This is a genomic window from Enterobacter quasiroggenkampii, assembly GCF_043972695.1.
Classification (GTDB): Bacteria; Pseudomonadota; Gammaproteobacteria; order Enterobacterales; family Enterobacteriaceae; genus Enterobacter; species Enterobacter quasiroggenkampii.
In genome coordinates, this window is the sequence record NZ_CP143745.1 from 1,836,604 (window position 1) to 1,893,628 (window position 57,025).

Below are 57,025 nucleotides of genomic sequence, written 5' to 3' on the forward strand. Positions count from 1 at the left end.
GCTGAGCTGCGCAAGGTGCATCAGTACCTGACCTTTGCCGTGAACACGCCGGCTCAGCTGGCGCTGGCGGATATGCTGCGCGCGGAGCCCGAGCATTATCGCGCGCTGCCGCGTTTCTACCGTGAACGTCGGGATCTGTTCGTGACGGCGCTGAGTAAAAGCCGCCTGGAAATTTTGCCGTCTGAAGGAACCTATTTCCTGCTCGCGGACTACAGCGCAATTTCCGATCTGGATGACGTCAGCTTTTGCCAGTGGTTGACAAAAGAGGTGGGAGTGGCCGCCATTCCGCTGTCGGTATTCTGCGCCGATCCCTTCCCACACAAGCTGATCCGTCTTTGCTTTGCCAAGCAGGAATCGACGCTGCTGGCGGCGGCAGAGCGTTTGAACACGCTCTGATTATTTCACCGTCCAGGCTTCGGAATAGCGACGGTCTGCAAACAGCGCCAGCAGACCGTTGATTTGCTTGAGGCGCAGCACCTCGTCGCTGTCCATTCCGAGCTCTTTGCCAATTCGCTCATCATTCCAGCCGAGCTGTGCCAGTTCGCGCACGATCTCTGACATGGCGTTAATCTGGTGCCGACCCCGCGCCCGGTTGTGACGGATCGTGGCGGCCATACGGTCATGCTTTTCCTGTCGGTCCTGGCGCAGGCAGGTGACGGGGAGATATCCCTTGAGCTGGCGCTTTAACGCCGCCCGATTTTTGCCGATTTCATGGCGATGGAAACCATCCACAATTTCGTAATGTTGCGGTTCACTTTCCGTTACGACAAGAGGTTGGGTGAATCCATCGAGTTCCAGCGACCTGGTGAGCAGCCGTTTTTCTGGAGGGGCAACGTTATTGGGGTTGTAGTCGTTAGCGATAATCGCGTCCTGTTTGATCCAGAGCACGCAGTCTATCGGTTGCTCACGAAAAGGACTGTGTCGATGGATCGCTTCACGAAAGGCATTGATGGCGTTAATCCGATCCTCTTCGGAAAGTGACTGCAGGTACGTTTCGATCTCAGTAATTATTCTTTGTCGCATAAAATGCCCCACTCCTTGCGTTTCGCCTTCACTCTGTCGCTGTAGCGCTGATAATGTTTGGGTTTATTTGGGCTGAACGACAGCGCCCTGCACCAGTAGTCATTATTAAGTAAAACCTTACAAATACGGCGCCATGAGGGGATGTCTTTGGCGCCGATATCGCCCTCCTGCGTCTCGGGAATATCCGGCATGCCTCTCTTCTGATACCAGTGCAGATAGATCGCGATTTTATTGCGGTAATGCTCAGCCGTGTTTTGCGGCATGCTGTCCAGCAGGAGCATGGCGTAGTCGCGCCAGCCGAGGTGCTCGGGTTTGAGGATTTTGCGGTGGCCGTAAAAATGGTTGTCCTGCCCGGCGTAGATGCCGCCGCTGCGCACGCCGCTGACGCGCTCGCACATCGCGGCCCAGCGCTCGGGCTCGAGAACGTGATAGAGCCAGAGCCCCTGGCGCTGTTCCGGGCCGAAGGGTTCGCAGATGCGCATATAGCGCGGCGGGACGCCCGCCTGAAACATGAGGTTGTAGAGCGGGTTATAGCTGCACCCGGATTTTGCAAACCATGTCCAGATGTCTGCGGTTTTCCAGTCGTAGAGAGGATAGACGTACCACGCGTGCCCCCCGGGAGCGGTGGTTGTCCAGGGCTTATCGTCCGCGAAGCGCTGCTTGCGGTTGTTGGCGATGGTCAAAAACCGGTTGTAGGATTCATCGGCGCGGATGCCCACCAGCATGGCTGCCGGCCGGTGCAGGGCAAACCAGTCGGAAAACGAGCGGACAAATGCTTCAAAGGTCATTCCCGCCTGGTAAAAATCAAAATAATCGGCAGCGGTGATGGCGTCTTCCGGCGGCTGGCGCACCCAGCGTACGCCCGGCGCCCAGCACTGCCATTCCGGCTGATACTGTGAGAGCGAATTCTGCGTGGTCAGCGGAAGCGCCACCCAGTAAAAGTGCTCGATGACGTCCCGGTAGCATTCGCGTAGCGCATTAACGTGTTCAATGGTGCAGGAGAACTGAGCCTCCCAGTCAATAAACAGCACGCTGATTTTTCGCTTTTGCGCCCGGGCCATTTGCGCGGTGAGATGCAGCATGACGGTGGAGTCTTTGCCGCCGGAAAAGGAGACGCAGATGCGGGAAAAAGTAGCGAACGTCCAGTCGATGCGCGCCTGTGCGGCCTCCAGCACGTTAAGCTGCAGGGGATGTTTATACAGTGACATGTGCAATCTCTTCCTGAGGATGACTGTCGGGGCTTTTATTTACGCTAATTAAACATGAATAGTAAAGATATTAAAGCGAAACCGGAATAATGCGATTTATCCATGCCTGGATTGTTGCCCAAATGTAATTAAAAAGTATTCGGGCAATATCGGAAATTATTCCGCTTCGATTTTTTCAATGAATTGCGAAAACACGCTGCTGTTTAACGCTGAACGATTATATAGCATAAAAATATCTAATTTCGGAACCGTGAAAGGCAAGGCGACGCGCTTCAGGTTGAGAATGTCTTTATATCGCTCAAACATTGCGGTTGGAACAAAACCGACTAAATCACTCATGCCAATAATATTCATAATCGAAATCAGCGAGTCGCTGCGGAAGCAGAAATTCCGTTCCGGAAGGAGTACGTTCGACTGCTGCTGGAAGTCCTTTATGCCGTTCTCCTGGCTGCGCATCAGCGTGAATTTTTCCTGGCAGAGCTCCTCAAGCGTTGCGCTATCGCCAAGGCGGGGGTGCTCTTTGCAGCAGACCAGCTGTGCCGAAAACTGGATAAAGCGGGTACAGACGATAGAGCGGCTGTTAACCGGCGCAAAACTAAACACCAGATCGGCCTTGCGGTAGGCGAGCAGATCCTCGGCCGACTCAGGCGATAAGACCACATCATTATGTTCTATCTCGTAATTTCCGTCCGCAAGCAGAGACCTTAGCAGGTCGCCCAATCGCCCCTGGACCAGAATCTGCGGGCAGTAGATGACAAAGCTCTTTTTGATCTGCGCGTTATTCAGGATATTGATGGTCTGCTCAATATGATTAAGGTTTTCTTCCAGATGATGATGCAGGTTGATCCCCACGGTCGTCGGGGTGATGCCTTTACCCGAACGAATAAAAAGCGGGTCATTCAGCTGCGTACGCAGGCGTTGCAGAGACTGGCTCACCGCAGAGGGCGTGATATAGAGTGTTTCCGCTGCCTTGCTAATGCTGAGGTGCTGATAAATGCACTCAAAAATGACTAACAGATTGAGATCGAATTTTTTAAGGTCATAAAGATTTGCCATGGATCATCCTGAGTGTGTTGTTGTCATCTCATAACTGATAACTATAGTTCGAAGTTAATCATTTACAATCCTTGTGATTAACCTGCTTATTATATTTTGAATTCAAGCTTAATATATCACGAGGCTGGATTATTGAAATAGAACTTCAGCCGTTATTAAGATATTTTTATCTTTAAAACGTGCGGCGTTGTTCTCAAATAAGCACTCCCGGTTATACATTTGCTGTGACGCATTATTGCCACTTTAGCGCCGGCTACCAGTCTGACCACTTATTGCAATCCATTCTCATTATTAATTCTCTCGTTATGTCGGGCAGACGCGGGCGTTATTCGGTAAAACCTATCGCAGCCATAGGGCGGAATGCCGGCGTGACGGATTGCCCAAACTGAAAACCGGTGCTGTAATCAAACCGCTGTTACGGCCTGATATAAGGTATGTAGAGCGCAACGCAACGCCAGCCCCGGCTGGCACTGAAAGTTCCTGTGGAAAGTTCAGGTATCAGGGCCGCCCACCAGGGCGGCCTTTTTACGTTCAGGCTTTCCGTTAATTCAGTTCACAACGTTGTCTTGTTGGTGTTGTAAGGTTTGGCTGATTGATTTGATAAAGCATACGCATTAGCCCCGATGGATAAAGTTGGTTACCTTACATCTCAACGAAAACACGGAGGAAGTACAGATGTCTTTGATTAACACTAAAATTAAACCTTTCAAAAACCAGGCGTTCAAAAACGGTGAGTTCATCGAAGTAACCGAGAAAGATACCGAAGGTCGCTGGAGCGTCTTCTTCTTCTATCCGGCTGACTTCACCTTCGTTTGCCCGACCGAACTGGGCGACGTGGCTGACCATTACGACGAACTGCAGAAGCTGGGCGTAGACGTTTACTCTGTGTCTACCGATACCCACTTCACCCACAAAGCGTGGCACAGCAGCTCTGAAACCATCGCCAAAATCAAATACGCGATGATCGGTGACCCGACTGGCGCCCTGACCCGTAACTTCGACAATATGCGTGAAGATGAAGGCCTGGCAGACCGCGCGACCTTCGTCGTTGACCCGCAGGGCATTATCCAGGCTATCGAAGTTACCGCTGAAGGTATCGGCCGTGATGCGTCTGACCTGCTGCGTAAAGTGAAAGCAGCGCAGTATGTCGCTTCTCACCCAGGCGAAGTGTGCCCGGCTAAATGGAAAGAAGGCGAAGCAACGCTGGCGCCATCTCTGGACCTGGTCGGCAAGATCTAAGTCTGTAAAGCCTGGCGGCGCTACGCTTGCACAGGCCTACAGTATCGTAGGCCGGGTAAACGAAGTGCCACCCGGCAATCAATGGGCGCACCCGCGCCCATGTTATTCCAGCACCATGATGCAAGTTGCATTCAGGCCGCCCACATAAGGCAGCTTGCATGATGACGTCTTAAGAGAGGGAAGAACAATGCTCGACACAAATATGAAAACCCAGCTCAAGGCCTACCTTGAGAAACTGACTAAACCCGTTGAGCTGATTGCCACGCTGGACGACAGCGCGAAATCGGCAGAGATCAAAGAACTGCTGGCTGAGATCGCCGAACTGTCGCCAAAAGTGACCTTCAAAGAAGATAACTCGCTTAACGTCCGTAAGCCTTCTTTCCTGATTACTAACCCAGGCTCTGAGCTGGGGCCGCGTTTTGCCGGCTCGCCGCTGGGGCATGAATTTACCTCGCTGGTGCTGGCGCTGCTGTGGACCGGCGGTCATCCGTCGAAAGAGGCGCAGGCGCTGCTGGAGCAGATCCGCGATATCGACGGTGATTTTGAGTTTGAAACCTATTACTCGCTCTCCTGCCACAACTGTCCGGACGTGGTGCAGGCGCTGAACCTGATGTCGGTCCTCAACCCGCGCATCAAGCACACGGCAATTGACGGCGGTACCTTCCAGAATGAAATCACCGATCGCAACGTGATGGGCGTGCCGGCGGTGTATCTGAACGGTCAGGAATTCGGTCAGGGTCGTATGACGCTGACGGAAATCGTCGCCAAAGTGGATACCGGTGCCGAAAAACGTGCCGCAGAAGCGCTGAACAAACGTGATGCCTATGACGTGCTGATTGTCGGTTCCGGTCCGGCGGGCGCGGCGGCGGCAGTGTACTCCGCGCGTAAAGGGATCCGCACGGGCCTGATGGGCGAGCGCTTCGGTGGCCAGGTACTGGATACCGTAGACATTGAAAACTATATCTCCGTGCCGAAAACCGAAGGCCAGAAGCTGGCTGGCGCGCTGAAGGCGCACGTCAGCGATTACGACGTAGACGTGATCGACAGCCAGAGCGCCAGCAAGCTGGTGCCTGCTGCGGTTGAGGGGGGGTTACACCAGATTGAAACCGCCTCCGGCGCGGTGCTGAAAGCACGCAGCATCATCATTGCCACCGGGGCGAAATGGCGCAACATGAACGTCCCGGGTGAAGATCAGTATCGCACCAAAGGCGTGACCTACTGCCCGCACTGCGACGGCCCGCTGTTCAAAGGCAAGCGCGTGGCGGTGATCGGCGGCGGAAACTCCGGCGTGGAAGCGGCTATTGACCTGGCGGGGATTGTTGAACACGTAACCTTGCTGGAGTTCGCGCCAGAAATGAAAGCCGACCAGGTGCTGCAGGACAAAGTTCGCAGCCTGAAAAACGTCGACATCATACTGAACGCGCAGACCACGGAAGTGAAGGGCGACGGCAGCAAGGTGACCGGTCTGGAATACCGCGACCGCGTGAGTGGCGACGTGCACAGCGTGCAGCTTTCAGGGATCTTCGTGCAGATTGGTCTGCTGCCAAACACCACCTGGCTGGAAGGCGCGATTGAGCGCAACCGCATGGGCGAAATCATCATCGATGCGAAGTGTGAAACCAGCGTGAAGGGCGTGTTTGCGGCGGGCGACTGCACCACCGTGCCGTACAAACAGATCATTATCGCCACAGGTGAAGGGGCGAAGGCGTCTCTGAGCGCGTTTGACTACCTGATCCGCACCAAAACCGCATAAGAAAAGAAAGTAAGGCTACACCTGCAATAGCGAGAGGCCACCGAAAGGTGGCCTCTTTTTTTATCTGACGACCATCACCGGTATATGCGTGTGGCGGATCACGCTGGAGGCGTTAGATCCCAGCAGATGCGTTGTAATGGAAGGGTTGCGCGAACCGATGACCACCACGTCTGCTTTCAGCTCGTTCGCCAGTTCATTTACCGCATCACGTACGCTGCCGAATCTGACGTGCGTTTTGATCCGTGAAGGGTCGATACTGAAGTGGCTGACCATGGTTTGCAGGCGCGTTTCCGCCTCGTGCTGCAGATGCTCTTCGAAGCGGCGCACATCGGCAGCAAAGCGGTGCAGGCTCAGGCTGGCGGAGCCCGGGAGCACGTGCAACAGATGGATGACCCCGTCCTGCTGCGCCAGGAACTCCGCGTGGCGTACGGCCTTGTCGCTCAACTCCATCTCAAAAACATCAACCGGCATAATGATTCTCTGATACATACCCGTTTCTCCTTGTTTATAAACGCTGTACTCATTCAACCACAAAATAGTCATGGTTTCTGTAAGCGCCCCGTCAGTTTTCTTATCTTGCCAGGATAAATCTCAAAAGAACCGTATTCACGGGCAGACCTTCAGGGGTAGCTACCCTTATACACTTACCTGGAACCTTTCGGAGGTCGCATGAAAGCACTTACGTATCACGGTCCACACCATGTTCGCGTCGAGAATGTCCCCGACCCCATCATCGAACAGCCCGACGATATCATTCTGCGCGTGACGGCCACGGCTATCTGCGGCTCCGATTTGCATCTCTACCGCGGAAAAATCCCGAAGGTGCAGCACGGCGATATTTTTGGCCATGAGTTTATGGGGGAAATCGTCGAGTGCGGTGCAGAGGTCAAGAATTTGCAAAAAGGGGATCGCGTGGTGATCCCTTTTGTCATCGCCTGCGGAGACTGTTTCTTTTGTCGTCTGCAGCAATACGCGGCCTGTGAGAATACCAACGCCGGGCAGGGTGCTGCACTGAACAAAAAGCAAATCCCCGCGCCGGCCGCGCTGTTTGGCTATAGCCACCTCTACGGCGGTGTGCCGGGGGGACAGGCGGAATACGTTCGCGTGCCAAAGGGGAACGTCGGGCCGTTTAAAGTCCCGCAGCTTCTTTCTGATGATAAGGCACTGTTCCTGTCCGACATTTTACCCACGGCCTGGCAGGCGGCAAAAAATGCACAGATTGAAAAAGGCTCAAGCGTAGCCGTTTTCGGCGCCGGGCCGGTGGGGCTACTGACCATTGCCTGCGCGCGGCTGCTGGGGGCTGAGCAGATCTTTGTCATCGATCATCATCCGTACCGGTTGCGATTTGCCGAGGCACGATACGGCGCAATTCCCATCAACTTTGATGATGATAACGACGCCGCGGAAAAAATCATCGAGCAGACCGCGGGCCAGCGCGGCGTTGACGCTGTGATTGATGCGGTCGGGTTTGAAGCGAAAGGCAGCACCACGGAAACGATCCTCAGCAATCTTAAAATTGAAGGCAGCAGCGGCAAAGCGTTGCGTCAGTGCATTGCTGCCGTGCGGCGCGGCGGGGTGGTCAGCGTACCCGGCGTATACGCAGGGTTTATCCATGGCTTCCTGTTTGGCGATGCCTTTGATAAGGGGCTGACGTTTAAGATGGGCCAGACGCACGTCCATGCCTGGCTGGGTGAACTGTTACCGCTGATCGAAAAAGGGCTGCTTACGCCGGAAGAGATCGTGACCCACTATCTCCCCCTTGCGGATGCGGAGCGCGCCTATAAGATTTTCGAAAAACGGGAGGAGGAGTGCCGGAAGGTGATTCTGGTCCCGGGCGCAGACACGCCCGAAGCCGCAGAGCAGACCGTTAAGGGCCTGGTGAATGCCTTCCCGGGTGGGGTGGCCTGAGAATGTTCGCTTACCAGTGGCGTTCAAGATAGAGCACGGCCGTGACGATAATCGCCACAAAAATCAGAAAGATAAGTGTGATAACGCCTATCTCACTCATGACCGTCCCCGCGGCACCAAAACAGATTAAGCGTGGATTAAGGCCATTTTGCGCGGTATAGGAAAATCGGGTGAATTTGCGGAAAGAGGATGCGGCTGCATCCTCTGTGCAAAGCGGGTAGGCGCTTATTCAGAAGAGATTAACGCAGGTAATCGCCCGCGGCTTCTGGCTGGTAGAGCAGCTCCAGCACTTCCAGATGGGTCGAGGCACCGCCCGGCAATTCCCAGTGGATCGTATCCCCCGTACGCAGCCCCAGCAGTGCGGCACCCACAGGGGCCAGAACAGAAAGCTGTGCGCTGCTGTCGGTCATCTGAGCGGGGTAAACCAGCGTACGGGTCAACTCTTCACCGGTGGTCAGGTTGCGGAATTTCACCTGGCTGTTCATGGTGACCACGTTATGCGGCATCGTCTCAGGCGTGCACATCTGTGCCCGGTCGAGCTCCTCATTCAGGGCGTCGGCCACGGGGAGCGAGGCGAACTCCGCTTTTTCCAGCAGCCTGTCGATACGTTCTGCGTCGAGCTCATTGATGATAATGGTAGGTCTGGACATTTTTTACTCCATGTCGTTAATGCTGCGTCTTACGCAGAAACTGATCCAAAAGAAAACCCTCGCCGTCTGGCAGCGAGGGTTTAACTCTCCCGATGATACTGGCTGAGCGCGCAAGTTTGAAGTGATGAAAGTCACATTCATGGGCCATATGAATTTTGCTGAAATTTATTCAGTCTTCATTCCTGGCGGAATACGTTACGCTGAGTGTCCTGAATCCGGGCGTTGCCCGCCAACGAGAGAGAATTATGTACTTCTATCAACCGTCTCAGGGACACGGCCTCCCGCATGACCCGCTGAACGCCATTATTGGTCCGCGTCCGATAGGCTGGATCTCCTCATGCGATAAGGCCGGTCAGCTGAATCTCGCACCGTACAGCTTCTTTAACTGCTTTAACTATCGCCCACCGATCATCGGCTTTTCCAGCAACGGCTGGAAGGACAGCGTGCGTAATATTACTGAGACAAAAGAGTTTGTCTGGAATCTGGCAACGCGCGATCTTGCCCAGGCGATGAATCAAACCTCCGCGATGCTTCCCCACGATCGGGATGAATTTAGCTTTGCCGGGCTCACGCCAGCGGCCAGCCAGCTGGTGAACGCCCCTCGCGTTGCAGAAAGCCCGGTGAATTTTGAGTGTCGCCTGTCGCAGTGCATTCAGCTGACGGGGGCTGACGGTACGCCGGTGGACACGTGGCTGGTGCTGGGGGAAGTGGTCGGTATCCATATTGCCGAAACGCTGCTGGAAGAGGGGATATACCAGACGGCGAAAGCGCAGCCCATCCTGCGTGCGGGTGGGCCGACGGCGTACTATGGCATCAGCGATGAAAACCGGTTTGATATGGTGCGCCCAACGGTGGATCAGTAGCCGGCTTTATCAATCACAAATTGTTTACCGCAGTTACCCGGATGTGGCTGCGGGGCAAATGAGGTCGCAGAAAGCGGGTTGTTAATGGTGTCTGCCTTCAGCGAAATCTGCATCTCGGTCAGATAAGCCGGGTTGCCGCTGCAGGTCAGCTTGAACGCTTTGACGTTCTCGTTGCCCCAGCTCCTGGCCACGGCACTGTCAAAATCGCTGCGAGTGACGGTTTTCCCGTAGTGACCGGCAAGGAATTTACCGACCGCACTGTTTTTAATTTCCTGATTCATCCGCACCATCGTGCCGAAATAGGCATCGGGATCGAAACCAAAGCAGACGCCATGTTTAGCGTATTCGTAACGCTCCAGGCAGGAGTTACCGCCCGCGCCCGGCATCACGTCGTTGAGCTTTGCGGCAGCGGAAAGCGACAGCCCGGTTTCGGCAGCTTCGCATTTGCGGCTGGCCTTCACTTCCGGCATGTTCGGAATGGGGCGCGTGGCGCAACCAAAACGCATCCAGCGACGCTCATCTACCCCGCGTGCGGCAATGGATTTCGGCAGGCCGGGCCATAACCCGTGAACGGTCAGAAAATCGGCTTTATTTTCGCGCTCTTTTTGCAGGCGACATTCGTCAGGTTCATTGCGGTTGCGCTCGACCATGCTCTGGCAAAACCCGGTTTGCCAGGACAGAGCCAGCACATAGCGATCGAAATCGCCATACTGGGTTGCCTTGAGCGGTTCTGCCTGTGTGGAGAAGACACAGAGTGCAAGCGCGATTGCGCCGGACGGGATAACAATATCCTTCCTGAACATATGATTTCCTGATCGAATGAGCGTGATTAATTTCTGGGGGTTATTAAAGCACAAAAAGCGCCCGCAGGCGCTTTCTGGATATCCCTAATTTAGGTTAGGCTGCGCCGGGAACCAGCACCTCCGTGGCGATAATTACGATAATTAGCCCAACCAGAACGGGTACGGAGGTGCGTTTTACCACTTCGAATGGGGAGATTTTTGCCATCCCGGCAACGGCAACCACCACGCCTGATACCGGGGAGATGGTACGGCCCAGGTTTGACGCCTGCAGCATGGGAATGGAGAGATAGGCAGGGTTAATACCGGAGGAGTGAGCCAGTTTCGGGATCATCTCAACGAAAGCGTAGAAAGGCGCATTACCGGAACCGGTGGTCATCGCCGCCAGCATGGTGAGTACCACCAGGACCAGCATCAGGATAATACTGGCCGATCCGAACGAGGTGGCGATAGAGATCAGGCTCTGGATAAAGCCGATGGTGCTCAGACCCTGAGCAAAAACGCCCGCTGCCACCAGCAGCATCACCACGCCAGCGAAGGCATCCGCCATGCCGCGATAGGCCACTTCCAGACCCGAGAACACCTTTTGCGTGTTAAAACCACGCACAAATTCCAGCACGGCAGCCAGCAGCATGCAGATCACCAGAATGGTGATAATGTGCAGCTGCGGGCCCCATTTGCCGTCAAAAATCAGCACCCCAATAATCGGCGTGAAGGGCAGAATGGCATAAAACGCGGGAGCGGTGGTGGTGATTTCACTCACGTCCATCATTTCATGGCTGATGTTTTCTTTCTTATCGAGATAGCGCTGCCAGAAGAAATGCGCGATACCCATGCCGACAATGGCAACAATGGAGATCGGCAGCGTGGTTTTAAAGGCGAAGTCGATGAGCGACATCTCCGCAGCCTTTGCCGCCAGCACGACGTCGCCGGAGGTCGGAGAGAGAATAATCGCAGCCGGAGACGCGCAAATGGCTGCTGCCGCGCCGCGGCTGATACCGACGTTCACCATGACCGGGAACAGCGTGGCCATCAGCAGTACGCCAAGTCCGGTAGCCGACGAAACGGCCAGTGACATCAGGCAGGCGAGGAAATAGGCGGCGACCATCAGCAGATACGGCGAGTTGATGTATTGCAGGGGTTTGGAGGCAAGCTTAACGACCATGTCGTTGGCGCCGATATGAGTCATGTAGGCCGCAAAACCGCACAGCATCATGATCATCATGCCCAGGTCACCGCCGCGGCTCATGAGCAATATTTTAATATATTCCACAATATCGGTGGCGGTGTAACCGGTGCTGGTTGCGCTGGCAGGCAACACCTGATGCCCCATCAGTGCGCTGATAATCAGCAGCGTTAAACCGCCAACAAATAATACGCCCGTGGCCGAGTAGCCTTTAATGATGTAGCGTGCGACACCGACAATGACGACGACTCCAATAAGGAGCTCGAATAACGTAAGCATGATTTCCCCTGTATCTCTGCTGCTATGGAGCACAAAAAATCAATAAAAAAAAGAAGGATGAAAATGTGCCGAATAAATGGCCTGTTCTTGCTGATTAAAATCAATAAACAGACGACTAGAGAGCAGAACAACCGTGTTTTTGCCATGGCTCATACATTTATGCCATGCGGGTCTTGACCGTCAGAAATAGCGCAATATGTCCTTACAATGATAACAGATTGTTAATATTTTGTATAATGCGGCATGCTACTGATAAAGAAGGTGAAACAGGCTAAAGGCCCACCCTGTATGTGCTTATTCGACCTTACTGTCCGGTTTTATTAAGAATATTCCCGGAAAAAGGCCGAATAATTAGGAATAACGCTGATGCCGTTAAGCTTTGATTCAACTATTTTATGGTAAACTTTGCCTCGAATACTAAGAATGGTAATTGCATTGTGATCGTACGTAATACATTTTTCTCAATTTTATTGTTTATTTTTGGGCAGTTAACGTTTTCTTCTGTTGCACAGGCAGAGGACAACGCGACGGATAAAGGATGGTTCTCAACCTTTACGGATAATGTCTCCCAGACCTGGACGTCGCCGGAACATTATGATCTCTATGTTCCGGCAATAACGTGGCATGCGCGTTTTGCATATGACAAAGAGAAGACCGATAAATACAACGAGCGTCCGTGGGGCGCGGGTTTTGGTCAGTCGCGCTGGGATGAAAAGGGAAACTGGCATGGCATCTATCTGATGGCCTTTAAAGACTCCTTTAATAAATGGGAGCCGATCGGAGGCTACGGCTGGGAGAAAACCTGGCGCCCGCTAGCCGACGAGAACTTTCATGTTGGGTTAGGCTACACCGCGGGGGTCACCGCGCGTGACAACTGGAATTACATTCCGATCCCGGTGCTGCTGCCTTTGGCTTCTATCGGCTACGGTCCCGCAACGTTCCAGATGACCTACATTCCGGGCACGTATAACAACGGTAACGTTTACTTCGCCTGGATGCGTTTTCAGTTTTAACTGAAAAAACGTCATAGTCTGGTGAAAAAACGTGCAGGCGTTGATTCATAAACGATAAAAATCGGCCAGTGAAAATTAACGCGACTTTAGTCACTTTTTATCAAAGATCCGCTGGACAAAAGGTCTCACAATTGATGTACTGGTAACCGACACAGCATTTGTGTCGTTTTTTAATGTAAAGGTAATTTTGATGTCTAAGATTAAAGGTAACGTTAAGTGGTTTAATGAGTCCAAAGGATTCGGTTTCATTACTCCTGAAGATGGCAGCAAAGACGTGTTCGTACACTTCTCTGCAATCCAGTCTAATGGTTTCAAAACTCTGGCTGAAGGTCAGCGTGTAGAGTTCGAAATCACTAACGGTGCCAAAGGCCCTTCTGCTGCTAACGTAATCGCTCTGTAATTCAGACGCGTCAGCAAGAATTTCAAAACCCGCTCATTGAGCGGGTTTTTTTCGTTTTGAATCAGCCAAGCAGATACATTTTCAGGAAGCTTGCAACGATCAGCATGCTCAACAACACCATGCCTGCGCTCATCAGACTCTGTTTCATTCTGTCACCCTCGTTCAGTACTGCACTCAGAGTGACAGAGAAAAATTAAGCCAACATTAACGGTCCGTCTGTTAATGCGTGCTTGCGGAGGAAAAGAGCCAAAATGCGATCCCCGTCATCGCAAACGAGCCGAGCATGTTAATTGCGATATTTGCCAGCGCCCAGCCGATACGGCCTTCCTGAAAGAGAAACACCACTTCCGCAGAGAACGTCGAAAAGGTGGTTAATCCGCCGCAGAATCCGGTGGTAATCAGGACTTTCCACATTGGGTCAATGTGCGTCATTCGGTTAAACCAGGCCAGCCCCATGCCAATGATAAAGGCACCAATCAGGTTTGCAGCCAGTGTCCCCATGGGAATCGCCTGATGCAGCGGGTTAAACCGCATACTCAGAAACCATCGCGCAACGCTACCCGTTCCCCCACCAATAAAAACGGCTAAAAGTAGTTGTAACACGCTAAATACCTGCTATTTGATGTGTAAGAGAAGCGAGTTTAACGCCGTTTATGATGAGGGGACAAATATGTATGTTGCGGTAGGGCAATTTGCGGTCACGCCAGACTGGCAGGCGAACGCGATAACATGCGTCAACCTGATGATGCAGGCCCGGCAGAAAGGCGCATCGCTGCTGGTGCTCCCCGAGGCGCTGCTGGCCAGGGATGATAATGATCCGGATTTATCGGTGAAGTCCGCGCAACCGCTGGACGGTGAATTTTTACAGCAACTGCTTGCCCAGAGCATGGGCAATACGATGACGACGATCTTAACGATCCATGTTCCCTCCACGCCGGGCCGTGCAGTGAATACGCTGGTGGCGATTCGCGGCGGAGCCATTGTCGCACGTTACGCCAAGCTCCATCTCTATGATGCGTTCAGCATTCAGGAGTCGCGGCGCGTTGACCCCGGAGACAGTATCCCACCGCTTCTGGAGATTGACGGATTCAAGATCGGGCTGATGACGTGCTATGACCTGCGTTTTCCGGAGCTGGCGCTCCATCTGGCGCTGCAAGGGGCGGACGTACTGGTACTCCCTGCCGCGTGGGTCAAAGGACCGTTAAAAGAGCACCACTGGGCAACGCTGCTGGCGGCACGCGCGCTGGATACCACCTGCTATGTTGTTGCTGCAGGAGAGTGCGGCACGAAAAACATCGGGCAAAGCAGGGTGGTCGATCCGCTGGGTGTGACGATTGCCGCCGCTGCGGAAGCGCCGGATTTGCTGGTGGCGGAGATAAACATAGACAGAATTGCGCTTGCACGTCAGCAATTACCTGTTCTTCGCAATCGTCGGTTTGCGCCACCGCAATTATTGTGATGTTTTTTTCAACAATGCTTGATTCACCTTGTTACAGATTGCTATTGTGTGCACGCGCTAAATGACCGTTAATACAATCAGGTTTTGGCGCTGAATGCAGCCTGTTTTAAGTAAAGAAGGTATCTATGGGTGAGATTAGTATTACCAAACTGCTGGTGGTTGCCGCACTGGTCGTCCTGCTGTTTGGTACCAAGAAGTTACGCACGCTGGGTGGTGACCTGGGGGCTGCCATCAAAGGCTTTAAGAAAGCGATGAACGACGATGATGCAGCCGCGAAGAAAAGCGCTGAGGATGACGTCCCGGCAGATAAGCTTTCTCACAAAGAGTGACAGCAACGCCTGAGGGCATGCGAAAAAAAACCGGCTCATGAGGCCGGTTTTTTTGTATTACTGTAAATGAATATTACAGCTTTATTTAACTTCTTCGCCTTTAGCCTGCATATCGGCATGGTATGAGGAGCGAACGAATGGGCCGCAGGCTGCGTGGGTGAAGCCCATCGCCATCGCTTCGGCTTTCATTTCATCAAACTCGTCCGGGCTCACGTAGCGCTGTACAGGCAGGTGGTGACGGCTTGGCTGCAGATACTGGCCCAGGGTCAGCATGGTCACACCGTGGCGGCGAAGATCGCGCATCACCTCGATGATTTCATCGTTAGTTTCACCCAGACCCACCATCAGGCCTGACTTGGTCGGAATATGCGGATGCGCTTCTTTGAAACGCTCCAGCAGTTTCAGAGACCAGTTATAGTCAGCGCCCGGGCGCACCTGACGATAGAGACGCGGCACGTTCTCCAGGTTGTGGTTAAACACATCCGGTGGCGTCGCGGTCAGGATATCCAGCGCACGGTCCATACGGCCGCGGAAGTCAGGCACCAGCGTCTCGATTTTGATGTTTGGGCTTTTCTCGCGAATGGCCGTAATACAGTCAGCGAAGTGCTGCGCTCCGCCGTCGCGCAGATCGTCACGGTCAACGGACGTGATAACCACATAGCGCAGCGCCATGTCGGCGATAGTCTGCGCCAGCTTCTGAGGTTCGTTAGCATCAGGTGCGACCGGACGGCCATGAGCAACATCGCAGAACGGGCAGCGGCGGGTACAGATAGCACCCAGAATCATAAACGTCGCGGTACCGTGATTGAAACATTCAGCAAGGTTCGGACAAGAGGCTTCTTCACAAACGGAGTGAAGGCCATTCTTGCGCATCGCCGCTTTGATCCCCTGGATACGCGAAGAGTCGGCCGGAAGTTTGATTTTCATCCATTCCGGTTTTCTTAACAGCGCCTCGCGCTCTGTAGCCACGTTTTTAACCGGGATAAGGGCCATTTTATCGGCATCGCGGTATTTAACACCGCGTTCCATCACAATGGGTTTACTCATAGCGTGCGTGTTCCAGTTGCGAATATCGAAGGAAAGCGTTTCAATTCAAGGGAATGTTGTATTTATCAACTATTTTTGAACGAACGACAGGCAGTATATCATTGAAACGGTCGTTAAAGCAGCCTGCCAGATCGCCAATTTGTAAAATAGTTGTTGTTTTGTGCCTTTTGCCCTGCCTGTCACAGGGGCTTATGCTGGCTCAACCTGTCAGAAGGCCTGACGGATAATGCGGATGACGTTTTCCAGGACCGGATCGCGCAAACTCAGCTTGTTGTAATGCAGTGAAATCTCAACTGATTCCGCATTAAGCTGACTGAGGGGAATGCTGTCCAGCGGCCAGCACTTCTGGAGCAGGTTATACAGGCGTGATGGCATCACGCACAGCATATCGCTGCTGCCGATCAGAGAGGCGGTGGTGAACATATTGTAACTGCTGAAGCTGATCTGACGTTCCGGGAAAATTTCATCAATACGCTGACGAAGGGCATGGTTAGATTGCCCTTCGGTCATAAAAGACGAGTGGTCGTAGTTGCGCAGGTTTTCGAGGGTCAGCGGTTCGCTGAGAACCGGATGCTGCTGCCGGCAAACCAGTACCAGGTTGTCCGTATAAAGCACATTTTGCCCCAGCGCTCTGGCGCTGAAGCTGCCGCTTTCAATAATCAGGTCCGTCTGGAACTGGGCAAGCTGAACGTCAGGTTCATGGAGAGGCACATTGCGAAGCAGGAGCTGCGGAGCATGCTCTTTCACGGCCTGGAAGATCGCAGGCATGACCAGCACACCCACCGAAGGGGAACAGCCGATGGTGATGGTTCTCTGCTTATCGTAGCTCCCGGTTAAATCCAGTGCGCCCAGAATCGACTCCAACCCCTGGCTGATGTACTCATGGAGATGCGTGGCGTAGGCCGTCGGCGTTACCCCCTGACCCTTACGGATAAATAACGGGTCAGGAAATATAGCGCGTAGCTTTTGGATGGACTGGCTAATTGCTGATGGCGTGAGATTAAGAATTTTCGCAGCGTTAACGATACCCTTATGGACATATACTGCCTCAAAAATAGTCAGTAAATTGAGATCAATATTACGTAAAGTCCGAAAAATTTGCGGCTTGTCTTCGCCACCAGGTTCATTCAGTCGTTTGGCTGGTAAATTATTATACTCCACGCTTTCACTCCGTATACATTCACAATATGAATGATAGTTGAATTTATTTATTATGCTTGTAGAGATTCGTAAAGTGTTGGTTTTGTTTCACTTGTTTATCAAAAGCAAACACTTGTGTGATAATTGCTCACGTTACTTATGCCGTGTTTGCCGTGCTTGCTGGAGGCTAAATAATATGTAGCGGTAATATTCGGGCGCTTCGAAAATATAGAATCTGTGGATTATTGTAAAGTGCAAAAACGGTAAATAAACGGTGGCCCGCCAAATTAGCGAGCCCTGTTGTAGGATATATTAAGCAGGGATATATTCGTGCGGGGGATTGTTAAGTAGTGCTAACACGTTCTTCAAAAGCACGGGACGAATAGTGTCTGGCGTAGCGGTTTCAACCCACTGGCGCACTTGCGTCATTTCCATACCGGCGTAGCCGCAGGGGTTTATGCGCTGGAAAGGGGCAAGATCCATATTAATATTCAATGCCAGGCCGTGGAATGAGCAGCCTTTACGAATACGCAGCCCCAGAGAGCAGATCTTCATTTCCCCAACGTAAACCCCAGGCGCATCGGCACGCGGATGCGCATCAATACCATATTCCGCCAGCGTGTTGACGACGGTTTGTTCCAGTAGGGTAACCAGGTCACGGACGCCCAGCTTTCTGCGCTTCAGATTGAGCAGGACGTACATCACCTGCTGCCCGGGCCCATGGTACGTGACCTGGCCGCCGCGATCGCTCTGGATAACCGGGATATCGCCCGTCATTAATAAATGTTCTGCTTTACCCGCCTGACCCTGCGTAAAGACCGGCAGGTGTTCGACCAGCCAGATCTCATCGGGGGTTGTATCATCGCGTGAATCGGTGAAGTCATGCATAGCCTGGGAGACAGGCTCGTAAGGTTGCAGCCCGAGGTGACGGACCAGAATTTTATCCTGATACAAAACTGCGTCTCCGAAGACGAGGGACAAAAGGTATGCGGGAGTATATCACAGCGGGGAGAGGGGTTACCCGACAAACCGGGTAACCGCAAAGGGACTACAGCACCATACGAACGATTTCGATATTGCCGAGCTCTTCGTACAGCGTCTCAACCTGCTCAATGTGTGTCGCAGTGATGGTAATAGAAACCGAGTGGTAGTTGCCCTTGCTGCTTGGTTTTACTGACGGAGAGTAGTCACCCGGCGCATGGCGCTGTACCACTTCAACCACCTGATCAACCAGCTCAGGTTTCGCCAGACCCATTACTTTGTAGGTAAATGGGGTAGGGAATTCAAGCAGTTCGTTAAGTTTGGTTTTCATGTCAGCTCCGGCGTAACGTCAAAAAATAATAACTCCCACGTCAGGTGGGAGTTATCAGGATACTTAGTATATGGGGATCAAAATCACACTTTCAAGTGTTCGATTTTTAACCAAACCAGTGGTGGAACATCAATTTAATGTAATCAATGATTTTGCCGAAGAAATTGCCTTCAGGAATTTCTTGCAGGACCACCAGCGGACGCTGATCGATCGTTTTACCATCCAGCTGGAAGTTGATGGTACCCACAACCTGGTTTTTCTGCAGCGGGGCGTGCAGCTCGGTACTGTTCAGTACGTAGCTGGCTTTCAGATCCTTCATACGACCGCGCGGAATGGTCAGGTACAGGTCTTTATCAACGCCGAGAGAAGCACGGTCGTTGTCACCGAACCAGACGGGTTCAGACGCAAACTCTTTGCCTGCTTTCAGTGGATTCACGGTTTCGAAGAAACGGAAGCCCCAGGTCAGCAGCTTCTTGCTTTCTGTTTCACGGCCTTTAAAGGTGCGACCCCCCATCACGGCAGAGATCAGACGCATCTGGCCTTCAGTGGCGGAGGCGACCAGGTTGTAGCCCGCTTTGTCGGTGTGACCGGTTTTGATGCCGTCAACGTTCAGGCTGTTATCCCACAGCAGGCCGTTACGGTTGGTCTGACGGATACCGTTGAAGGTGAACTCTTTCTCTTTATAGATAGAGTACTCATTAGGGACATCGCGGATCAGCGCCTGACCAATCAGCGCCATATCACGTGCGGAGCTGTACTGACCGTCTGCGTCCAGGCCGTGTACGGTCTGGAAATGGCTGTTTTTCAGACCCAGTGCGTTCACGTAGCTGTTCATCAGGCCCACGAAAGCATCCTGGCTACCGGCGGCGAAATCGGCCATCGCCACGCAGGCATCGTTACCCGACTGCAGGTTGATACCGCGAATCAGCTGGGAAACAGGAACCTGCATACCCGGTTTCAGGAACATCAGAGAGGAACCTTTAAAGACCGGGTTCCCGGTCGCCCACGCATCGTTACCGATGGTGACCAGATCCGTTTCTTTGAATTTACCTGCCTTCATCGCCTGGCCGATAACGTAGCTGGTCATCATTTTGGTCAGGCTGGCCGGGTCACGGCGGGCATCGGCATTCTGTTCTGCCAGCACTTTGCCAGAGTTGTAATCGATCAGGATGTAGGATTCCGCGTCGATTTGCGGAACGCCAGGGATCATGGTCTTGATATTCAGGTCATCGGCGTGAGCTGCAGAGAGCGCAGCCGCGCAAAGGGCCGTGGTCAGCGCCATGCGCTGCACAAAACGAGCAGAAAAAGTGGTCTTCATGGTCAGAACTACGACATCCGTGATGGAATTAAAAAAAGTGCCTTACTATAGCAAATGCTATTCAGGCAGGCATCCGACTTTAAGCATGAGTTTGTGAATGTGTTTTACACAAACTGACAATTCGGATACCGCCGGTTAATTATTTCGCAACAGCGATAAATGACTGAAGCTGAGCTTCATTCTGCAGACGCTGCTGCAGGGAGGCTGCCTGCGATTTGCTGGCAAACGGCCCCATCTGAATGCGCCAGACCGCACCGTTCTGCTCAACGCGTCCTGGTACGCCAAACTGCTGGCTCAGACGCTGTTGATACTGTTTGGCCCGGGCCTGATCGCTCACTGCGCCGACCTGAACCACATAGCTGCCGCTGGCCGCTGTTGGAGCCGTCACCGCTGCACTTTGCGTGGCCGCGGGCGCCGTTACGGGAGCCGACTGGGTCGCTGGCGTAGCAACGGGAGCGGGGGCTGGGGTAGGCTCACTGCCTTCCAGCACGCCCGAGGCTAAGGTCGTCGGTGCGCCAAGAAAGCCGCTACTCTTTACCGGTGCGCCCGTTGAATCGTCGCTTTGCAGCGTGTCATTGCTGATTGGGCGTATTTCTCCCCCCGGCTGAGCAGGCTCGGCCGGAGAAGAGACGCTGCCCATTCCGCCGTCAAGATTTGGGCGGTCGGGCAGGGCATAGGTCTGTTTCGCCACCGTCGTACACGCGGTACCTGGCCCGGACAGCGAACCATCCTGTGCCACGATAATCGGGTCAATACGGACTTTGGTGTTGTTTGAGGTATTCAGACGATCGGCTGACGCGCGAGACAGGGAGATCACCCGGTCATTTCCGTACGGGCCGCGGTCGTTGATACGCACGACAATCATACGGCCGTTTGCCAGGTTGGTGATGCGGGCGTAGCTCGGGATCGGCAGCGTTGGGTGTGCCGCCGTCAGCTGCATCGGGTCGAACGTCTCCCCGGAGGCCGTCAGGTTACTGCCTGGCTCGGCATCGTAAATGGCGGCAAAGCCCGCCTGACTGAAACGGGAAGGATCCTGAACAATTTTATAGCTTTTGCCGTCGCGCTCGTAATCCTGATTGGCACTGGCATTCAGCGGTTCATAAACGGGATCGGCACCGCTGATTTCAACGATTGGGCCATTACACACCGCAGGCTGCGGCGGCGCGACGGTTGCCTGTTGCTGACCATCATCACTTGTGCAGGCCGCAAGTAAACTTGCCGCAATGCAGATCCCCAGCCACTGCTTACGCATTCCGATCCCCTTATTTTTATACGCTTTTTGACAACATTTTTCTGTGGGTATGGATCGACATCACGATACCAAACCCGGCCATCAACACGATCAGTGCCGAGCCCCCGTAACTCACCAGCGGCAGCGGTACGCCTACCACCGGCAGAATACCACTCACCATACCAATATTTACGAAGACATAAACGAATAAAATCAGCATCAACCCGCCAGCCATGACGCGACCAAAGGTCGTTTGCGCGCGTGCTGCAATCCACAATCCCCGCATGATCAGCAGAACGTATAGCGCCAGGAGTATTAAGATACCCACCAGCCCCAGCTCTTCCGCCAGTACGGCAAAGATAAAGTCGGTGTGGCGTTCCGGTAAAAATTCCAGCTGCGACTGCGTACCGTGCAGCCAGCCTTTCCCGCGCAGGCCGCCGGAGCCAATCGCAATCTTGGACTGAATAATATGATAGCCCGCGCCCAGCGGATCGGTTTCCGGATCGAGCAGCATCATGACGCGCTGGCGCTGGTAATCGTGCATCAGGAAGAACCAGAGAATAGGGATGAACGCCGCTATCAGCACCACCGCGATACCAATCAGGCGCCAGCTCAGGCCCGACAGGAAGAGGACAAACAGACCGGAGAGCGCGATAAGGATTGAGGTGCCAAGGTCAGGCTGTGCCGCAACCAGCAGCGTTGGCAGGAAAATCAGCACCAGCGCGATGGCGGTATTCTTCAGAGACGGCGGACAGACGTCGCGGTTGATAAAGCGTGCCACCATCAGTGGCACGGCGATTTTGGCAATCTCCGAGGGCTGGAAGCGGACAATACCCAAATCCAGCCAGCGCTGCGCCCCTTTTGAAATGGCACCAAACGCATCGACCGCAACCAGCAAAATAATACAGAAGATGTAGAGATAGGGCGCCCAGCCTTCGTAAACGCGCGGCGGGATCTGCGCCATCACCACCATAATGATCAGGCCCATGGCGATCTGGCCGATTTTGCGCTCCATCATCCCGATGTCCTGGCCGCTGGCGCTCCAGATAACCAGCGCACTGTAAACCAGCAGAGCCAGCAGGATCAGCAGCATGGCTGGGTCGATGTGGATTTTGTCCCACAGCGATTTTTTATTTGGATTATCCGTCATGATTATTGGTCCTCCGCCGCAGCGGCGGCCGGGTTTTCAGCCGGCAGTTCGGTGTTGTTATCACCCAGCATGATGTGGTCAAGGATCTGGCGCATGATGGTCCCTACTGCAGGCCCGGCACCGCCGTTCTCCAGAATCATTGCCACCGCGACCTGCGGGTTGTCATAAGGGGCAAACGCCGTCATCAGCTTATGGTCACGCAGACGTTCGGCAATGCGGTGCGCGTTATAGGTTTCGTTGGCTTTCAGGCCAAATACCTGCGCAGTACCGGACTTCGCCGCCACTTTGTACGGCGTCCCGGCGAAATACTTGTGTGCGGTACCGTTCGGGCGGTTTGCCACGCCGTACATACCGTCTTTCGCGATTTCCCAGAAGCCGGAATGAATGTCACCCACTGGGGCTTCGTGCGGCTGGTTCCACGGCACTTTTTTGCCGTCTTCAACCGTACTCTGCAGCAGATGCGGCACTTTCACCACGCCGTCATTGATGAGGATCATCATGGCTTTGTTCATCTGAAGCGGCGTTGCCGTCCAGTAGCCCTGACCGATACCCACCGGAATGGTATCGCCCTGATACCACGGCTTTTTAAAGCGCTTCAGCTTCCATTCGCGCGTCGGCATGTTGCCGGAGCGTTCTTCCGCAAGGTCAACGCCGGTGTAGTGTCCGTAGCCGAATTTGCTCATCCACTCTGACAGGCGGTCGATCCCCATGTCATAGGCCACCTGATAGAAGAAGGTATCCGCAGACTCCTCCAGCGATTTGGTGACGTTCAGATGACCGTGGCCCCATTTTTTCCAGTCGCGATAGCGCTTATCCGAACCCGGCAGCTGCCACCAGCCCGGGTCAAACAGGCTGGTATTGCGGTTGATGACGCCAGCACTCAGTGCAGAGACCGCCACGTACGGTTTAACCGTTGATGCCGGTGGGTAAACCCCTTGCGTCGCGCGGTTCACCAGCGGCGTGTTGGGGTCATTCAGCAGACCGGAGTAGTCTTTACTGGAAATGCCGTCAACAAACAGGTTCGGGTCATAGCTTGGCATTGACACCATCGCCAGGATGCCGCCGGTTCGAGGATCTGTGACCACAACGGCTGCACGACTGCCCGCTAGCAGGGTTTCAATATACTGCTGCAGCTTAAGGTCGAGAGTCAGATAGACGTCATGCCCCGCCTGCGGCGGTACCTCTTTAAGCTGGCGAATCACGCGGCCACGGTTATTAACCTCAACCTCTTCATAGCCGGTTTGCCCGTGCAGGACATCTTCGTAGTAGCGTTCAATGCCCAGCTTACCGATATCATGCGTTGCGGCGTAGTTCGCCAGCTTGCCGTCTTTATCGAGGCGGTCGACGTCTTTGTCGTTAATCTTGGAGACGTAGCCAATCACATGCGTCAGCGCGGAGCCGTAGGGGTAGTAGCGACGCTTGTAACCTTTTACTTCCACGCCAGGGAAACGGTACTGGTTCACCGCAAAGCGGGCCACCTGGACTTCCGTCAGGTTGGTTTTAACCGGAATGGAGGTGAATCGGTGTGAGCGGGCGCGTTCTTTTTTAAAGGCGGCGATATCGTCGTCGTTAAGGTCAACAACGCTTTTCAGCGCTTCCAGTGTATCCTGAACATTATCGACTTTTTCCGGCATCATCTCGATTTGATAGATGGTGCGGTTTAACGCCAGCGGGGTGCCGTTACGATCGTAAATAATGCCGCGGCTGGGTGCGATAGGTACCAGCTTGATACGGTTTTCGTTGGAACGCGTCTGGTAATCGGTAAAGCGGACAATTTGCAGATTATAAAGGTTGGCGATCAGCACGCCGGTAAGCAGCAAAATCCCGGTGAAGGCGACCAGCGCCCGGCGCACAAACAGCGCGGACTCAGCCGTATAGTCGCGAAAAGAATTCTGTAGTTTCATCCGCTGCTTAATCTACCCTGGTCAGTCATTACTCGCGGTGATAGGGGTGGTTGGTAGTAATGCTCCACGCGCGATACAGGCTTTCTGCCACCAGTACCCGAACGAGCGGGTGGGGAAGCGTCAGCGCGGAGAGGGACCAACTTTGTTCTGCTGCCGCTTTGCAGGCAGGGGATAACCCTTCAGGCCCGCCAATCAACAGACTGACGTCACGACCATCCTGCTTCCAGCGCTCCAGTTCGTGCGCCAGCTGCGGCGTATCCCAGGGTTTTCCTGGAATATCGAGGGTGACGATGCGGTTCTTGCCTGCGGCAGCCAGCATCAGTTCGCCCTCTTTATCGAGAATACGTTTGATATCGGCGTTCTTGCCGCGCTTACCGGCGGGAATTTCCACCAGTTCGAACGACATGTCTTTTGGAAAACGGCGCAGATATTCAGTAAAACCGGTTTGTACCCAGTCCGGCATTTTGGTGCCGACGGCGACCAGCTGCAACTTCACGCATTAACCCCAGAGTTTTTCCAGTTCATACAGGCGACGGCTCTCGTCCTGCATGACGTGGACAATCACATCGCCGAGATCGACAACCACCCAGTCAGCCGTCGCTTCGCCTTCAACACCCAGCGGTAACAGCCCTGCTGCACGCGATTCCTGAACCACGTGATCGGCAATCGAAACAACATGACGCGTGGACGTACCGGTGCAGATAATCATGCAGTCGGTAATACTGGATTTACCCTTCACGTCAATCGCGATGATGTCCTGACCTTTCAGGTCATCAATTTTGTCAATAACAAAATCCTGGAGTGCTTTACCCTGCAAGTTTTCCCCCTGGGGTGAATGAGATTGTAAAACTTTGAATTCGTAGCCAGGCAGTATACCTGAACTCATGCCTGTGTCGGGACAAATGTCTCCGGCCGGGCTTTTGAAGGCGGGTATCATCCCACCCTCCGCCTGAGATTGCATCGCCATTTTTGTAAAACAATTTCTGTAAAGCAATGACTGGCGGGAAAGTCTGGCAGCGGAGAATAACAGTATGGCTTACCCTGTCAAGGCAGGATAAACAATAAGCCGCTTTTTATGCCTTCCCGCTATTCATCTGCGCTTTTCTGATACAAACCGTGCGTATGGATATAGGCCAGCACCGGTGCGGGGAGCAGATCGTCACATGCTAAACCCTGCTGTAAACGCTCGCGAATGAGGGTCGCAGAGATATCGAACCACGGCGTTTCCGCCAGATAAATCTTCCCGGCAGGCTGATTGTGGAGATCTTCAACATTGGCGGTGAGATGATCTTCCAGCCACTGCTGGTACTGCGCTTCGCGCATGGTCAGCGGATAGCCAGGACGGCGGCAGACGAGCAGATGGCTGTTCTCCAGAATGGTTTCATATTTATGCCATGTGGGGAAGTTCAGCAGGGAATCCTGACCGATGATAAAAGCCAGCGGCTGGTCTGGCCCCTGTTCTGCGCGCCACTCCTGAAGCGTCTGCGAGGTCCAGGAGGGTGTGTCGCGACGCAGCTCACGCTCGTCAAGCCGGAAGAGTGGCTTATCTGCGATGGCCAGGGCAAGCATCTCTTTTCGCTGCTCGCTGGTCGCCTCGGGCTGCGGACGGTGGGGCGGGACATTATTGGGCATGATGGTAACGCGCTGAAGGCCGATCAGATTCGCCAGAATTTCAACCGGCTTCAGATGCCCGTAGTGTACCGGGTCGAAGGTGCCGCCATACAGGGCCTGTAAAGAATGCATACTATCCATCAATAAAAACGTCTGCCAGCGCCTTGTGGCAGAGCAGCAGAGAAAGGCTTTCCAGCTCCGCCCAGACCGACTGGCCGTAATCTTGCTTTAGCGTAAGCTCGGCGCGCATCAGAAGCTGTACCGCCTGGCGAAGCTGTTCATGACTCAGGCGGTTGATGGCCTCGGTGGTCAAAGCCCGGCGATTTTGCCACACCCGGTGTTTATCAAACAGCGAACGCAAAGGCGTATGGGCAGACTGACGCTTGAGCGTAATCAGCAGCAGTAATTCGCGCTGCAGGGTTCGCAGCAGAATAACCGGTTCGCTGCCTTCGAGGCGCAGCTGCTGCAGAATATGCAGGGCGCGTTTACTTTTTGCCGACAGCAGCGCGTCCACCCAGTGGAACGGCGTGAAGTGCGCCGCGTCGTTAACGGCCTGCTCGACGCGCGGCAAGGTCAGCTTGCCGTCCGGCCAGAGCAGGGAGAGTCTGTCAAGCGCCTGCGCCAGGGCCAGCAGGTTACCTTCATAGCAGTAGCAAAGCAGCTGATTTGCCGCGTCATCCAGCTGAAGGTTGTGCTGTTTCGCTCTCGCGGCGACCCATTTAGGCAGATGTGCCTGCTCAGGCGTCTGACAGGTGACCAGCACCGCATGGGTCGCGAGTTGGGTAAACCAGGCCGCGTTTTCCTGCGCTTTGGTCAGCTTGTTGCCACGCACAATAAGGAGCAGATCGCTGTGTAAGAGGCTGACCAGCGTAGCGAGCTGCTCGTTTATCGCCGCGTTAGGGCCGTTCTCCGGCAGCAGGATCTGAATTGTCTGGCGCGATGCGAACAGGCTCATCGCCTGACAGAGCGAGAAGAGGGCGTTCCAGTCGGTGTTGTTATCCAGCTGGACGGTGTGATGTTCATCAAAACCCTGCGCGGCGGCGGCATGCCGCACGGCATCCAGGCTTTCCTGAAGCAATAACGGATCGTTTCCAAGAAGCAGATACGCCGCGCGCAGCCCTTCATTGAGCTGCGCGCGGAGTTGTTCAGGATACAGCCTGATCATCATTTACCCAGAGAGTTAGCAGCAGGAAGCGTGCCATCAACCGGTTTATCAACAATGTCAGATCCTTGTTTGGTTGACGCTGCAATACTTGGCAGTTTACGGATCAGCTGTTCCGCCGCCTTGTCGTACATTTCGTTGATGATAATCTGCTGTTCGGCATCTTTTGCCAGCGCCGTCTGCGGGTTATCGAAGAACGAACGGTACACTTTCGTGCTGATCGGATAGATGTCTTTACCCGGGATCAGAACTGCCGCGTTGACCGTCAACACCATTTGATACTCTGCGGTACGGCCATCCTGGAAGATAGACGCGGTATCTCTCGACAGACCACTTCCTGTCACACGCAGAGACGGCACATCCTGACGCAGCGTCTGTTTCTCAACAAGCTCAACGCCGTTGAGGCGAAGCTGATTGCGAATTGCCCGGCTGAGTGGACCATTCGGATCCCCGGAATCAAAGATCATGGTTTTCATCTGAGCAGGCACCGCCGTGGTATTGCGCAGGTGCCAGCCACAGCCAGCGGTGACAAGCACCGCCAGAGATAAGAGTATTGTTGCCAGTTGTCGCACGTTTCCTCCCGCGCTTAGCCAACGACCAGATTCAGCAGTTTACCCGGTACGTAGATCACTTTACGTACGGTAACGCCCTCAAGATATTTAGCGACCAGTGGTTCCTGGCCCGCGCGCTCGCGAACCTGTTCTTCGGTTGCATCGACCGCCACGGTAATTTTACCGCGGACTTTGCCGTTCACCTGGACTACGACCAGCGTGGTGTTTTCCACCATCGCGGCTTCGTCAGCCTGCGGCCACGGCGCGTTGTCGATATCGCCTTCGCCTTTCAGCTCCTGCCACAGGGTAAAGCTAACGTGCGGCGTGAACGGGTTCAGCATGCGAACGACGGCCAGCAGTGCTTCACGCATTAAGGCACGATCCTGCTCGCCGTCCTGCGGGGCTTTCGCCAGCTTGTTCATCAGTTCCATAATAGCCGCAATTGCGGTATTGAAGGTCTGACGACGACCAATATCATCGGTCACTTTCGCAATCGTTTTATGAACATCACGACGCAGCGCCTGCTGATCTTCAGTCAGTGCGGCGGCGTTCAGCGCCGGGGCATCGCCCAGTGAGGTGTGCTCGTAAACCAGCTTCCAGACGCGTTTCAGGAAGCGGTTTGCGCCTTCTACGCCAGACTCCTGCCACTCCAGGGTCATGTCTGCCGGAGATGCAAACATCATGAACAGACGCACGGTATCCGCACCGTAACGCTCAACCATCACCTGCGGGTCGATACCGTTGTTTTTCGACTTAGACATCTTGCTCATGCCGGTGTAGACCAGCTCATGACCTTCGGCGTCTTTGGCCTTCACGATACGGCCCTTCTCGTCGCGTTCAACGATCGCGTCAACCGGAGACACCCAGTTACGCTCGCCGTTTGCACCGACGTAATAGAAGGCATCAGCCAGCACCATGCCCTGGCACAGCAGCTGTTTTGCAGGTTCGTCAGAGTTCACCATGCCCGCATCGCGCATCAGCTTGTGGAAGAAGCGGAAGTAGAGCAGGTGCATGATGGCGTGTTCGATACCACCGATGTAGATATCTACCGGCAGCCAGTAGTTCGCCGCATTGGAATCCAGCATACCGTCCTGATACTGCGGGCAGGTGTAGCGAGCATAGTACCAGGATGACTCCATAAAGGTGTCAAAGGTGTCGGTTTCGCGCAGCGCGGGCTGACCGTTGACGGTGGTTTTAGCCCACTCAGGATCGGCTTTGATCGGGCTGGTGATGCCGTCCATGACGACGTCTTCCGGCAGGATCACCGGCAGCTGATCTTCTGGCGTTGGCATCACGGTGCCATCTTCCAGCGTCACCATTGGAATTGGCGCACCCCAGTAACGCTGACGGGAAACACCCCAGTCGCGCAGACGGAAGTTAACTTTACGCTCGCCCACGCCAAGGGAGGCCAGCTTGTCGGCGATGGCGTTGAAGCCCTCTTCGAAGCTCAGACCACTGAACTCGCCGGAGTTGAACAAGGTCCCTTTTTCGGTCAGCGCGTGTTCGGACAGGTCTGGTTCAGAACCGTCAGCTGCCAGGATAACAGGCTTGATGGTCAGGCCATATTTGGTGGCAAATTCGTAGTCGCGCTGGTCGTGACCCGGAACGGCCATCACGGCGCCCGTGCCGTATTCCATCAGTACAAAGTTGGCGGCCCAGACAGGGATCGCTTCGCCCGTCAGCGGGTGAATGGCTTTAAAGCCGGTATCAACGCCTTTTTTCTCCATCGTTGCCATATCGGCTTCGGCCACTTTGGTGTTGCGGCATTCGTCGATGAAGGTAGCCAGTTCCGGATTGTTTTCTGCCGCTTTCTGCGCCAGCGGGTGACCTGCGGCCACGGCCAGGTAGGTCGCGCCCATGAAGGTGTCCGGACGGGTGGTGTAGACGGTCAGGGTCTGGTCGTAGTTCTCAACGTTGAAGGTGATTTCCACGCCTTCGGAACGGCCGATCCAGTTGCGCTGCATGGTCTTAACGGTATCTGGCCAGTGGTCCAGATTATCCAGATCGTTCAGCAGCTCATCAGCATAAGCGGTGATTTTGATAAACCACTGCGGGATCTCTTTACGCTCTACTTTGGTGTCACAGCGCCAGCAGCAGCCATCGATAACCTGTTCGTTCGCGAGAACGGTCTGGTCATTCGGGCACCAGTTAACGGCAGAGGTCTTCTTATACACCAGGCCTTTTTTGTACAGCTCGGTGAAGAATTTCTGTTCCCAGCGGTAGTATTCCGGCGTACAGGTTGCCAGCTCGCGGCTCCAGTCATAGCCAAAGCCCAGCATTTTGAGCTGGTTTTTCATGTACGCGATGTTGTCGTACGTCCACGGTGCCGGCGCCGTATTATTTTTTACCGCCGCGCCTTCCGCAGGCAGACCGAACGCATCCCAACCGATGGGTTGCAGAACGTTTTTACCCAGCATGCGCTGGTAACGCGCAATCACATCACCGATGGTGTAGTTACGCACGTGGCCCATGTGTAGTCGACCAGAAGGATAGGGAAGCATCGACAGGCAGTAATACTTCTCTTTGCTCTCGTCTTCGGTTACTTCAAAGGTGCGCTTCTCGTCCCAGTGTTGCTGGACTTTTGATTCTATCTCTTCCGGGCGGTATTGCTCTTGCATGGCAGCCAGTGGTCCTGTTTTCAATACAGCTACAAATGTAGCCAATGGATGTGGTAATTCAGATCCGCATAGCATAGCCCAAACGCCCGCGTCAAAACAGCCTTTCGCACAAATGCGCTTTGCAGGAATTTACCGGGTCTGTGCTTCACCTGACAAAGCGGCGATGAAATAAGGTCTATTATTAGAAATAGTTACTTACCCGGGAGGCAAAATGATGAACAAGGTTGCTCAATTTTACCGCGAACTGGTGGCGACACTGACGGAACGGCTGCGTAACGGCGAGCGCGATATCGATGCGCTGGTAGAGCAGGCGCGTGCCCGCGTGTCGCAAACGGGTGAGTTAACGCGAACCGAAGTGGAAGAGGTGACGCGTGCTGTGCGTCGCGATCTGGAAGAGTTCGCGCGCAGCTACCAGGAGAGCCAGGAGGAGGTCACGGACAGCGTTTTCATGCGGGTGATCAAAGAGAGCCTGTGGCAGGAGCTGGCCGATATCACGGATAAAACGCAGCTGGAGTGGCGTGAAGTCTTTCAGGATTTGAACCACCACGGTGTGTACCACAGCGGTGAGGTGGTCGGGCTGGGAAATCTGGTGTGCGAGAATTGCCACCATCATATTGCGGTGTATACGCCGGAGGTCCTGTCGCTGTGTCCGAAATGCGGCCACGATCAGTTCCAGCGTCGTCCGTTTGAGCCCTAGGTAAAAGCGCAGGTTTGCGCCCTCTCCCCGTGGGAGAGGGCATCAGGCCGCACAAGGTAAAAGCAAAACGGCAACCATGTTGCCGTTTTTAGTGTGTGCTCCCTCTCCCCGTGGGAGAGGGCCGGGGTGAGGGCATCAGGCCGCACTATAGTAAGCCAGCCTCTCCGCCAGCAAATCCACAAACGCCTCACGGTCAATATCCACCATCACCGTGGTATTCGGCTTATTTCCCGTCAGCGAGTAGTAGTCCACCACCGTCATCCCCTGGGTGTATTTCCCCTGAGTTTCGACGCCAACCCACCTGTGGACGGTGGTAAACATCTCCGGCTTTAATAGCCAGGCAATGGTGCACGGATCGTGCAGCGGCGCGCCGTGGAATCCCCATTTCTCGGCTTTGTGATACTCCATAAAGAAGTCGAGCAGCTCAGCCACGGTTGTCGCGACCGGATTACCAACGGAACGGAAGCGCTCAATGTCGTCAGCCATAATCTGCGCGCGATGGGTCACGTCCAGCCCCGCCATCACGACGGGCAAACCGGACTGGAAGACGATCTCCGCCGCTTCCGGGTCGACAAAAATGTTGAATTCTGCGGACGGCGTCCAGTTTCCCAGACCCATGGCCCCGCCCATGATGACGATACGGGCGATTTTGCTGTGCAGTTCAGGGTGGCTGTTCAGCAGCAGCGCGACGTTGGTTTGCGGCCCGGTAGCCACCAGCGTCACGGGTTCCGCGCTCTCGCGCAGCACCTTCGCCATCAGCTCCACGGCGGTGCAGTTTTGCGGCGTGAAGCCCGGCTCAGGCAGCGCCGGACCGTCCAGCCCGCTTTCACCATGCACGTTCTCCGCGATAATTAACTCACGCATCAGGGGCTTGAGGGCGCCACCGGCGACGGGAATATCGGTGCGCCCGAGCAGCGTCAGCATGCGCAAAACGTTACGCAGGGTTTTATCCGGCGTCTGGTTTCCAGCGGAAGAGGTGACGGCTTTGACGTCGAGTTCAGGGGAGGCAAGTGCAAGAACGAGCGCGATCGCGTCATCATGACCCGGATCGCAATCGAAAATGATGGGTTGTGCCATAGCGTTCTCCATTCATAGCGTTATTTTGTGACAAGGTTAACGCTGCAATGTGACGCCGAATAGATAAAGAGAGCTAAAGCGTGAAGCAGTGCGCAATCCGCAGATTGCGCACCGAGAAGATTAGTGCAGGATTTTGGCGAGGAAATCTTTCGCACGTTCGGATTTCGGGTTGGCGAAGAACTCCTCTTTCGGGGAATCTTCGACAATTTTGCCTTCGTCCATAAAGATCACGCGGTTGGCCACCTTACGGGCGAAGCCCATTTCGTGGGTCACCACCATCATGGTCATCCCTTCGTGCGCCAGTTCGACCATTACGTCCAGCACTTCGTTGATCATCTCCGGATCGAGCGCCGACGTTGGCTCATCAAACAGCATGGCAACCGGATCCATGCACAGTGCGCGGGCGATCGCCACACGCTGCTGTTGGCCGCCGGAGAGCTGCGCCGGGAACTTATCGGCATGCGCAGAGAGGCCAACGCGTTCCAGGAGCTTCAGACCTTTCTCGCGCGACGCTTTTTTATCACGCTTGAGCACTTTCACCTGGGCCAGGGTCAGGTTCTCAATAATGGAGAGGTGAGGGAACAGCTCAAAATGCTGGAACACCATACCAACGTGAGAGCGAAGCTGGGCAAGATTGGTTTTCTTGTCGTTGACTTTGGTACCGTTGACGACGATCTCGCCCTGCTGGACCGGCTCCAGACCATTGACGGTTTTGATCAGCGTCGATTTACCGGAACCGGACGGTCCGCACACCACTACCACGTCGCCTTTTTTCACTTCGGTGGAGCAGTCGGTCAGCACCTGAAAGTGCCCATACCATTTAGAAACATTTTTCAGGGAAATCATTGTACCGTCCTTTTCTTCAGCCAGCTGACCAACAGCGACGCGCTTAAACTAATCACAAAATAGACCGCACCCGCAAAGAGCACCATCTCAACCTGCGTACCATCACGCTCACCGATGGTTGACGCGGTACGGAAGAAGTCTGCCAGGCTCAGCACGTAGACCAGAGAGGTATCCTGGAACAGCACGATACCCTGGGTCAGCAGGAGCGGAACCATGGCGCGAAACGCCTGCGGCAGAATAATGAGCTGCATGGACTGCCAGTGCGTCATCCCCAGCGCCAGCGCGGCGCTGGATTGCCCGCGGGAGATACTCTGAATGCCCGCACGGATAATCTCCGAGTAGTAAGCGGCCTCAAACATTGAGAACGCCACCATCGCCGAGATCAGACGGATATCGGTTTTCGGCGACAGCCCCAGTACGTTTTGCAGGAAGCCGGGCACAATCAGGTAAAACCACAGCAGCACCATTACCAGCGGGATGGAGCGGAACACGTTAACGTAGGCGGTCGCGAACCAGGCGAGCGGCTTAAAGCTCGACAGGCGCATGACGGCCAGCAGGGTGCCCCAGACGATACCGACAATAATGGCAATAACGGTGATTTTTAAAGTAATCATCAGTCCATCAAGCAGATAAGGCATGGATGGAACGATAGAACTCCAGTCAAATTCGTACATTATTTGCCCCCCATGTTGCCCGGCAGGCGAATTTTGCGTTCAACCAGGTTCATCACCAGCATGATGAAAGCGTTAATCAGAACATAGGCGAGCGTGATCGCGGTAAAGGATTCCCACGCGTGAGCGGAGTAATCCAGCAGCTTGCCCGCCTGTGCAGCCATATCGACCAGACCGATGGTTGAGGCGATGGCCGAGTTTTTCACCAGGTTCATCATCTCGGAGGTCATCGGTGGAACGATGACGCGGTAGGCGTTAGGCAGCAGCACGTAGCGGTAGGTTTGTGGCAGGGTTAATCCCATCGCCAGACCCGCATTTTTTTGTCCACGGGGTAATGACTGAATGGCGGCACGCACCTGCTCGCAAACGCGCGCAGCGGTAAACAGCCCCAGACACATCATGGAGGAGACAAAGAACTGCACATTCGGATCCAGTTCCGACTTGAACCACATGCCAATATTTTCCGGCAGCAGTTCCGGGATAACCAGATACCAGGTAAAGAATTGCACGATCAGCGGAACGTTACGGAACAGTTCCACATAGAGGGTGCCAAGCGTTGAAAGAAAACGGTTAGGGACGGTGCGCAGAATACCGAACAGAGAACCGACAAGAAACGCGATGATCCACGCCGTTATCGATAATGCCACGGTGACCTGAAAGCCGCTCCACAGCCAGCCAAGATAGGTGGTGTTGCCGAACGGGGCTTGTTGCAGAAATATGCCCCAGTTCCAGTCGATTGACATAATAAACTCCAGAAAAAAAAGGGTAGCAGCGCTACCCTCGAAGATTGGTGAGAAGCTCATTTTTCGCGCTGAGTGGGGAACGACCACTCAACGTATAGTCTGTCCATGCTTCCCGACAATCGAGAGGGCAGGAGATCCCGCCCCTGTTGTTCTAATTAGTTAAGAGCCTTGTCATTTGGAGATTTGAACAGCGCTTTCATGTCGTCAGACAGTTCAAAATTCATGTTCAGGTTTTTTGGTGGAATCGGGTTCTTGAACCATTTGTCGAACCATTTTTCCGCTTCGCCGGAGGTCTGCACCTGAGCGATGGTGTCATCGATCAGTTTTTTGAACTGCGGATCGTCTTTACGCAGCATACAGCCGTAGGCTTCTTTCGACTGCGCGGTGCCGACGATATCCCAGTTGTCAGGTTTCTTCGCTTTCGCACGCTCGCCCGCCAGCAGGGCATCATCCATCATAAACGCGACGGCACGACCGCTTTCCAGGGTACGGAAGGAGTCGCCATGGTCTTTCGCGCTGATGATGCGCATATCCATTTTCTTCTCGTCGTTCAGCTTGTGCAGCAGCACTTCAGACGTGGTACCGGAGGTGACAACGACCGCTTTGCCTTTCAGGTCAGCGAAGTCTTTAATCTCACCGCCTTTCTTCGTCAGCAGGCGGGTGCCTACAACAAAGATGGTGTCAGAGAAGGCTGCCTGTTTCTGACGCTCGAGGTTGTTGGTGGTGGAGCCACACTCGAAATCAAAGGTGCCGTTTTGCAGCAGTGGAATACGGTTCTGTGAAGTGATTGGGATCAGCTTCACCTGCAGGTCAGGTTTGTTCAGCTTTTTCTTCACGGCTTCAACGATAGCGTTGGAGTAATCCTGTGAATAGCCCACGACTTTTTGCGTGTTGTCGTAGTAAGAGAACGGGACAGAAGATTCACGGTGGCCGACCACGATGACGCCGTTTTTGGCAATCTTGTCGAGAGTGCTGCCTGCTGCTGGCGCATCTTCAGCATGAACCACGCCTGCAGACATTCCCATAACCAGCATTGCTGTGGCCAGTTTACGTAATTGCATACCCAACTCCTTTCTTATCAGCGCCAGAGACGCATTGATACCCATTGTGATGTTGTTATATCTCGCGCAATGCGAGTGCAGTGTTATGCAAGCTTGTTAACATTTAGTCTGGCTTAATGTAAAGATTTTGCTGCGTTATTGTTTATTTTTGCGAAGCGCGCCGCACCATTCAGAGGCAAATATCTCCCGTTGCACCGTTTCGGTGCTACCGATGATCTACGCTGGTGCGACAAAGTTGCACGTTAAGCCAAACGGCGTTTACCTGAATAAACAAAGCAATAGGCGTGCCAGAATTGAAGTCTGGAGGGAATTGTCGGGTGGCGGCTGCGCCTTACCCGACCTACGGGAACGGAAATGTTGAAGGTAGGCCGGGTAAGGCGTAGCCGCCACCCGGCAACAGAAGGGAAGGTTATTTACGACGCTGGCGCAGGCTCATCAGCACCGCGCCAAAGCCGAACAGCGCGGTCAGGATCCACAGCGGCCAGTTGCCGGTACGGGCGTATGGCGTCAGCCCCGTGGTCGGGGTGACGTGAGTGGTCAGTACCTCACGGGTGAACTGTGGGATCATGGCCTGGATTTCACCCTGCGGACCAATCACGGCGGTGATACCGTTGTTGGTGCTGCGCAATAACGGACGCGCCAGCTCCAGGGAGCGCATGCGTGCCATCTGGAAGTGCTGCCACGGGCCGATTGACTTACCAAACCAGGCATCGTTAGAGATGGTCAGCAGATAGTCCGTATCCGGGCGGAAATTATCGCGCACCTGCTCGCCGAGGATGATTTCGTAGCAGATGGCCGCCGTCAGGGCAACGCCGTGCGCGTGCAGCTGAGGCTGAACGTACGGGCCGCGGCTGAAGGAGGACATCGGCAGATCGAAGAAGGGGGCCAGCGGGCGCAGAATCGACTCCAGCGGCACAAATTCACCAAACGGCACCAGGTGGTTCTTGTTGTACCGGTCAGTGGAGTGGTAGCTGTATTCGCTGTCTTTGCCGAGCGTAATGATGGTGTTGTAAGTGTCGTAGCGGTTCTGCTGATTCAGACGCGCATCGACAATCCCGGTGATCAGCGTGCTGCCACGCGAGAGCAGCAGGTCGTTCATCATGTTGAGGAATGGCTGCTGGTTGATCTCCAGATCGGGAATGGCAGACTCCGGCCAGATAATCAGCTGCGATTTACCCATCACCTCTTCGGTGGCGTTAGCGTAGATCTTCAGCGTATTCAGCAGCTCTTTCTCGTCCCACTTCATGGACTGCGGGATGTTCCCCTGAACCATGGAAACCTGCATAGCGCGCGCGGGCTCAGGCGTGAACCACTGGATATAGCGCAGCGGGAAGGGAAGAGCGAACAGCACCAGCGCCACAGCTAGCGGCTTCCAGCCGCGCGTGACCAGCGTCAGGACCAACAGGCCGCTGACCACCATGAGCAGGAAGTTAATGGCCTCAACGCCCATGACCGGCGCCAGGCCTTTGAGCGGGCCGTCAATCTGACTGTAGCCGAACTGCAGCCACGGGAAGCCGGTCAGCACCCAGCCGCGCAGGAATTCCGTGATTTGCCAGACCACCGGTGCGGCAATGGCGACGCGCAGCCAGCTGGTTTTGGGCCACAGGCGAGAAAGGATGCCGGCGAACAGGCCGGTATAAAGCGAGAGATAGGCGGCGAGCAGTACCACCAGGAAGACGTTAACCGGGCCCGGCATACCGCCAAACTGGGCGATGCTGACGTAGACCCAGTTAATACCTGAGCCAAACAGCCCCAGTCCCCAGAAGTAGCCGATAGCAGCAGCCTGTACCGGACGACGATTCAGGGTCAGACCCTGAAGCCCCATTAGGGAGAGAATGGCCGCAGGCCAGATGTCGTAAGGAGAAAAAGCCAGCGTACCGCTGGCTCCGAGTAACAGCGCCAGCAGCAAACGGACGCGCTGGCGTTCAAGCAATGGGGCAAATGCCATTTACATTAATCTTCCAGTTTTGGCACCGGTGAGTCGTCCGGCGTTCTGACATGAACCTGTATAATACGTCGGCTGTCGGCCATGGCTACTTTGAACTGGTAACCGTCGATGTCAACGGTCTCACCGCGCGCCGGGAGATGGCCAAAGGCCTGCATCACCAGACCGCCAATGGTATCGACCTCTTCGTCGCTGAAGTGGGTCCCGAAGGCGTCGTTGAAGTCCTCGATGGAGGCCAGCGCACGCACGGTCCAGGTGTGGCGGCTGAGCTGACGGAAGTCGATATCCTCTTCTTCGTCATACTCATCTTCGATTTCGCCCACGATCAGCTCAAGGATATCCTCGATCGTGACCAGACCGGAGACGCCACCAAATTCATCAATAACAATCGCCATGTGGTAACGCTGAGAGCGAAACTCTTTCAGCATCCGATCCACACGTTTACTTTCCGGCACAACCACGGCCTGGCGTAACACTTTTTCCATGCTGAAGGCTTCGGCATCGCTGCGCATAAACGGCAGCAGATCTTTCGCCATCAAAATCCCTTCGATGTGATCTTTATCTTCGCTGATGACCGGGAAACGCGAGTGGGCGGATTCGATGATCACATCGAGGCACTCGTCCAGGGTCTGGTTACGTTTCAGGGTGATCATCTGCGAGCGGGGGATCATGATATCGCGAACGCGCTGGTCGGCGATGTCCATAACCCCTTCGAGCATTTCGCGCGTATCTTCGTCGATAAGGTCGTTCTGCCCGGAATCACGAATCAGCTCCAGCAGTTCATCACGGTTTTTGGGTTCGCCGTGGAAAAGCTGGTTCAGAATGAGGGAGAAAAATCCCTTTTTACTGGTTGTCGTGTCGCTACTGTGTGAATTGTCGTCGCTCATGGCGTTTGTTAAGGGTTCTCTTGTTAGTTCAACGTTTACCGCCACGCGATGTCCTTTGGTGGCGGCAGGTGAGTCAGTCAGGTGACGGACTATTCTTTCTCGGCAATGTACGGATCCTCATAGCCCAGAGCAAGCATTATCTCTGTCTCGAGGGACTCCATCTCTTCCGCTTCGTCGTCTTCGATATGATCGTAGCCGAGCAGATGCAGGCTGCCGTGTACCACCATGTGCGCCCAGTGGGCTTCAAGGGGTTTCTGCTGCTCTTTGGCTTCCTGTTCAACCACCTGACGGCAGATGATCAGATCGCCCAACAGCGGCATCTCGATGCCCGGTGGGGCTTCGAACGGGAAAGAGAGCACGTTGGTCGGCTTATCTTTCCCGCGATAGGTCAGGTTAAGCTCATGGCTTTCTGCTTCATCCACCAGGCGAATCGTGACTTCTGATTCTTCCTGAAACTGCGGGATAACGGCATCCAGCCATTTCTGAAACTGTGCCTCATCTGGCATGCCGGAATTGTCTTCACAGGCCAGCTGTAAATCGAGGATCACCTGACTCATTTCTGTTCTTGCTCCTGCGCTTCGCGCTTACGTTCTGCGGCCAGTTCGGCCTTACGCTTCTGATCCGCCTCTTCCCAGGCTTCATAAGCGTTAACGATACGCGCGACCACCGGGTGGCGTACCACGTCTTCACTGTGGAAGAAGTTAAAGCTGATTTCGTCGACCTCGGCCAGCACCTCGATGGCGTGGCGCAGGCCCGATTTGGTGCTGCGCGGCAGGTCAATCTGGGTGACGTCGCCGGTAATCACCGCTTTCGAGTTAAAGCCAATACGCGTCAGGAACATCTTCATCTGTTCGATGGTGGTGTTCTGGCTCTCATCGAGAATGATGAACGCATCGTTCAGCGTGCGGCCGCGCATGTAGGCGAGCGGGGCCACTTCGATAACGTTACGCTCAATGAGCTTCTCGACCTTCTCAAAGCCCAGCATTTCGAACAGCGCATCGTATAAAGGACGCAGATACGGATCGACCTTCTGGCTCAGATCGCCTGGCAGGAAGCCCAGTTTTTCACCGGCCTCAACGGCAGGGCGGGTCAGCAGGATACGTCGGATCTCCTGACGCTCCAGCGCATCGACCGCAGCGGCAACGGCAAGATAGGTTTTACCCGTACCCGCCGGCCCCACGCCGAAGGTGATGTCGTGGTCGAGAATATTGGCGATGTACTGCGCCTGGTTTGGCGTACGCGGCTTGATGACGCCACGCTTGGTCTTAATGTTGATCGCCTTGCCATAGTCCGGCACGCTCTCCGCGCTCTGCTCAAGCACGCGCGCCTCTTTAATGGCGAGGTGAATCTGCTCCGGTTCGATATCCTGAATTTCGCCGCGCATGGGGGAGGTGTCGACATACAGGCTACGCAGAATGTCCGCAGCGGCGTTGACGCAGATAGGGCGTCCGGTGAGTTTGAAATGATTATCGCGACGATTGATTTCGATACCCAGACGTCGCTCCAGTTGTTTGATGTTGTCATCAAACGGCCCGCACAGGCTCAGCAGGCGAGCGTTGTCTGCTGGCTCAAGGCTAATTTCACGCGTATCTATGTTCAAACTGTTCCTCTTTGATTGATTAACTGACCCGCTGCCACACGGCGCAATAAAACGGTCATTACCGAAATTATTCACGCCACAGAATAAAGGCGCAAGCGTTGCGGAAGATATTGGGGGCGATGAGAGGAAATACAAGGCCTGCCAAAAGAGGCAGGCCTGAAGGATTAGGGCTGGTAAATCCCAACGCCAGAATCGTTTTCTTTGCGGGTACGCGAGATCACGGATTGCGGTGACTCTGCGATACGCAGGCCCATTTCGTCTTCGGTGCGGACGACCTTCGCGCGCAGCGAGTTGGTCAGCACTTCGACAATCTCGACGTCCACAAACTTACCGATCATATCCGGGGTGCCTTCAAAGTTCACCACGCGGTTATTTTCCGTACGGCCAGAGAGCTCCATAATGCTCTTGCGGGAAGTGCCTTCCACCAGAATGCGCTGAACGGTGCCGAGCATGCGGCGACTCCAGGCGTTGGCCTGCTGGTTGATACGCTCCTGCAGAATATACAGACGCTGCTTTTTCTCTTCTTCCGGCACATCGTCAACCATATCGGCCGCCGGTGTTCCAGGACGCGCGGAGAAGATGAAGCTGTAGCTGACGTCAAAATTCACTTCGCCGATGAGCTTCATGGTGCGCTCGAAGTCATCAGCGGTTTCGCCAGGGAAGCCGACGATAAAGTCAGAGCTAATCTGGATATCCGGACGCGCTTCACGCAGCTTGCGGATGGTGGATTTATACTCCAGCACCGTATGCGGGCGGCCCATCAGGTTCAGCACGCGGTCCGAGCCGCACTGGATCGGCAGGTGCAGGAAGCTCACCAGCTCTGGCGTATCGCGATAGACGTCAATAATGTCGTCGGTAAATTCCATCGGATGGCTGGTGGTAAAGCGAATGCGGTCGATGCCGTCAATCGCGGCCACCAGACGCAGCAGCTCGGCAAAGCTGCCGGTCGTGCCGTCGTAGTTCTCACCGCGCCAGGCGTTAACGTTCTGGCCCAGCAGGTTCACTTCGCGCACACCCTGCGCGGCAAGCTGCGCGATTTCAAACAGAATGTCATCTGCCGGGCGGCTGACCTCTTCACCACGGGTGTACGGCACCACGCAGTACGTGCAGTATTTGTTGCAGCCTTCCATGATGGAGACGAAGGCGGTCGGGCCATCGGCACGTGGCTCAGGCAGACGGTCAAATTTTTCGATTTCCGGGAAGCTGACGTCCACGACCGGGCTACGGTTACCGCGAACCTGATTGATCATCTCAGGCAGACGGTGCAGGGTCTGAGGGCCAAAGACGATGTCCACATACGGGGCTCTCTGGCGGATCAGCTTGCCTTCCTGCGACGCGACGCAGCCGCCCACGCCGATGATCAGGTCCGGATTTTTTCGTTTAAGAAGTTTCCAGCGGCCTAACACATGAAAGACTTTTTCCTGCGCTTTTTCACGAATTGAACAGGTGTTCAGCAGCAGCACATCGGCTTCTTTCGCATTTTCAGTCAGCTGGTATCCGTGGGTGGTATCCAGCAGATCGGCCATCTTGGATGAATCGTATTCGTTCATCTGACAGCCCCAGGTTTTTATATGGAGTTTTTTAGTCATCGACTTGCTCAGCTCAGGATTGCAAGCCGCGTATTGTAATGCTTTGGTGGGGTTGTGACCAGTATGAAGGTTGTGTGTCTCAGGACCGCAAAAATCCGGTAAACTTAAGGGATTCTCCAATAAGGAAAATTGACCATGACACTCCAACACACCGAAGTTGCCGTTGTCGGCGGCGGTATGGTCGGCGGCGCGCTGGCGCTGGGGCTGGCGCAGCAGGGATTTGAGGTAACGGTAATCGAACAGGCGGCTCCGCCAGCCTACGATCCCGCCAGTAAACCGGATGTGCGCATTTCCGCTATCAGCGCGTCGTCCGTCGATCTGCTGCGCGGGCTGGGCGTCTGGGAGACGGTGCTGGCGATGCGCGCTCATCCTTACAGCCGTCTTGAAACCTGGGAATGGGAAAATGCCCACGTCGCGTTTGATGCCGCTGAGCTGAAGCTGCCGCGCCTGGGCTATATGGTGGAAAACAATGTGCTCCAGCTGGCGCTCTGGCAGGCGCTGGAGGCGCACCCGAAGGTGACGCTGCGCGTTCCTGCGTCGCTTAAGGCGCTGCATCCTCACGAGAGCGGCTATCTACTGACGCTCGACAGCGGCGATGAGCTGTCCGTGAAGCTGGTCATCGGGGCGGATGGCGCTAACTCGCAGGTCAGACAGATGGCGGGGATCGGGGTTCATGCCTGGCAGTATGAACAGTCCTGTATGCTGATTACCGCCAGGTGCGAGAATGCGCCGGGTGAAAGCACCTGGCAGCACTTTACGCCGAACGGCCCGCACGCCTTTTTACCGCTCTTCGATAACTGGGCGTCGCTGGTGTGGTACGACAAACCGGCGCGCATTCGCCAGCTGCAGGGAATGAACATGGAACAGCTGCAGCGCGAAATTCTGCTGCACTTCCCGAGCCGTCTGGGACACGTCACGCCGGTCGCCGCCGGGGCGTTCCCGCTCACGCGCCGTCATGCGTTGCAGTATGCCCGCGAAGGCTTAGCGCTGGTGGGGGATGCGGCACACACCATTCATCCGCTGGCCGGGCAGGGCGTGAACCTGGGGTATCGTGACGTCGATGCCTTACTGGATGTGCTGGGCTTCGCCCGCGGACACGCGGAAAACTGGGCCAGTCATCAGGTGCTGAAGCGTTATCAGACGCGGCGTATGGCGGATAACTTCCTCATGCAGTCGGGAATGGATTTGTTCTATGCCGGGTTTAGCAATGACGTAGCCCCGGTGCGTATTCTGCGTAACATAGGTCTGATGGCAGCGGAACGCGCCGGTGGCCTGAAGCGTCAGGCCCTGAAGTACGCCCTCGGACTCTAAACTTTTTTCCCTCTCCCCGCGGGAGAGGGCCAGAGTGAGGGAATCAGGCCGCACAATTTTGTACAAAAACAAAAAAGCCCGCAGAGCGGGCTTTTTTGTTACTAAGTGGCTGGGGTGCAGGGATTCGAACCCCGGAATGCTGGTATCAGAAACCAGAGCCTTACCGCTTGGCGACACCCCAATTGCGTTAAACAAGCTGCTTAACGACTTTTTTAAATTGGCTGGGGTACGAGGATTCGAACCTCGGAATGCCGGAATCAGAATCCGGTGCCTTACCGCTTGGCGATACCCCAACAATTTTTTTTCATTACCGAACAACATCGATAATCTAAATTTGGTGGCTACGACGGGATTCGAACCTGTGACCCCATCATTATGAGTGATGTGCTCTAACCAACTGAGCTACGTAGCCAGTACTGCAATCTTCGATGGCTGGGGTACCTGGATTCGAACCAGGGAATGCCGGTATCAAAAACCGGTGCCTTACCGCTTGGCGATACCCCAATACCGCGGAGAACCGCAAAATCGAAGAAATATGGCTGGGGTACCTGGATTCGAACCAGGGAATGCCGGTATCAAAAACCGGTGCCTTACCGCTTGGCGATACCCCATCCGTGCAACGCTTACCCGGGAATGGTGCGGGAGGCGAGACTTGAACTCGCACACCTTGCGGCGCCAGAACCTAAATCTGGTGCGTCTACCAATTTCGCCACTCCCGCAAAAAAGATGGTGGCTACGACGGGATTCGAACCTGTGACCCCATCATTATGAGTGATGTGCTCTAACCAACTGAGCTACGTAGCCATCTTTTTTCGCGTTACCTTATCGGCGTTGCGGGGCGCATTATGCGTATAGACCCTTGCAGCGTCAACACCTTTTTCAACGAAAATAGCCGGAATGTGACTGTTTGGTTAGGTTGCGAACAGCGTGACCGAATATTCGGCAATTATTGGTTATTAATCGGTTTTAGCTGTGCAAAAGCGGGGCAAAAAAAATCAGGCCCCGCAGGGCCTGATGATGAAATGCACGATTATTTGTAGGCTGACTGGTGAACGCCTACCGCACGTCCTGACGGATCGTTCATGGATTTGAACGATTCATCCCATTCGATCGCTTTGGCAGACGAGCAGGCGACGGACGGGCCACCCGGTACGCACTCCGCAGCGCTCGGTACCGGGAACAATTCTTCAAAGATTTCACGGTAGAGATACGCTTCTTTCGATCCCGGCGTGTTGTACGGGAAGCGGAAGCTTGCGGTTTCCAGCTGTTGGTCAGAAACCTGTTTCGCCGCCACCTCTTTCAGGGTGTCGATCCAGCTGTAGCCTACGCCATCGGAGAACTGCTCTTTCTGACGCCATGCCACGCTCGCTGGCAGGTAGGATTCAAAACATTCACGCAGGATATGTTTTTCCATTTTTCCGTTGCCGCACATCTTGTCCTGCGGGTTGATGCGCATCGCCACGTCGAGGAATTTCTTATCCAGGAACGGCACGCGCGCTTCGACACCCCATGCCGACATCGCTTTGTTGGCACGCGCGCAGTCAAACATATGCAGCGCCTGGAGTTTACGCACGGTCTCTTCGTGCAGCTCTTTGGCGTTTGGCGCTTTATGGAAGTACAGGTAGCCACCAAACACTTCGTCAGAACCTTCACCGGAGAGCACCATTTTGATGCCCATCGCCTTGATCTTACGCGACATCAGGTACATCGGCGTTGAAGCGCGGATGGTGGTCACGTCATAGGTTTCGATGTGGTAGATCACATCGCGGATCGCATCCAGGCCTTCCTGCACGGTGAAGTGAATTTCATGGTGCACGGTGCCGAGGTGGTTTGCGACTTCCTGCGCGGCTTTCAGATCCGGCGCGCCTTCCAGGCCCACGGCAAAGGAGTGCAGCTGTGGCCACCAGGCTTCTGAGCGCTCCTGATCTTCCACGCGACGAGCCGCAAATTTCTTGGTGATTGCGGAGATCACGGAGGAGTCCAGACCGCCAGAGAGCAGCACGCCGTAAGGTACGTCTGACATCAGGTGGCTTTTCACGGAATCTTCCAGCGCCTGACGCAGCTCGGCTTTGTCCGTGACGTTGTCTTTTACCGCGTCGTAATCGAACCAGTCACGCTGGTAGTATGGACGGATCTCGCCGTCTTTGCTCCACAGGTAGCTGCCCGCCGGGAACTCTTTGATGGTGCGGCAGACCGGCACCAGGGCTTTCATTTCAGAGGCAACGTAGAAGTTGCCGTGTTCATCGTGGCCCATGTACAGCGGGATAATACCGATGTGGTCACGGCCAATCAGGTAAGCGTCTTTTTCGCTGTCGTACAGGGCAAAGGCAAACATACCCTGCAGGTCGTCCAGGAACTCAGGACCTTTCTCCTGATACAGCGCCAGGATCACTTCACAGTCGGACCCGGTCTGGAACGCGTAGCGGTCGCCGTACTCGGCGCGCAGCGCCTGATGGTTGTAGATCTCACCGTTGACAGCCAGCGCGTGCGTTTTTTTCTCGTTATACAGCGGCTGTGCACCGGCGTTGACGTCAACAATAGACAGACGTTCGTGAGCCAGAATCGCTTTGTCACTGGCGTAAACGCCTGACCAGTCCGGTCCGCGATGGCGCATCAGGCGGGACAGTTCGAGTGCCTTTTTACGCAGTTCGCCTGCGTCAGTTTTAATATCCAGTACGCCAAAAATTGAACACATAACCTTCTCCGTTAACCCTGTTGCTTTGTAATGTTGCTTGCTTATGAAAATGCCGCAAAGGGGCAGGGCGCGCAAGCGTTTTACGGGTGAAAACGGAAATAGTGCAATGGTGGTTGCGGATCGGTGAAAAATGCGTATGTCATGAGTGCTTTTATTGATGATTATGCAATGAAAACGCTTTTTCTTTAGATGTGACCATGTTTTGCAGGCGAGAAAATAAAAAACCACGCCCTGAGGCGTGGTTCGGTATCAGATGATGTCAATCTCATCGACGGAGGGGTAAATCCAGCTTGGACGGAATGGCATTGAGTCAATGTCATCAAGCTGAGAGACGCCTGACAGGACCAGAATCGTCTCCAGGCCAGCCTGGAAACCGGCAAGAATATCGGTGCGCAGGTTGTCGCCGACAATCACGGTCTCTTCTGAGTGGGCCTGCATCTTGTTGAGTGCGGCACGGATGATCCACGGGCTGGGCTTGCCGACGTAGAACGGCTTGCGCCCGGAGATCTTCTCGATACCGGCACACAGCGCACCGCAGGCCGGATAAAAACCACGACCGTGGGTATCCGGGTTGGTCGCAATAAAGCGCGCGCCGTTAGCCACAAAGAAGGATGCCTTATGCATCATCTCCCAGTTGTAGGAGCGCGTTTCACCCACAATCACAAAGTCCGGGTTGACGTCGGTGATGGTAAAGCCCGCTTTGTATAGTTCATGGATCAGCGCACCTTCACCCACCACGTAGGCTTTTTTCCCTTCCTGACGCTTCAGAAAATCCGCCGTGGCCATCGCCGAGGTATAAAACACGCTGTCCGGGACGTCGACCCCTGCCGTGGCAAAGCGGTTTGCCAGATCCTGACCGGTCTGAGAAGGGTAGTTCGTGAGAAGAACCAGAGGCATTCCTTTGTCGATGATGCGGTGAAGAAACTCCGCAGCACCCGGCACGGCAACGTTGTCGTGCATCAGCACGCCGTCGATATCACAAATTACATTCTTAATGGTCATGGACAGTCCGACATTAAAAAAAGAAGGCGTTACTATAAGGTCCGATCAACTTTCCAGCAAATGCTGGAGCAGAATTCCGTTGAGCATGGCGCGTTTGACCAGCGCGAACGCGCCAATCGCCGAACGATGGTCAAGCTTTGAACGAACCACCGGAAGATTCTGGCGGAATGCTTTCAGCGCCTGGGTGTTAATACAGCCTTCAATCGCGGGGAGCAGCACCTTTTCCGCTTCCACAATTTCACCGGCGATCACCACTTTTTGTGGGTTAAACAGGTTAATGGCGATGGCGATGGTTTTCCCCAGATGGCGCCCCACCTGCTCGATCACTTCACAGGCCAGCGCGTCGCCTTTATTAGCGGCTTTGCAGATGGTGCCTATCTTGCAGTCGTCCAGCGTGACGCGGCTTTGATAACCCTGTTCAAGCAGATGGCGAACGCGCTGCTCGATGGCCGTGTTGGCGGCGATGGTTTCAAGGCAGCCAAAGTTGCCGCAGTGGCACCGTTCCCCGAGGGGCTCAACCTGAATGTGGCCGATCTCACCGACGTTACCGTTGCGACCAATAAAGATTCGGCCATTAGAGATAATGCCTGCGCCCGTACCGCGGTGGACACGCACCAGAATAGAGTCTTCGCAGTCCTGGCTCGCACCAAAGTAGTGCTCTGCCAGCGCCAGAGAGCGGATGTCATGGCCCACAAAGCAGGTCACTTTGAAGCGCTTTTCCAGCGCGTCGACCAGCCCCCAGTTTTCAACCTGAATGTGCGGCATATAGCGGATCACGCCGCTTTCCGGGTCGACCAGACCGGGCAGTATCACCGAGATGGCGATGAGTTCGCGGATCTTACGCTGACAGCTTTCAATAAACTGCGCGATAGTATTCAGCAGCGCATGCTCCAGCGTCTCCTGGGTGCGTTCCGGAAGGGGATAATGCTCTTCCGCAATGGCTTTGCTGCTCAGATCGTACAGCGTGAGCGTGGTGTCATGACGGCCGAGCCGGACACCAATCGCCTGGAAATTGCGGGTTTCGGTAATAATAGAGATGGCGCGGCGGCCCCCGGTGGAGGCCTGCTGATCGACTTCTTTGATCAGACCGCGCTCAATGAGCTGGCGGGTAATTTTTGTCACGCTGGCGGGAGCAAGCTGGCTTTGTTCGGCTATCTGAATCCGCGAGATGGGTCCGTGTTGGTCAATCAGGCGATACACCGCCGCACTGTTAAGTTGTTTAACGAGATCGACATTACCGATTTGAGCTTGTCCGCCAGGTGTCATACTTTTACTTACTCAGTGACGACCTCGTTACCATTAACGATGGTCTTAATAATTTTATAATCGTGTGTGAATGCCGTCAGGTTTGCAACCATACCTGGTGCAATTCCGCCGAGCTGTTTATCCACGCCGATTGCGCGCGCCGGATAAAGGGTTGCCATGCGCAGGACTTCCTCAAGCGCAATCCCGCAGTGCTCAACCAGGTTACGTACCCCTTCAATCATGGTCAAAGAGGAACCGCTCAGCGTACCGTTTTCATCCACACACAGTCCATTGCGGTAGTATATTGTTTTACCGGCAAAAATGAACTGCTCAATATTTGCACCTGCCGGCGCGGTAGCGTCCGTCACCAGGCAAAGCTTGTCACCTTTCAGCCGCTTGGCATTGCGAATGTTGGTGTAATCGACGTGTAAGCCGTCAGCAATAATGCCGCAGTAGACGTCTGGCTCATCCAGAATCGCCCCGACCAGACCCGGTTCACGCCCCGTGATATACGGCATGGCGTTATACAGGTGCGTCGCGAAGGTAATGCCCGCGCGGAAACCGGCTTTCGCTTCTTTCAGCGTGGCGTTTGAGTGGCCTGCTGAAACCACAATTCCGGCGGCGGCCAGCTTGCTGATGACGTCCGTGCCGGTCATTTCCGGTGCCAGCGTCACTTTGGTGATCACATCGGCGTTGGCACACATATAGTCAACCAGCTCCGCATCGGGCTTACGCACGTAATCCGGGTTATGCGTTCCTTTCTTGACCATGTTCAGCCATGGCCCTTCAAGGTGCAGACCGAGCGCCTGATTTGGGTGTTTGGCCAGATATTCGCGCATCACGCGGATACCCTGCTTCATCAGGTCATCACTGCTGGTGATGAGCGTCGGCAGATAGCTGGTGCAGCCCGATTTCTCGTTGGCTTTCTGCATGATCTCCAGCGTTTCTACCGTTACCGCATCGGCGGTATCATTGAATTGCACACCGCCGCAGCCGTTGAGCTGTACGTCGATGAAACCGGGGGAGATTACTGCTCCATTGAGTGAGCGCTGTTCAATCTCCGGCGGCAGTTCTGCCAGCGGGCAAACACGTTCAATCAGGCCATTCGCGATAACAATCGCGTGGTCATCCAGAATTTCATGGCCGGTATAAATCCGACCGTGGGTTAAAGCGTACATAACGACCCCCGGTTAAAAAAAGCGGCCGCCTCTTGAGAAAGAGGCGGTTATTCAATTACAGACCTTTGATGTTCTCGGCTTCTAACTCGTTGAAGTATTTCAGCGTTTTAACCTTCAGCTCCATCGTGGACGGCTCGTCGCAGACGATGACTGATTTAGGATGCAGCTGCAGACAGCTGATGGTCCACATATGGTTAACGTTGCCTTCAACAGCAGCCTGGAGCGCCTGCGCTTTCACGCCGCCCAGCACCAGAATCATCACTTCTTCGGCATCCAGCAGGGTGCCTACGCCTACGGTCAGGGCGTATTTTGGAACCTGGTTAACGTCACCGTCAAAGAAGCGGGAGTTTGCCACGCGCGTGTCATGGGTCAGCGTTTTAATACGGGTACGAGAAGCCAGAGAGGACGCCGGTTCGTTAAACGCGATATGACCATCATTACCTACGCCACCCATGAACAGGTGGATTTTACCGTAGGAACGGATTTTTTCTTCATACTGACGGCATTCTGCGTCAATATCCGGCGCGTTTCCATTCAGCAGGTTAATATTTTCAGCAGGGATATCAACGTGATCAAAGAAATTGCGGTGCATAAAGCTATGGTAGCTTTCCGGATGGTCTTTCGGTAAGCCAACGTATTCATCCATATTGAAGGTCACAACATGTTTGAAGCTAACCTGGCCTGCTTTATGCATCTCAACCAGCGCCTTGTAGGCGGTCAGCGGCGTGCCGCCGGTCGGAAGGCCAAGAACGAAAGGACGATCGGCGGTCGGCTTGAACGCGTTAATGCGGTTTACGATATGGCGAGCGGCCCATTTACCGACTTGTTCAGCAGTTGCCAGGGGAATCAGTCTCATTGTTCACCTCAAAGTTTAAGTAGAAGAGTGGGCGGATGGCTTCGGAACCTGATACTAAAGCGTAACCTGGAAACTTTCAGGCCGGATCAATCCGCCTTGATTTTTTGAATGATAAAATAAGTTTTCGCTGTTAGCCAGTGTAAGGGAGGGCTGAATACGATATTTGGTGACAAAAATCACAAAAAATAGGTGTTTAATTTGCGATACGAATTAATTTTTCACACACTCAGACTGCCAGTGAATTATCAACGGTATCTATCGTTCGTGACACAATAAAAACATAGTTTATGCGCGAGCCTGAAAAACGGGTCTCGTAGGGGGAATAGGATGAATATTTTAGGTTTTTTCCAGCGCCTCGGTAGGGCTTTGCAGCTCCCTATCGCCGTGCTACCGGTTGCAGCGTTGCTGCTGCGATTCGGGCAACCCGATCTTCTTAACGTACCGTTTATTGCTCAGGCTGGCGGTGCTATTTTTGACAACCTGGCGCTGATTTTCGCCATCGGTGTTGCCTCAAGCTGGTCAAAAGACAGCGCGGGTGCTGCAGCGCTGGCAGGGGCAGTCGGTTATTTCATCCTGACGAAAGCGATGGTAACGATTAACCCAGAAATCAACATGGGCGTGCTGGCAGGTATCATTACCGGTCTGGTCGGTGGTGCTGTGTACAACCGCTGGGCAAACATTAAGCTGCCAGACTTCCTGAGTTTCTTTGGCGGCAAACGTTTCGTGCCAATCGCGACGGGCTTCTTCTGTCTGGTTCTGGCCGCTATCTTTGGCTACGTCTGGCCACCGGTACAGCATGCGATCCATGCGGGCGGTGAGTGGATTGTTTCAGCGGGTGCAGTGGGCTCAGGTATCTTTGGTTTTATCAACCGTCTGCTGATCCCAACCGGTCTGCATCAGGTGCTGAACACTATCGCATGGTTCCAGATTGGTGAGTTCACCAATGCTGCGGGCACCGTATTCCACGGCGACATCAACCGCTTCTACGCGGGTGACGGCACCGCAGGCATGTTCATGTCTGGCTTCTTCCCAATCATGATGTTTGGTCTGCCGGGCGCTGCGCTGGCAATGTACCTGGCTGCGCCAAAAGCGCGTCGCCCAATGGTTGGCGGCATGCTGCTGTCCGTTGCGATTACCGCGTTCTTGACCGGCGTAACCGAGCCGCTGGAATTCCTGTTCATGTTCCTGGCGCCGGTGCTGTACCTCATGCATGCGGTGCTTACCGGTATCAGCCTGTTTGTGGCGACCCTGCTGGGTATCCATGCTGGCTTCTCCTTCTCTGCAGGCGCGATCGACTACGTGTTGATGTACAACCTGCCGGCGGCAAGCAAGAACGTCTGGATGCTGGTGGTAATGGGTCTGGTCTTCTTCGTCATCTACTTCGTGCTGTTCACTGCGGTTATTCGTATGTTTAACCTCAAAACGCCGGGCCGCGAAGACACCAAAGACGAAGTGGTCACCAACGAAGCCAACAGCAATACCGAAGAGGGTCTGACTCAGCTGGCGACCAGCTATATCGCTGCCGTCGGGGGGACTGACAACCTGAAAGCCATTGATGCCTGCATCACCCGTCTGCGTCTGACGGTGGGTGACTCTGCGCGCGTCAGCGACGCAATGTGTAAACGCCTTGGTGCATCGGGCGTGGTTAAACTGAACAAACAAACTATCCAGGTTATCGTGGGTGCCAAAGCGGAATCCATCGGTGACGAAATGAAAAAAGTGGTTGCCCGTGGACCGGTCGCGGCGGCGTCAACCGACAGCGCACCTGCGTCGACGGCTGCCCCGGTAGCGAAGCCACAGGCCGTGCCTAACGCCGTGACGGTGGCCGCGCTGGTCTCTCCGGTAACGGGTGACGTGGTTGACCTTGAGCAGGTACCTGATGAAGCGTTCGCCAGCAAAGCGGTCGGTGACGGTGTGGCGGTGAAACCAACGGATAAAACCGTGGTGTCTCCGGCGGCCGGTACCATCGTGAAAATCTTCAACACCAACCACGCGTTCTGCCTCGAAACCGAAAAGGGCGCGGAGATCGTTGTCCACATGGGTATCGATACCGTTGCGCTGAATGGTCAGGGCTTTACTCGCCTGGTGGAAGAGGGCGCTGAAGTGGTGGCCGGGCAGCCGATTCTGGAAATGGATCTGGACTTCCTGAATGCCAACGCGCGTTCCATGATTAGCCCGGTGGTTTGCAGCAACATCGACGACTTCAGCGGTCTGGTCATCCAGGCGAAAGGTCAGGTTGTTGCGGGTCAAACCCCGCTGTACGAGATTAAAGGCAAGTAATAGCTCCTGAGTAGAGTCATGCCTTAAGCGGCGGGGGATATCCTCCGCCGCTTTTTTTTGCAGCAAAAGCCCCCATTATTTTCATCTGATACGTATTTTCCGTAACTAAGGGTTGTCACTACGTCCGGCTTATAAGATCATATGCCGTTATACGTTGTTTACGCTTTGAGGAATCCACGATGAGTGAGGCTGAAGCCCGCCCGAGTAACTTTATTCGTCAGATCATCGATGAAGATCTGGCCAGTGGTAAGCACACCACAATTCATACCCGTTTTCCGCCGGAGCCGAACGGCTACCTGCATATCGGGCATGCGAAGTCCATCTGCCTGAACTTTGGCATTGCGCAAGACTACCAGGGACAGTGCAACCTGCGTTTCGATGACACCAACCCAGTAAAAGAAGACATCGAATACGTTGAGTCCATCAAAAATGACGTGCAATGGCTGGGCTTCAACTGGTCTGGCGATATCTGCTACTCCTCTGACTACTTTGATCAGCTGTATGCCTACGCGGTAGAGCTTATCAACAAAGGTCTGGCGTATGTTGACGAACTGTCTGCAGATGAGATCCGTGAGTACCGCGGTACGCTGACCGCGCCGGGCAAAAACAGCCCGTTCCGCGATCGCAGCGTGGAAGAGAACCTGGCGCTGTTTGAAAAAATGCGCGCCGGTGGTTTCGAAGAAGGCAAAGCCTGCCTGCGTGCCAAAATTGACATGGCATCGCCGTTCATCGTAATGCGCGATCCGGTGCTGTATCGTATTAAGTTCGCTGAACACCACCAGACTGGCAACAAGTGGTGCATCTACCCGATGTACGACTTCACCCACTGCATCAGCGATGCGCTGGAAGGCATCACCCACTCGCTGTGTACACTGGAGTTCCAGGACAACCGTCGTCTGTACGACTGGGTGCTGGATAACATCACCATTCCGGTGCATCCGCGCCAGTACGAGTTCTCTCGTCTGAATCTGGAATACACCGTGATGTCCAAGCGTAAGCTGAACCTGCTGGTGACCGACAAGCACGTTGAAGGCTGGGATGACCCGCGTATGCCGACCATCTCCGGTCTGCGCCGTCGTGGTTACACCGCGGCGTCAATCCGTGAATTCTGCAAGCGTATCGGCGTGACCAAGCAGGACAACACCATTGAGATGGCCTCTCTGGAATCCTGCATTCGCGAAGATCTCAACGAAAACGCCCCGCGCGCGATGGCCGTTATCGATCCGGTGAAACTGGTCATCGAGAACTATCCGCAGGGCGAGAGCGAACTGGTCTCCATGCCTAACCATCCGAACAAACCGGAAATGGGAAGCCGTGACGTGCCGTTCAGCGGCGAGATCTGGATTGACCGCGCTGACTTCCGTGAAGAAGCCAACAAGCAGTACAAGCGTCTGGTGCTGGGTAAAGAAGTACGTCTGCGTAATGCTTACGTCATCAAAGCCGAGCGCGTTGAAAAAGATGCGGAAGGGAATATCACCACCATCTTCTGTTCTTATGACGCTGAGACGCTGAGTAAAGATCCGGCGGATGGCCGCAAGGTGAAGGGCGTTATCCACTGGGTGAGCGCAACCCACGCGCTGCCGGTCGAGATCCGTCTTTACGATCGTCTGTTCAGCGTGCCTAACCCAGGTGCGGCGGAAGACTTCCTGGCGACCATCAACCCGGAATCGCTGGTGATTAAGCAGGGTTATGCGGAGCCGTCCCTGAAAGCGGCTGAAGCGGGCAAAGCGTTCCAGTTCGAACGTGAAGGTTACTTCTGCCTGGACAGCCGTTACAGCACGGCGGAAAAACCGGTATTTAACCGTACCGTAGGCCTGCGTGATACCTGGACGAAGATCGGCGAATAATATTCCTGTTCTGGTCAATGAGAGACAAACGCCGCATTATGCGGCGTTTTTTTATTTAACGATCAGAGTATTAAGCCAGGGACTAAAGAGGCGTTCTGAAAATAACAGGTCAATGAGGTGCTACTTATTTTTTAAAAAAAAGTTTGTATCATTGCCAAAATTAAAAAGGTGATAAAAAAGGAAAGCGATCCCGCGCCTGGCCACTGAAAAACCTGAGAATTACCCGTCATTCCTCGCCTTCCTGTAAATGTTACAAAGCACTACCAATTATGTGCACTTCGTCATAATCCTGACTTTTGCCCGCTGAAAAGCATTGATAATTCGCGTCGCGAAAAATAACCTAAAGACGGTAGTTAATTCGAGGGTATTTAAAACTACCCCTGACCATTTGGTCTTTTTTATTTACGCCGTTTCAGGCGTTTTAATTCGTCAAAGAGGAATAATCTATGCGTACGTTCAGTGGCAAACGTAGTGCGCTGGCGCTGGCTATTGCCGGTGTGACAGCAATGTCGGGCCTGGTGATTGCGCCAGAGGCAAAAGCAGCGGGTTTCATCGAAGATTCTACCCTCACGGGCGGTATTTATTACTGGCAGCGTGAGCGTGACCGTAAAGACGTCACTGAAGATAAATACAAAACCAACCTCTCGCACTCCACCTGGAACGCCAACCTGGACTTCCAGTCAGGCTACGCCGCGGATATGTTCGGTCTGGATATTGCCGCGTTCACCGCGATCGAAATGGCGGAAAACGGCGACAGCGGCCACCCGAACGAAATCGCCTTCTCCTCCAGCAACAAAGCCTATGATGAAGACTGGTCCGGGGATAAGAGCGGTATCAGCCTTTACAAAGCCGCAGCGAAATTCAAATACGGCCCGGTCTGGGCGCGTGGGGGGTATATTCAGCCAACTGGCCAGACGCTGTTAGCCCCACACTGGAGCTTTATGCCGGGTACCTATCAGGGGGCGGAAGCAGGGGCTAACTTTGACTACGGCGATGCGGGTGCGCTGAGCTTCTCCTATATGTGGACCAACGAGTACAAAGCACCGTGGCACATTGAGATGGACAAGTTCTACCAGAACGACAAGAAAACCAAGGTCGATTACCTCCACTCGCTGGGGGCGAAATACGACTTCAAAAACGATCTGGTTCTCGAAGCGGCATTTGGCCAGGCGCAAGGGTATATCGATCAATACTTTGCCAAGGCCAGCTATAAGTTCGATATCGCGGGTAGCCCGTTGAGTACCAGCTACCAGTTCTACGGTACGCGCGACAAAGTCAGTAACGGTGGTGTCAACGACATCTACGACGGCACCGCGTGGCTGCAGGCGCTCACCTTTGGCTACAAGGTCGGTCAGGTTGATTTGCGTCTGGAAGGTACATGGGTGAAGGCGGAAGGGCAGCAGGGCTACTTCCTGCAGCGTATGACCCCGACCTACGCCTCCTCCAACGGTCGTCTTGATATCTGGTGGGATAACCGCTCCGACTTCAACGCCGACGGTGAGAAAGCGGTCTTCTTCGGCGCAATGTACGATCTGAAAAACTGGAACCTGCCTGGCTGGGCGGTGGGCGCGTCTTACGCTTACGCCTGGGATGCAAAACCTGCCGACATGGCAACACCGGATGCTTACTACGATCCAAACTATCGCCTGAAAGAGTCTTCCTACAGCCTGGATGCAATCTATACCCTGCAGGATGGCCGCGCGAAAGGCACGATGTTCAAACTGCACTTCACCCAGTACGACAACCACTCCGATATCCCGAGCTACGCGGGCGGTTACGGCAACATCTTCCAGGATGAACGTGACGTGAAATTCATGGTTATCGCACCGTTCACCATCTTCTGATGAATCGTCCGGCGGGTCAGCTCCCGCCGGACCGGAGACTGCATATGATGAAAAAAATCGTAATCGTCGCGCTATTGGCATCGGGGCTGGTGGCGTGTGCCCAGACTCAGGCACCGAAAGAGGACTCCCGTCTCAGGGAGGCCTACAGCGCCTGTATTAATACTGCGGAAGGCTCGCCGGAGAAAATTGAAGCCTGCCAGAGCGTGCTGAATGTGCTGAAGAAAGAAAAAGCGCACGAGCAGTTTGCGACGCAGGAAAATGTCCGGGTGATGGATTACCAGGCCTGTATCCAGGCGCGTAAAACCGGTAACGATCAGGAAGTGGCGAAGCGTTGCGACAAGATCTGGAACGAGATACGCAATAACAATAAATAAGTTGCTTTACGCCCGGTGGCGCTGCGCTTACCGGGCTTTTTTTCAGGCAAAAAAAAGCCAACCTTGCGGCTGGCTCAGAGTATGAATACTCGCTTATTTTGCGTCGTGCGCGTGGTCATCTTCACGGCAGTCGCCTTCAGCGCAGTGACCGTAAAGGTACAGGCTGTGGTTGGTGAGGCGGATACCGTGACGCGCGGCGATTTCACGCTGACGCGCTTCGATGGAATCATCGCTAAATTCAATGACCTTGCCACAGTCGAGGCAGATCAGGTGATCGTGGTGCTGCTGCTGGGTCAGTTCGAATACAGATTTACCGCCTTCGAAATTATGACGGGTGACAATGCCCGCGTCATCAAACTGGTTCAGCACGCGATAGACGGTAGCCAGCCCAATCTCTTCACCCATGTCGATAAGACGTTTATAAAGGTCTTCCGCACTGACATGGTGATTGTCTGGACCCTGAAGCACTTCGAGGATTTTTAACCGAGGAAGCGTAACTTTCAGGCCAGCCTTCTTTAATGCGGTATTGTTGTCAGTCATGCGGAATCTGTCCTGTTGCTAAACGATTCACTTCTGTAGGAAGTGACAGAAAATGCACCTGGGATAATGCGTCTCATTATAGAACTGCCATGGCTAAATGAAAACTGCAAGTCTCAGGCAAAATATGCTTATAAAAATGGGGTATCACCAACAAACTTGCTCGATGGAAAACCACATTTATCAGGGAGACATTGTACAGGTCTGGGCGAAAAAGTTAAAAGATTGTAGCAATTAATTTAATCGGTTTGACCTGGTGCACGGGCGCAACCGCCGTTGCGCCGCGAGAAAAATCAGGCGTTAAGAATATCGTCCAGGTGCAGTTCTTCACGGATCTGCTTAACCCATTTCTCAACGCGCTCTGCGGTCAGTTCTGGCTGACGGTCTTCGTCGATGGCCAGGCCCACGAAGTGATCGTCATCGGCCAGTCCTTTAGATGCTTCGAAGTGGTAACCAGCGGTCGGCCAGTGGCCGACGATCACTGCGCCATTCGGCTCAATGATGTCGCGGATGGTACCCAGCGCGTCACA

General features: G+C 54.3%; 55 protein-coding genes and 7 tRNA genes (2 of these 62 running past the window's edge). 15 read left to right on the forward strand and 47 right to left on the reverse strand.

The window, feature by feature from the left end; genetic code table 11:
* Nucleotides 1-396, forward strand: the end of a protein-coding gene (locus V1572_RS08735; RefSeq protein WP_045909604.1) for a pyridoxal phosphate-dependent aminotransferase. Its footprint begins 765 nt before the window's first position; only the last 396 of its 1,161 coding nucleotides appear in the window; its start codon lies off the left edge, out of view; it ends in the stop codon at nt 394-396.
* Here the strand turns inward: V1572_RS08735 and V1572_RS08740 are convergent, their stop codons facing one another.
* The 3 genes from V1572_RS08740 to citR all read right to left on the reverse strand — a co-directional run bounded on the left by V1572_RS08740 (nt 397) and on the right by citR (nt 3,287).
* The gene (locus V1572_RS08740) at nt 397-1,023 is read right to left on the reverse strand and encodes a ParB/RepB/Spo0J family partition protein (RefSeq protein WP_045909603.1); all 627 of its coding nucleotides are present in this window, start codon (nt 1,021-1,023) and stop codon (nt 397-399) included.
* A complete protein-coding gene (locus tag V1572_RS08745) occupies nt 1,008-2,231 on the reverse strand; it encodes a phosphoadenosine phosphosulfate reductase (RefSeq protein WP_048226071.1) in 1,224 nt (407 codons plus the stop codon). The genes V1572_RS08740 and V1572_RS08745 overlap by 16 nt, the downstream gene beginning before the upstream one ends.
* Nucleotides 2,232-2,387: 156 nt before the next feature.
* Nucleotides 2,388-3,287, reverse strand: coding sequence for a DNA-binding transcriptional repressor CitR (gene citR, locus V1572_RS08750; protein ID WP_045909601.1), 900 nt, complete (start codon nt 3,285-3,287; stop codon nt 2,388-2,390).
* A gap of 675 nt (nt 3,288-3,962) precedes the next feature.
* On the opposite strand from citR, the gene ahpC reads away from it, so the two are divergent.
* Both ahpC and ahpF read left to right on the forward strand, forming a co-directional pair.
* Nucleotides 3,963-4,526 carry an alkyl hydroperoxide reductase subunit C gene (ahpC, locus tag V1572_RS08755; RefSeq protein ID WP_008501015.1) on the forward strand — a complete coding sequence of 188 codons (564 nt, stop codon included), beginning with the start codon at nt 3,963-3,965 and terminating at the stop codon, nt 4,524-4,526.
* A gap of 187 nt (nt 4,527-4,713) precedes the next feature.
* Nucleotides 4,714-6,279, forward strand: a complete 1,566-nt coding sequence (gene ahpF, locus V1572_RS08760) for an alkyl hydroperoxide reductase subunit F (protein WP_045909600.1) — start codon at nt 4,714-4,716, stop codon at nt 6,277-6,279.
* A gap of 60 nt (nt 6,280-6,339) precedes the next feature.
* On the opposite strand, the gene uspG is transcribed toward ahpF, so the two are convergent.
* Nucleotides 6,340-6,768 (reverse strand): universal stress protein UspG, encoded by a 429-nt coding sequence (uspG, locus tag V1572_RS08765; protein WP_023310731.1) that lies wholly within the window; start codon nt 6,766-6,768, stop codon nt 6,340-6,342.
* 180 nt (nt 6,769-6,948) lie between these two features.
* Here uspG and V1572_RS08770 point away from each other — a divergent pair, with 180 nt between their 5' ends.
* On the forward strand, nt 6,949-8,187 hold the full coding sequence (locus V1572_RS08770) for a zinc-dependent alcohol dehydrogenase (RefSeq protein ID WP_045909599.1): 1,239 nt from the start codon (nt 6,949-6,951) through the stop codon (nt 8,185-8,187).
* Between the two features lie 10 nt (nt 8,188-8,197).
* Here the strand turns inward: V1572_RS08770 and yldA are convergent, their stop codons facing one another.
* Nucleotides 8,198-8,287 carry a small membrane protein YldA gene (yldA, locus tag V1572_RS08775; protein ID WP_008501020.1) on the reverse strand — a complete coding sequence of 30 codons (90 nt, stop codon included), beginning with the start codon at nt 8,285-8,287 and terminating at the stop codon, nt 8,198-8,200.
* Nucleotides 8,288-8,426: 139 nt separating this feature from the next.
* Nucleotides 8,427-8,837, reverse strand: a complete 411-nt coding sequence (gene rnk / locus V1572_RS08780; RefSeq protein WP_045261020.1) for a nucleoside diphosphate kinase regulator — start codon at nt 8,835-8,837, stop codon at nt 8,427-8,429.
* Between the two features lie 245 nt (nt 8,838-9,082).
* Between rnk and V1572_RS08785 the strand changes: the two genes are divergently transcribed.
* Entirely contained in the window at nt 9,083-9,700 is a 618-nt protein-coding gene (locus V1572_RS08785; RefSeq protein ID WP_048226075.1) for a flavin reductase family protein, read from the forward strand.
* Here the strand turns inward: V1572_RS08785 and rna are convergent.
* Nucleotides 9,694-10,503, reverse strand: a complete 810-nt coding sequence (gene rna / locus V1572_RS08790) for a ribonuclease I (RefSeq protein WP_048226076.1) — start codon at nt 10,501-10,503, stop codon at nt 9,694-9,696. The two genes, V1572_RS08785 and rna, sit on opposite strands and share 7 nt — an antisense overlap.
* Nucleotides 10,504-10,597: 94 nt before the next feature.
* Nucleotides 10,598-11,965: an anaerobic C4-dicarboxylate transporter DcuC gene (gene dcuC / locus V1572_RS08795; RefSeq protein ID WP_048026951.1), complete on the reverse strand. Its 1,368-nt coding sequence runs from the start codon at nt 11,963-11,965 to the stop codon at nt 10,598-10,600.
* A gap of 395 nt (nt 11,966-12,360) precedes the next feature.
* On the opposite strand from dcuC, the gene pagP reads away from it, so the two are divergent.
* On the forward strand, nt 12,361-12,978 hold the full coding sequence (gene pagP / locus V1572_RS08800) for a lipid IV(A) palmitoyltransferase PagP (RefSeq protein WP_080474221.1): 618 nt from the start codon (nt 12,361-12,363) through the stop codon (nt 12,976-12,978).
* 190 nt (nt 12,979-13,168) lie between these two features.
* Nucleotides 13,169-13,378: a transcription antiterminator/RNA stability regulator CspE gene (gene cspE, locus V1572_RS08805; RefSeq protein ID WP_002439184.1), complete on the forward strand. Its 210-nt coding sequence runs from the start codon at nt 13,169-13,171 to the stop codon at nt 13,376-13,378.
* A gap of 219 nt (nt 13,379-13,597) precedes the next feature.
* Here cspE and crcB read toward each other — a convergent pair whose 3' ends face one another.
* Complete coding sequence (crcB, locus tag V1572_RS08810) at nt 13,598-13,981, reverse strand: fluoride efflux transporter CrcB (RefSeq protein WP_024907010.1); 384 nt, start codon at nt 13,979-13,981, stop codon at nt 13,598-13,600.
* 67 nt (nt 13,982-14,048) lie between these two features.
* On the opposite strand from crcB, the gene V1572_RS08815 reads away from it, so the two are divergent.
* A complete protein-coding gene (locus tag V1572_RS08815) occupies nt 14,049-14,837 on the forward strand; it encodes a deaminated glutathione amidase (RefSeq protein ID WP_045909594.1) in 789 nt (262 codons plus the stop codon).
* Between the two features lie 125 nt (nt 14,838-14,962).
* The gene (tatE, locus tag V1572_RS08820; RefSeq protein WP_023310742.1) at nt 14,963-15,166 is read left to right on the forward strand and encodes a twin-arginine translocase subunit TatE; all 204 of its coding nucleotides are present in this window, start codon (nt 14,963-14,965) and stop codon (nt 15,164-15,166) included.
* A gap of 81 nt (nt 15,167-15,247) precedes the next feature.
* On the opposite strand, the gene lipA is transcribed toward tatE, so the two are convergent.
* The 14 genes from lipA to leuS all read right to left on the reverse strand — a co-directional run bounded on the left by lipA (nt 15,248) and on the right by leuS (nt 30,210).
* Entirely contained in the window at nt 15,248-16,213 is a 966-nt protein-coding gene (lipA, locus tag V1572_RS08825) for a lipoyl synthase (RefSeq protein ID WP_013097595.1), read from the reverse strand.
* 207 nt (nt 16,214-16,420) lie between these two features.
* On the reverse strand, nt 16,421-17,374 hold the full coding sequence (locus V1572_RS08830; RefSeq protein WP_395299880.1) for a YbeF family transcriptional regulator: 954 nt from the start codon (nt 17,372-17,374) through the stop codon (nt 16,421-16,423).
* A gap of 291 nt (nt 17,375-17,665) precedes the next feature.
* Entirely contained in the window at nt 17,666-18,307 is a 642-nt protein-coding gene (gene lipB, locus V1572_RS08835) for a lipoyl(octanoyl) transferase LipB (RefSeq protein WP_248220961.1), read from the reverse strand.
* Nucleotides 18,308-18,401: 94 nt separating this feature from the next.
* Nucleotides 18,402-18,665 (reverse strand): DUF493 family protein YbeD, encoded by a 264-nt coding sequence (gene ybeD, locus V1572_RS08840; RefSeq protein ID WP_003858718.1) that lies wholly within the window; start codon nt 18,663-18,665, stop codon nt 18,402-18,404.
* 106 nt (nt 18,666-18,771) lie between these two features.
* Nucleotides 18,772-19,983: a D-alanyl-D-alanine carboxypeptidase DacA gene (dacA, locus tag V1572_RS08845; protein ID WP_008501035.1), complete on the reverse strand. Its 1,212-nt coding sequence runs from the start codon at nt 19,981-19,983 to the stop codon at nt 18,772-18,774.
* A 139-nt stretch (nt 19,984-20,122) separates the two neighbouring features.
* A complete protein-coding gene (gene rlpA / locus V1572_RS08850) occupies nt 20,123-21,235 on the reverse strand; it encodes an endolytic peptidoglycan transglycosylase RlpA (protein ID WP_048026954.1) in 1,113 nt (370 codons plus the stop codon).
* A gap of 16 nt (nt 21,236-21,251) precedes the next feature.
* Complete coding sequence (mrdB, locus tag V1572_RS08855) at nt 21,252-22,364, reverse strand: peptidoglycan glycosyltransferase MrdB (RefSeq protein ID WP_008501037.1); 1,113 nt, start codon at nt 22,362-22,364, stop codon at nt 21,252-21,254.
* Between the two features lie 2 nt (nt 22,365-22,366).
* The gene (gene mrdA, locus V1572_RS08860) at nt 22,367-24,268 is read right to left on the reverse strand and encodes a peptidoglycan DD-transpeptidase MrdA (RefSeq protein ID WP_008501038.1); all 1,902 of its coding nucleotides are present in this window, start codon (nt 24,266-24,268) and stop codon (nt 22,367-22,369) included.
* Nucleotides 24,269-24,296: 28 nt separating this feature from the next.
* Nucleotides 24,297-24,764 carry a 23S rRNA (pseudouridine(1915)-N(3))-methyltransferase RlmH gene (gene rlmH / locus V1572_RS08865; protein WP_163330467.1) on the reverse strand — a complete coding sequence of 156 codons (468 nt, stop codon included), beginning with the start codon at nt 24,762-24,764 and terminating at the stop codon, nt 24,297-24,299.
* 3 nt (nt 24,765-24,767) lie between these two features.
* Nucleotides 24,768-25,085, reverse strand: a complete 318-nt coding sequence (rsfS, locus tag V1572_RS08870; protein ID WP_023334893.1) for a ribosome silencing factor — start codon at nt 25,083-25,085, stop codon at nt 24,768-24,770.
* Between the two features lie 269 nt (nt 25,086-25,354).
* Nucleotides 25,355-26,020: a nicotinate-nucleotide adenylyltransferase gene (gene nadD / locus V1572_RS08875; RefSeq protein WP_025912714.1), complete on the reverse strand. Its 666-nt coding sequence runs from the start codon at nt 26,018-26,020 to the stop codon at nt 25,355-25,357.
* Nucleotides 26,013-27,044, reverse strand: coding sequence for a DNA polymerase III subunit delta (gene holA, locus V1572_RS08880; protein ID WP_048026955.1), 1,032 nt, complete (start codon nt 27,042-27,044; stop codon nt 26,013-26,015). The genes nadD and holA overlap by 8 nt, the downstream gene beginning before the upstream one ends.
* Entirely contained in the window at nt 27,044-27,613 is a 570-nt protein-coding gene (lptE, locus tag V1572_RS08885; protein WP_008501042.1) for an LPS assembly lipoprotein LptE, read from the reverse strand. The genes holA and lptE overlap by 1 nt, the downstream gene beginning before the upstream one ends.
* 14 nt (nt 27,614-27,627) lie before the next feature.
* On the reverse strand, nt 27,628-30,210 hold the full coding sequence (gene leuS, locus V1572_RS08890) for a leucine--tRNA ligase (protein ID WP_045909589.1): 2,583 nt from the start codon (nt 30,208-30,210) through the stop codon (nt 27,628-27,630).
* Between the two features lie 214 nt (nt 30,211-30,424).
* Between leuS and V1572_RS08895 the strand changes: the two genes are divergently transcribed.
* On the forward strand, nt 30,425-30,907 hold the full coding sequence (locus tag V1572_RS08895; protein WP_023617134.1) for a zinc ribbon-containing protein: 483 nt from the start codon (nt 30,425-30,427) through the stop codon (nt 30,905-30,907).
* Between the two features lie 135 nt (nt 30,908-31,042).
* On the opposite strand, the gene rihA is transcribed toward V1572_RS08895, so the two are convergent.
* The 10 genes from rihA to miaB all read right to left on the reverse strand — a co-directional run bounded on the left by rihA (nt 31,043) and on the right by miaB (nt 41,326).
* Nucleotides 31,043-31,984: a pyrimidine-specific ribonucleoside hydrolase RihA gene (gene rihA / locus V1572_RS08900; RefSeq protein ID WP_395299881.1), complete on the reverse strand. Its 942-nt coding sequence runs from the start codon at nt 31,982-31,984 to the stop codon at nt 31,043-31,045.
* A gap of 120 nt (nt 31,985-32,104) precedes the next feature.
* Complete coding sequence (locus V1572_RS08905; RefSeq protein WP_014883001.1) at nt 32,105-32,830, reverse strand: amino acid ABC transporter ATP-binding protein; 726 nt, start codon at nt 32,828-32,830, stop codon at nt 32,105-32,107.
* Entirely contained in the window at nt 32,827-33,504 is a 678-nt protein-coding gene (gene gltK / locus V1572_RS08910) for a glutamate/aspartate ABC transporter permease GltK (protein WP_008501047.1), read from the reverse strand. The genes V1572_RS08905 and gltK overlap by 4 nt, the downstream gene beginning before the upstream one ends.
* Nucleotides 33,504-34,244 (reverse strand): glutamate/aspartate ABC transporter permease GltJ, encoded by a 741-nt coding sequence (gene gltJ / locus V1572_RS08915; protein WP_008501048.1) that lies wholly within the window; start codon nt 34,242-34,244, stop codon nt 33,504-33,506. Before gltJ ends, gltK begins: the two co-directional genes overlap by 1 nt.
* Nucleotides 34,245-34,399: 155 nt before the next feature.
* Nucleotides 34,400-35,305: an amino acid ABC transporter substrate-binding protein gene (locus V1572_RS08920; RefSeq protein WP_008501049.1), complete on the reverse strand. Its 906-nt coding sequence runs from the start codon at nt 35,303-35,305 to the stop codon at nt 34,400-34,402.
* A gap of 409 nt (nt 35,306-35,714) precedes the next feature.
* Nucleotides 35,715-37,253 (reverse strand): apolipoprotein N-acyltransferase, encoded by a 1,539-nt coding sequence (gene lnt, locus V1572_RS08925; RefSeq protein WP_045909586.1) that lies wholly within the window; start codon nt 37,251-37,253, stop codon nt 35,715-35,717.
* Nucleotides 37,254-37,258: 5 nt separating this feature from the next.
* A complete protein-coding gene (corC, locus tag V1572_RS08930; RefSeq protein ID WP_021242574.1) occupies nt 37,259-38,137 on the reverse strand; it encodes a CNNM family magnesium/cobalt transport protein CorC in 879 nt (292 codons plus the stop codon).
* Between the two features lie 89 nt (nt 38,138-38,226).
* Nucleotides 38,227-38,694, reverse strand: coding sequence for an rRNA maturation RNase YbeY (gene ybeY / locus V1572_RS08935; RefSeq protein WP_008501052.1), 468 nt, complete (start codon nt 38,692-38,694; stop codon nt 38,227-38,229).
* Nucleotides 38,691-39,737, reverse strand: coding sequence for a PhoH family protein (locus V1572_RS08940; RefSeq protein WP_008501053.1), 1,047 nt, complete (start codon nt 39,735-39,737; stop codon nt 38,691-38,693). The genes ybeY and V1572_RS08940 overlap by 4 nt, the downstream gene beginning before the upstream one ends.
* A 164-nt stretch (nt 39,738-39,901) precedes the next feature.
* A complete protein-coding gene (gene miaB, locus V1572_RS08945) occupies nt 39,902-41,326 on the reverse strand; it encodes a tRNA (N6-isopentenyl adenosine(37)-C2)-methylthiotransferase MiaB (RefSeq protein ID WP_045909585.1) in 1,425 nt (474 codons plus the stop codon).
* Nucleotides 41,327-41,461: 135 nt separating this feature from the next.
* Here miaB and ubiF point away from each other — a divergent pair, with 135 nt between their 5' ends.
* On the forward strand, nt 41,462-42,637 hold the full coding sequence (gene ubiF / locus V1572_RS08950; protein ID WP_048226093.1) for a 3-demethoxyubiquinol 3-hydroxylase: 1,176 nt from the start codon (nt 41,462-41,464) through the stop codon (nt 42,635-42,637).
* Nucleotides 42,638-42,743: 106 nt separating this feature from the next.
* Here ubiF and V1572_RS08955 read toward each other — a convergent pair.
* The 12 genes from V1572_RS08955 to nagB all read right to left on the reverse strand — a co-directional run bounded on the left by V1572_RS08955 (nt 42,744) and on the right by nagB (nt 49,613).
* Nucleotides 42,744-42,818, reverse strand: a tRNA-Gln gene (locus tag V1572_RS08955).
* Nucleotides 42,819-42,855: 37 nt separating this feature from the next.
* Nucleotides 42,856-42,930 (reverse strand) — tRNA-Gln (locus tag V1572_RS08960).
* A gap of 42 nt (nt 42,931-42,972) precedes the next feature.
* Nucleotides 42,973-43,049: transfer RNA gene (locus V1572_RS08965), tRNA-Met, on the reverse strand.
* Between the two features lie 17 nt (nt 43,050-43,066).
* Nucleotides 43,067-43,141, reverse strand: a tRNA-Gln gene (locus tag V1572_RS08970).
* Nucleotides 43,142-43,173: 32 nt separating this feature from the next.
* Nucleotides 43,174-43,248 (reverse strand) — tRNA-Gln (locus V1572_RS08975).
* A 23-nt stretch (nt 43,249-43,271) separates the two neighbouring features.
* A tRNA-Leu gene (locus V1572_RS08980) sits at nt 43,272-43,356 on the reverse strand.
* A gap of 8 nt (nt 43,357-43,364) precedes the next feature.
* Nucleotides 43,365-43,441: transfer RNA gene (locus tag V1572_RS08985), tRNA-Met, on the reverse strand.
* 226 nt (nt 43,442-43,667) lie between these two features.
* The gene (gene asnB / locus V1572_RS08990; protein ID WP_021242994.1) at nt 43,668-45,332 is read right to left on the reverse strand and encodes an asparagine synthase B; all 1,665 of its coding nucleotides are present in this window, start codon (nt 45,330-45,332) and stop codon (nt 43,668-43,670) included.
* A 249-nt stretch (nt 45,333-45,581) separates the two neighbouring features.
* Nucleotides 45,582-46,334 carry a ribonucleotide monophosphatase NagD gene (gene nagD / locus V1572_RS08995; protein ID WP_008501057.1) on the reverse strand — a complete coding sequence of 251 codons (753 nt, stop codon included), beginning with the start codon at nt 46,332-46,334 and terminating at the stop codon, nt 45,582-45,584.
* A 45-nt stretch (nt 46,335-46,379) separates the two neighbouring features.
* Complete coding sequence (locus V1572_RS09000) at nt 46,380-47,600, reverse strand: N-acetylglucosamine repressor (RefSeq protein ID WP_021242995.1); 1,221 nt, start codon at nt 47,598-47,600, stop codon at nt 46,380-46,382.
* Between the two features lie 8 nt (nt 47,601-47,608).
* Nucleotides 47,609-48,757: an N-acetylglucosamine-6-phosphate deacetylase gene (gene nagA / locus V1572_RS09005; RefSeq protein WP_023343588.1), complete on the reverse strand. Its 1,149-nt coding sequence runs from the start codon at nt 48,755-48,757 to the stop codon at nt 47,609-47,611.
* Between the two features lie 55 nt (nt 48,758-48,812).
* Nucleotides 48,813-49,613, reverse strand: a complete 801-nt coding sequence (gene nagB, locus V1572_RS09010; protein WP_008501061.1) for a glucosamine-6-phosphate deaminase — start codon at nt 49,611-49,613, stop codon at nt 48,813-48,815.
* Between the two features lie 327 nt (nt 49,614-49,940).
* On the opposite strand from nagB, the gene nagE reads away from it, so the two are divergent.
* From nagE to chiQ, 4 genes are all read left to right on the forward strand, one after another.
* The gene (nagE, locus tag V1572_RS09015) at nt 49,941-51,893 is read left to right on the forward strand and encodes a PTS N-acetyl glucosamine transporter subunit IIABC (protein WP_048226098.1); all 1,953 of its coding nucleotides are present in this window, start codon (nt 49,941-49,943) and stop codon (nt 51,891-51,893) included.
* 179 nt (nt 51,894-52,072) lie between these two features.
* The gene (gene glnS / locus V1572_RS09020; RefSeq protein ID WP_045909581.1) at nt 52,073-53,740 is read left to right on the forward strand and encodes a glutamine--tRNA ligase; all 1,668 of its coding nucleotides are present in this window, start codon (nt 52,073-52,075) and stop codon (nt 53,738-53,740) included.
* 446 nt (nt 53,741-54,186) lie between these two features.
* A complete protein-coding gene (gene chiP / locus V1572_RS09025) occupies nt 54,187-55,584 on the forward strand; it encodes a chitoporin ChiP (protein ID WP_023293022.1) in 1,398 nt (465 codons plus the stop codon).
* A gap of 47 nt (nt 55,585-55,631) precedes the next feature.
* The gene (gene chiQ / locus V1572_RS09030; protein ID WP_045909866.1) at nt 55,632-55,958 is read left to right on the forward strand and encodes a ChiQ/YbfN family lipoprotein; all 327 of its coding nucleotides are present in this window, start codon (nt 55,632-55,634) and stop codon (nt 55,956-55,958) included.
* Between the two features lie 93 nt (nt 55,959-56,051).
* Here chiQ and fur read toward each other — a convergent pair whose 3' ends face one another.
* Together fur and fldA are read right to left on the reverse strand one after the other, a co-directional pair.
* Nucleotides 56,052-56,498, reverse strand: a complete 447-nt coding sequence (gene fur / locus V1572_RS09035) for a ferric iron uptake transcriptional regulator (RefSeq protein ID WP_014169146.1) — start codon at nt 56,496-56,498, stop codon at nt 56,052-56,054.
* A gap of 290 nt (nt 56,499-56,788) precedes the next feature.
* Nucleotides 56,789-57,025, reverse strand: partial view of a flavodoxin FldA gene (gene fldA / locus V1572_RS09040; protein ID WP_008501067.1) — the 3' end only. The gene runs 294 nt beyond the window's last position; only the last 237 of its 531 coding nucleotides appear in the window; its start codon lies beyond the right edge, outside the window; its stop codon occupies nt 56,789-56,791.

Coding starts and splice junctions, on each gene's coding strand:
- V1572_RS08740 (WP_045909603.1), bottom strand. CDS start 1,023: ATGCGACAAAGAATAATTACTGAGATCGAAACGTACCTGCAGTCACTT.
- V1572_RS08745 (WP_048226071.1), bottom strand. CDS start 2,231: ATGTCACTGTATAAACATCCCCTGCAGCTTAACGTGCTGGAGGCCGCA.
- citR (WP_045909601.1), bottom strand. CDS start 3,287: ATGGCAAATCTTTATGACCTTAAAAAATTCGATCTCAATCTGTTAGTC.
- ahpC (WP_008501015.1), top strand. CDS start 3,963: ATGTCTTTGATTAACACTAAAATTAAACCTTTCAAAAACCAGGCGTTC.
- ahpF (WP_045909600.1), top strand. CDS start 4,714: ATGCTCGACACAAATATGAAAACCCAGCTCAAGGCCTACCTTGAGAAA.
- uspG (WP_023310731.1), bottom strand. CDS start 6,768: ATGTATCAGAGAATCATTATGCCGGTTGATGTTTTTGAGATGGAGTTG.
- V1572_RS08770 (WP_045909599.1), top strand. CDS start 6,949: ATGAAAGCACTTACGTATCACGGTCCACACCATGTTCGCGTCGAGAAT.
- yldA (WP_008501020.1), bottom strand. CDS start 8,287: ATGAGTGAGATAGGCGTTATCACACTTATCTTTCTGATTTTTGTGGCG.
- rnk (WP_045261020.1), bottom strand. CDS start 8,837: ATGTCCAGACCTACCATTATCATCAATGAGCTCGACGCAGAACGTATC.
- V1572_RS08785 (WP_048226075.1), top strand. CDS start 9,083: ATGTACTTCTATCAACCGTCTCAGGGACACGGCCTCCCGCATGACCCG.
- rna (WP_048226076.1), bottom strand. CDS start 10,503: ATGTTCAGGAAGGATATTGTTATCCCGTCCGGCGCAATCGCGCTTGCA.
- dcuC (WP_048026951.1), bottom strand. CDS start 11,965: ATGCTTACGTTATTCGAGCTCCTTATTGGAGTCGTCGTCATTGTCGGT.
- pagP (WP_080474221.1), top strand. CDS start 12,361: ATGGTAAACTTTGCCTCGAATACTAAGAATGGTAATTGCATTGTGATC.
- cspE (WP_002439184.1), top strand. CDS start 13,169: ATGTCTAAGATTAAAGGTAACGTTAAGTGGTTTAATGAGTCCAAAGGA.
- V1572_RS08815 (WP_045909594.1), top strand. CDS start 14,049: ATGTATGTTGCGGTAGGGCAATTTGCGGTCACGCCAGACTGGCAGGCG.
- tatE (WP_023310742.1), top strand. CDS start 14,963: ATGGGTGAGATTAGTATTACCAAACTGCTGGTGGTTGCCGCACTGGTC.
- lipA (WP_013097595.1), bottom strand. CDS start 16,213: ATGAGTAAACCCATTGTGATGGAACGCGGTGTTAAATACCGCGATGCC.
- ybeD (WP_003858718.1), bottom strand. CDS start 18,665: ATGAAAACCAAACTTAACGAACTGCTTGAATTCCCTACCCCATTTACC.
- dacA (WP_008501035.1), bottom strand. CDS start 19,983: ATGAAGACCACTTTTTCTGCTCGTTTTGTGCAGCGCATGGCGCTGACC.
- rlpA (WP_048026954.1), bottom strand. CDS start 21,235: ATGCGTAAGCAGTGGCTGGGGATCTGCATTGCGGCAAGTTTACTTGCG.
- mrdB (WP_008501037.1), bottom strand. CDS start 22,364: ATGACGGATAATCCAAATAAAAAATCGCTGTGGGACAAAATCCACATC.
- mrdA (WP_008501038.1), bottom strand. CDS start 24,268: ATGAAACTACAGAATTCTTTTCGCGACTATACGGCTGAGTCCGCGCTG.
- nadD (WP_025912714.1), bottom strand. CDS start 26,020: ATGGATAGTATGCATTCTTTACAGGCCCTGTATGGCGGCACCTTCGAC.
- holA (WP_048026955.1), bottom strand. CDS start 27,044: ATGATCAGGCTGTATCCTGAACAACTCCGCGCGCAGCTCAATGAAGGG.
- leuS (WP_045909589.1), bottom strand. CDS start 30,210: ATGCAAGAGCAATACCGCCCGGAAGAGATAGAATCAAAAGTCCAGCAA.
- V1572_RS08895 (WP_023617134.1), top strand. CDS start 30,425: ATGAACAAGGTTGCTCAATTTTACCGCGAACTGGTGGCGACACTGACG.
- rihA (WP_395299881.1), bottom strand. CDS start 31,984: ATGGCACAACCCATCATTTTCGATTGCGATCCGGGTCATGATGACGCG.
- V1572_RS08905 (WP_014883001.1), bottom strand. CDS start 32,830: ATGATTTCCCTGAAAAATGTTTCTAAATGGTATGGGCACTTTCAGGTG.
- gltK (WP_008501047.1), bottom strand. CDS start 33,504: ATGTACGAATTTGACTGGAGTTCTATCGTTCCATCCATGCCTTATCTG.
- gltJ (WP_008501048.1), bottom strand. CDS start 34,244: ATGTCAATCGACTGGAACTGGGGCATATTTCTGCAACAAGCCCCGTTC.
- V1572_RS08920 (WP_008501049.1), bottom strand. CDS start 35,305: ATGCAATTACGTAAACTGGCCACAGCAATGCTGGTTATGGGAATGTCT.
- lnt (WP_045909586.1), bottom strand. CDS start 37,253: ATGGCATTTGCCCCATTGCTTGAACGCCAGCGCGTCCGTTTGCTGCTG.
- corC (WP_021242574.1), bottom strand. CDS start 38,137: ATGAGCGACGACAATTCACACAGTAGCGACACGACAACCAGTAAAAAG.
- ybeY (WP_008501052.1), bottom strand. CDS start 38,694: ATGAGTCAGGTGATCCTCGATTTACAGCTGGCCTGTGAAGACAATTCC.
- miaB (WP_045909585.1), bottom strand. CDS start 41,326: ATGACTAAAAAACTCCATATAAAAACCTGGGGCTGTCAGATGAACGAA.
- ubiF (WP_048226093.1), top strand. CDS start 41,462: ATGACACTCCAACACACCGAAGTTGCCGTTGTCGGCGGCGGTATGGTC.
- asnB (WP_021242994.1), bottom strand. CDS start 45,332: ATGTGTTCAATTTTTGGCGTACTGGATATTAAAACTGACGCAGGCGAA.
- nagD (WP_008501057.1), bottom strand. CDS start 46,334: ATGACCATTAAGAATGTAATTTGTGATATCGACGGCGTGCTGATGCAC.
- V1572_RS09000 (WP_021242995.1), bottom strand. CDS start 47,600: ATGACACCTGGCGGACAAGCTCAAATCGGTAATGTCGATCTCGTTAAA.
- nagA (WP_023343588.1), bottom strand. CDS start 48,757: ATGTACGCTTTAACCCACGGTCGGATTTATACCGGCCATGAAATTCTG.
- nagB (WP_008501061.1), bottom strand. CDS start 49,613: ATGAGACTGATTCCCCTGGCAACTGCTGAACAAGTCGGTAAATGGGCC.
- nagE (WP_048226098.1), top strand. CDS start 49,941: ATGAATATTTTAGGTTTTTTCCAGCGCCTCGGTAGGGCTTTGCAGCTC.
- glnS (WP_045909581.1), top strand. CDS start 52,073: ATGAGTGAGGCTGAAGCCCGCCCGAGTAACTTTATTCGTCAGATCATC.
- chiP (WP_023293022.1), top strand. CDS start 54,187: ATGCGTACGTTCAGTGGCAAACGTAGTGCGCTGGCGCTGGCTATTGCC.
- chiQ (WP_045909866.1), top strand. CDS start 55,632: ATGAAAAAAATCGTAATCGTCGCGCTATTGGCATCGGGGCTGGTGGCG.
- fur (WP_014169146.1), bottom strand. CDS start 56,498: ATGACTGACAACAATACCGCATTAAAGAAGGCTGGCCTGAAAGTTACG.